We start from the raw sequence: 54,590 nt of genomic DNA on the forward strand, positions 1-54,590 counted from the left end.
CTGAAGACGACCGGTTTCCGTACCGACGCCAATTTCGGTTTCGAGGTGCCGGTGGCGGTGCCGGGCGTCGACGCCGCCATCCTCGACCCGCGATCGACCTGGGCCGACAAATCCGCTTATGACCGGCAAGCGGCAAGGCTGGTCGGCATGTTCGCCGTCAATTTCGAGAAGTTCGAAAACCATGTCGACGCCTCCGTCCTCGGCGCGGCGCCGCACATGCGGGAAGCGGCGGAATAATCGCCCGCCAGGCTCAGCCATCCTCGCAAGGCCCGGTCCCGATCGGGCCTTTTCTTTTTTCGTGCGCCGCGCCATGACTGCGGCATGACCAGCGACGACACAATCATCATTGCCGACGATGCCGTGATCCATCCGGGTGATCTGCACGAGGATTTCATCCGCTCCTCCGGCCCCGGCGGGCAGAACGTCAACAAGGTGGCGACGGCGGTGCAGCTGCGCTTCGATGCACGCAACGCACCCGGCCTGTCGGAGCGCGTGCGCGAACGCACGATCAGGCTTGCCGGCCAGCGCGCCACCAAGGACGGCGTCATCGTCATCGAAGCCGGACGCTTCCGCACGCAGGAGCAGAACCGGGCGGATGCACGGGCGCGGCTGACGGCGCTGGTCGCCAAGGCGGCCGAGCCGCCACCGCCGCCGCGCAAGAAGACGAGACCGTCGAAAGGCGCGGTCGAACGGCGGCTGAAGAGCAAGGCCGGACGCGGCACCATCAAGAAACTGCGCGGCCGGGTAGAGAACGATTAAGCAACACACCAATCGCGCGCGTGAACCCGCTTTCAATTTCGCTTTGCAGATGCAAGGTTTACTCATTGCCACAGCAAGGAGACCTGGAGATGGGTATGTTCGATTTCGTCAAGAGCGTCGGCAAAAAGCTCGGCATAGGCGGTGACGAGGAAGCGGCACCCAGCGCCGATACGCTCAAGAAAGAACTCGATTCGCACAAGCTCGGTACCGACGGCGTGCAGGTCGTCGTCCAGGGCGACACGGCGGTGCTGAAGGGCGTGGTCAAGGACCAGTCGGTTTTCGAAAAGGCGGTCATCGCCGTCGGCAACACGCTAGGCGTCTCCAAGGTGCAGGCGGACGAGTTGCAGGTCGCGCCGGCCTCCGGTTCGGCGGCGGCCGCGGCCAAGGAACCGACCTTCTACACCGTCCAGAAGGGCGACAATCTCTGGAAGATCGCCGAGAAAAGCTATGGCAAGGGCAAGGGCGCCAAGAACACGGTCATCTTCGAGGCCAACAAGCCGATGCTGACCCATCCCGACAAGATCTATCCGGGGCAGGTCCTGCGCATTCCAGACCTCACCTGATCAAGGGAGACGCGAATTTTTCGGGAACGGCGGCTTTCGGGTCGCCGTTTTCATTTTCAGATGGCATGCTCGAACCGACGAAACGGAGCTAGCGACCGACCTCATGCTCGTTCTGCCCAAGGGCGTCCGCCACATGCCGGCCTATCTGTCCCGCGACGTGCAGGAGGCGCTGGTGGAGGATGTGAGAGGCATCGTCCAGCAGGCGCCGCTATTCGTGCCGGCCATGCCGCGCACCGGCAAGGAAATGAGCGTGCGCATGACCAATTGCGGCCCGCTCGGCTGGGTCACCGACAAGGAACGCGGCTATCGCTACCAGCCGACGCACCCCGTGACAGGGACGCCGTGGCCGCCGATCCCGGATGTGCTGATGCGGTTATGGCGAGAGGTCTCGGCCTACCCGCATCCGCCGCAGGCATGCCTGGTCAATTTCTACGCGCCGGATGCGAAGATGGGTCTGCATCAGGACCGCGACGAGGAGGATTTCTCAGCACCCGTCGTCTCGGTCTCGCTGGGCGACGACTGCCTGTTCAGGGTCGGCCAGACGACGCGCGAGGGGGCGACCCGGTCGTTCCGGCTGAAGAGCGGCGACGTCGTCGTGCTCGGCGGCGAAGGACGCCTCTGCTTTCACGGCGTCGACCGCATCTACCCCTCGACCTCGGCGCTGCTGAAAAATGGCGGCAGGATCAATCTGACGCTGCGGCGGGTGACGAGGGGCGGCTAGCGTCTTCGCGAAGAAGGACCCTCAACGTGTCGTCCTCGGCGATCTGCCGATAACCTTGCATGAAGCGGACGAAATCTTGCCGGCCGGAAAGCTCGGTCAACCACAAGATGTCCGGTTTCTGCACAATCACCAGCGATGGCTGGTTGGTTTCGAGTTCGGCGAGCTTGGCGTCGATGTATCGATCGGTGATCTGCTTGTAGTGTTCGGCCGCCGTCTGATTGCTGCTTTGCGCCTCGACCTTCGCGAAATAGATAGCAAATGCCCCGAGCCAATCGCTGCAGTAACTCGAGATCCAGCTCCCGCCGACCATCCGCGTCAGTGGATGGCCCGCGGCAATGTCCGAGCCTATGAGTGCGACCGTCGGATGGTCCACCGCGGCCTTTATCGTGGCGACGAAATCGGCACCGGGTTTCTGGCTGGGCCAGAAGGGAACAGCATTGGCCAGAATGGCGGCGGCAAGCAAAAGCATGCGAGCCGACCTCATACCCGTGCCCGATGGGGATTGTTTCGCGGGGTCGATCTGGATGGCTCTGAGCAGTAACGCTCCCGCCATCAGGCAGATCGCAGGGAATGCATGATAAGGCCAGGCCTTGGCTTGGTAGACGAGAGGCACGGTGGCCGCCAGTGACGCCAGGACGAACACCATGATCAGCGGCGACAAGGCGAGACCGGGCCGAAGCAAGCGTAGCATGTAAACGGCGATGAGATAGGCCGGAGCATATTTGACCAACAGCGCTTGCGCGACCCCCAGGCGCATATAAGTGTCGGCCAGCACCGGGTAGATGGCATTCAGGAACTCTGGATAGAAGTACAGCACGGCGGCGAGATAAGCGACACAGACCAATCCAATCACCCAGTATTCGATGCAGAAGAGCAACCAGATCGACCGGCGCCGCCAGGCCACGTAAAGCGCCGGAACCAGCACCATCAGCGCATAATAAGGTTTCACCAGCACCATGACGCTGCCGGAAAGGCCGGCCAGTACCGCGATCGGCAAGCTCGGCGTGCGTCCTCCTGTCGGCGCGGCGCGCCAGGCCGCCAGCACCAGCGACGGCAGAAACAGGGCGACGCCCAGATGCTCCCGCTCGCTGAAAGCGTTGCCGGGAAGAATGACCAGCAGCGCCAAAAACAGCGGCAACATCGAGAACAGCACATGGTTCTCGGCAAAGCCGGCCAATCTGGCGATCCGCGCGGCAAAGCCTAGCCCCAGCAGGCAGATCGCATAGACATAGAAATGAATGACTACTTCCGGCGAAATGCCGAGAGCATGCGCCAGGGCCACGGCCGGCATGAACATCCACGGCGTAAAGGGCGGATTGACCTCGAAGAGATCAATATAGAGCCGTGAGCCGGCAAGCACCCGTTCGGACATGGTGATTGCCCAACTGGTGTCGGGTATGACACCCCAGCGCATCTGCCAGGGCACGGCAGCCGCAAGAACGATGGCCGCAAGAACAAGCGGCCATAGCCGCTCGGCCTGACCGCCGAAGCCGCGGGTGTGGGAAAGGGATTGGTTCTCGATCGCACTCATTCCGGATCGCTCCGTGCGGCGGCGAACACCCAGTGGCGAAGCACGACATAGTTGACGAGCGGGATGAGGATGCATGTCGCCACGATTGGGACCTGCGCCGAGAGGTCAAGCAGCCCCGACAACAGCGCGGGCAGGATCAACGACACGGCCAAGCCCACGAGGGTCAGAACGACAAAGCGCGGTGCCTCGAAGCGATGCGCCCCGTCGGAGACAAAGGTGAAATATTTGTGCCCCGCATAGGAGAAGGCGGCGGCAACCGCATAGGACAGCACCGAGCCGGCGGCGGGTCGCATCAACGCCGTCTCGCCCGTCGACAACATTGTCGCAAGGACCGCATAGATGAGGGTGGCGCCGAGACCGATGATCAGGAAGCGCGCTGGCCGTTTTGCCAGCCTCGGCCCCACCCCGATGTCAAACACGGCCGCTGCACACATATTGCGCTCCTAGCGGCAGCTGGGAAAGCCAGCCTTCAACCTTGCGCGCGACGGAATTGGCGAAAGGAAACATCAGAAAATGGCCGCCTTCGATGTCTGTGAGGCCGGCTGCCTGCAGCAGGCGCCCGGCCTTGCGCTGGCTGATCAGGACGGCATCTTCGTCGAACGGACAGCGAAGCACGGCCAGTCGCGTCAGCGGATTATAGGGATTGTGCTCGATCACGCAGACGACGCCACCGCGCCGGACGACGCGTCGCATCTCGGCAAAGAAGCCCGGCCACTGTTCGGGAGGCACATGGTGGGCAACGCAAACCGCGAAGGCGAGATCGAACGCGCCGTCCGCGTAAGGCAGGCGGGGGCCGGGGTAGGCGGCGTACGTGACCGAGGGATTTTCCTCACGTGCCCGCGCGACGGATTCGGTCGAGATATCGCAGCCGTGGAGCTCGGAAAAGAGCGGCTTCACATAGGGATGTAAAGCTCCGACGCCGCAGCCGACGTCGAGCGCCCGAACGGGGCCTTTGCCGATGCCACGCTCGGCGATCAGCCGGGCAAGCGGCGCCACTTTGGCCTGCAGGAAGAAGTCGTGTTTCAACCCGGAGAAGCTGATCGAGTCATCGACCGTCGTGTTGTAGGTGGCGCGGTATTGGTCGAACAGTTCGGCCATCAGGCAAACCTTCGATCGCGCGTCATCTGGGCCCAGGTGTTTCGGCTCTCGACGAGATCGAGCACCACCTCAGGCGGATCCTCCGCGCGAGCGTGCAAGGCATCGAGCAGTGTAGCAATGCGCCGGACGAGCAGCGGAAGGACCGCTCCCTCATTGAAGATCGGAATAACAAGGGAATAAACCAGGGCCTCTCGACCCGCAGTGGTGCTCGCGTTGATCACCGGTTGCTCCCGACACCCGCTGGAACTGCCATGAAAGCTAATCGGGATTGCCTAAGGTGCCGTTAACCGCGTCGTCACAGCTTCCTGAGCGCCACTTCCTCGACCAGGTGGTCGGCGCCTTTGCGCAGAATCAAGTCGGCGCGGGCGCGTGTCGGCAGGATGTTTTCGCGCAGGTTCTTCAGGTTGATGTTGGTCCACAGGCCTTCGGCAATCGCCCGTGCCGAATCCTCCGACAGTTGCGAATAGCGATGGAAGAACGATTCCGGATTGCGGAAAGCGGTCTCGCGCAGCCGCATGAAGCGGGAAATGTACCATTCGTGGATCAGCTTCTCGTCGGCATCGATGTAGATGGCGAAGTCGAAGAAGTCAGACAGGAAAGGCACGATCTTGCCGTCCTGCGGCAGCTTGCCCGGCTGCAGCACATTGATGCCCTCGAAGATCAGGATGTCGGGCCGGTCGATGGTGACGAACTCGCCGGGGATGACGTCATAGGTGAGGTGCGAATAGACCGGCGCGCGGATATCTGGCAGCGCCGACTTGATGCCCGAGAGGAAGCGCAGCAGCGCGCCGACGTCGTAGCTGTCGGGAAAGCCCTTGCGCTCCATCAGGTTTTCGCGGCGCAGCACCTCGTTGGGCAACAGGAAACCGTCGGTGGTGATGAGATCGACCTTGGGGCTGGACGGCCAGCGCGCGAGCAGCTCCTTCAGTACGCGCGCCGTGGTCGATTTGCCGACCGCGACCGAACCGGCGATGCCGATGATGAAGGGCGTCTTGACCACGTCCGAGGCGTTGAAGAAAGCCTGGCGCTGCCGGAACAGCAGTTGGCTGGCCTCGACATGGGCCGACAGAAGCCGCGACAGCGACAAATAGATGCGCTTGACCTCTTCGAGATCGATTGGATCGTTCAGCGACCGCAGGCGGCGGAATTCATCCTCGCTCAGCGTCAGCGGCGTGTCGGCGCGGAATTGCGACCATTGCTCGGCCGAGAAGAAACGAAAAGGGGAATATTTCTCGGTCGGTGCGAGCTGATCCATCGAGATTCCTGCCCTCCTCGCGGTCAGCGCTTGGACCGTGACGCCTTCTCGGCGATACCCGAACGCCCGGTGCGGCTTTCGAGCTCCCTAAGCACGTCGTCCAACGGCACACCCGAAATGCCGAGAACGACGAGCCAATGATATATAAGATCGGCACTTTCCGAAACGAGCGCCTGTTTGTCGCCCTTGATGGCGGCAATGACCGTCTCGACCGCCTCTTCGCCGAGCTTCTGCGCCGCCTTCTCAATGCCGCGCGCGTAAAGCTTGGCGGTCCACGAGTCCGGATCGCCGGAATGGGCGCGTTCGCTGACGATTGTCTCCAGGTCGGAGAGTGAAAACTCAGTCATGGCGCCTTGGCCCTATTTCTTAGCCGCAAGCCTCTAGGGCCGATCGCCCGAGGAGTCCAGCCGCATCGGCAGGCCGGCTTGCGCCATATGGGCCTTGGCCTCGGCGATCGTATAGGTGCCGAAATGGAAGATGGAGGCCGCCAGCACGGCACCTGCATGGCCGTCGCGGATGCCTTCGACCATATGGTCGAGCGTGCCGACGCCGCCCGAAGCGATCACCGGGGCGCGCACCGCGTCCGATACCGCGCGGGTCAGCGCGATGTCATAACCGGCCTTGGTGCCGTCGCGGTCCATAGAGGTCAACAGGATCTCGCCGGCACCGCGATCGACCATTTTGCGGGCGAATTCGACCGCATCCATGCCGGTTTTCTCCCGTCCGCCATGGGTGAAGATCTCCCAGCGGTCGGCCTCGCCGGCGCTTGACACTTTCTTGGCGTCGATGGCGACGACGATGCACTGGTTGCCGAACTTGTCGGCGGCCTCGGCGACGAAATCCGGGTTCTTCACCGCTGCCGTGTTGATCGACACCTTGTCGGCGCCGGCCAGGAGCAATTTCCGGATATCGGCGACCTGGCGCACCCCGCCGCCGACGGTGAGCGGCATGAAGCATTGCTCGGCCGTGCGGGCGACGACATCGAAGATGGTCTCGCGATTGTCCGATGACGCGGTAATGTCGAGGAAGCAAAGCTCGTCGGCGCCGGCCGCGTCATAGGCCTTGGCGGCCTCGACCGGGTCGCCGGCATCGACGAGATCGACGAAGTTGACGCCCTTGACGACGCGGCCGCCCTTGACGTCGAGACAGGGGATGACGCGGGCTTTCAGCATCAGCGGCCTTCTATCGTGGCTATGAGATCGTTGAGCAGCTGCCCGACCAGCGGCGGCACATCGGCCTGCGCATCGAAAGCCGGATCGTAGGCGGAAACGGTGATGCCGACGATCGGCACCGCAAGCGCCATAGCGCAGGTCGCGTCGCGCAATTGTTCCGGGTTCGGCCCGCCCGGCGCTACATAGCGGTTGGCCTGCAGCGCCTCAGGGTCGTGCACGTCGAGATCGAGATGCAAGTGCACGCGTTTAGCGCCGGCGGCCTTGAGTTTTTCGGTTGCCGCTGCCGCTCCCGGACATTCCGTGCGGATCACCGGCAATGCCTCCAGAAGCTGTTTCTCGTCCGGGTCGAGATCGCGAGCGTTGACGAGCACGCAGCGCGACGGATCGATCGGCTGGAAGCCGGGAATTGCCGCCGCCATCGGGCGCCAGCACAGGCCAAGCACGGTGGCCAGCGCCATGCCGTCGAGAAAGCCATATGTGGATGTCTCGGGCGTGTTGAGGTCGCCATGCTGGTCGGCCCAGATGATCGCGTCCGCGCCCTCGCCGGCGACGGCGCCGGCTGATGTCAGGCAGTTTCCGGCGAGCACGATGGGAAAGCGTCCCCTGTCGCGGGCGATGCGGACCTCGCCAGAGACGGCGTTGCAGACGGCGAAGCCGGTGGCGATCTCGCGTTCCTGAATCTCGCCGACCCTGCCGATATCCTCGACCGCGACATCGTGGCCGGCCATGGTCAGGGCTTCGACCAGTCCGCCCGCAATCAGCGCGTCCGGCCCCTGCCCCATGCCGCCATGATAATGGCCGCTGTCATAGGAGGCCAGGATGATCGAGACTTTCAAGATCGCATCTCCACCGGGGGCGCGCCTTTCAGGATCGCCAATGCTTCGGCCGGATCGATGCGGCCGTCGTAAAGGGCGCGGCCGGAGATCGCGCCTTCGAGCTTTTGCGCGTCGGGCATGGTCATGCGCACGATGTCGGCGATCGAGGCGAGGCCTCCAGAGGCGATGACCGGGATCGACACGGCGTCGGCGAGGCTGATCGTGGCATCCCAGTTGATGCCGGTCAGCACGCCATCGCGGTCGATGTCGGTGTAGATGATGGCGGCGACGCCGGCGCCCTCGAATTTCCTGGCCAGTTCGACGACGCCGAGGCTCGACGCCTCGGCCCAGCCTTCGACCGCCACCTTGCCGCCCTTGGCGTCGATGCCGACGGCGACCTTGCCCGGAAAGGCCTTGCAGGCCTGCCTGACCAGGTCGGGATCGCGCACCGCAACTGTGCCGAGGATGACGCGGGCCAGCCCTCGGTCGAGCCAGTCCTCGATCTGCTCGAGCGTGCGGATGCCGCCGCCGAGCTGCACCGGGTTCTTGGTCGCCTTGAGGACGGCGCCGACCGCGGCGCTGTTGACGCTCTGACCCCGAAACGCGCCGTTAAGGTCGACGACATGCAGCCATTCGAAGCCCTGTTCTTCAAATGCCTTTGCCTGGGCGGCCGGGTCGTCGTTGTAGATGGTCGCGGTCGCCATGTCGCCGTGCTTAAGGCGCACGCACTGGCCATCCTTGAGGTCGATTGCCGGAAACAGGATCATTTTCTTGCACTTATCCCCAAAAAGAACAAAACTGGAACTGAGGATATGGTTGCGCGCTGGACTCTTTTAGGAGTCGTCCTTAAGAGTCGATTCGCCACATCAAAAAGCCGGGTTAGCGGCCCGGCTTTTTGAGCCTTCACCACTTGAAGTGCCGAAGGCGATAGGATTGTCCCTACAGGTGTGCAGATTGCACATCGCAGATTCTGCGTCAACATTCCTTCTTTGGCCGGCACTTCGTTTTTCCTCCCAAGGAGAAGAGTGATGGCTGTTGCCAATTTGGATGAAACGGAAGCAATCAAAGCCTGGGTGCTGCGTGCTTGCGAATGGAAGACCCGCAACATCGCAGCACGGTTTGATGTAGACCCCCGTCGTTTGTATGAAGTTTGGGAAGAACAGGAACATAAGGGAACTCGGTTCAAGGCAACTCGTCTCTTTAGCCGCCTGCTACCAAACATAGGTGTCGCGGGCAGATTTGAAGTCCACCGACCTCGCTATCAGCGAGTAGCCAAACCGGAAAATGGGCAGATGACATTGGAGTTTAGGGCTTCCACTTGAGGAAGTTAGTTATCAGAGCCAGGCCGAGCGCCTGGCTCTTCTCTGGGTGGAACTGCGTGCCGACGAGATTGTCGCGGGCGACGGTCGCCGTTACCGGGCCGCCATAGTCGGCGACCGCCAGCACCTCGTCGGGCTTGCGCGCATCGAGATGATAGGAATGGACGAAATAGGCGTGCAGACCGGTTGGCCCGGTGGGAATGCCGGAGAACAGCGGATGCTTGCGCATCAGCTCGATCGTGTTCCAGCCGATCTGCGGGATTTTGAGTGCCGGATCGGCCGGCGTGATCTCCTTCACGTCACCTGATATCCAGCCAAAGCCATCGGTGATCGTCTTTTCGAGGCCCCGCTGGGACATCAGCTGCATGCCGACGCAGATGCCGAGGAATGGACGCCCCTTGGCGATGGCGACTTCCTCGACAGCTTCCCACATGCCGGGGACAGCACGCAGTCCGGCGGCGCAATCGGCATAGGCGCCGACGCCGGGCAGCACGATGCGGTCGGCCGTGCGCACCCGCTCGGCGTCGGCCGTCAGATCAATGCCGGCGGCGATGCCCGCCTCGCGCGCCGCGCGCTCGAAGGCCTTGGTGGCCGAGCGCAAATTGCCCGAGCCGTAATCGATGATCGCAACGCGCATGTCAGCGTCTTCCCGGAATGTGGGTCAGCCCCAGCGCCATGCCCGGCTGCGCCGGGCGCGCCAGGGCGGCGTCCGGCACCATGCGCGGCACAGGCTCGGCTCCATCCGCATGCCGCTCGGCCTCCAGGGCAAAGCGCGCATCGGCATCGTCGAGCCAACCGGCTTCGACCACCCCCCATTCGCGCCAGCCGCGGCGGCGGAGCGCCGCGATGCGCAGCGCCTGCCCTTCCAAGCCGACATAGAGCGAGACAAGCAGGGACAGCAGCGAACCAGCCAACCCGAGACCGAGCCTTTCGCCAAGCATCGAAAGCACCGCCATGACAATGAAGGTGAGTGCCGCTTCGATCCACAGCCGATGCCAGGCGAACCACAGCGGCGGCACCAGCAGGCCGAGCCAGGTGAAGCCGTCGCGGACAAGGGCCGTCGCATCGGCTTTTTCGCCAGGGCCTGGCGGTTCCATCACGACATAGCTGGCCATGACCTATCCCTTCAACGATCCCTTGGTTGAGGGAACCGCGTCCGGCTGGCGCGGGTCGCGCTCCAGCGCTGCCCGCAGCGCACGCGCCACCGCCTTGAAGCAGGTTTCGGTGATGTGGTGGTTGTTGGCGCCATAGTGATTGGTGACATGCAACGTGATGCCAGCGTTCTGTGCCAGCGCCTGGAAGAATTCGCGCACCAGCTCGGTGTCGAAGGTGCCGATCTTGGGCGAGGAAAACGAAACGTTCCACACCAGGAAGGGACGGCCAGAGACATCGATCGCCGCGCGCGTCAGCGTCTCGTCCATGGCAAGATCGATCGAGGCATAGCGCATGATGCCGCGCCGCTCGCCCAGCGCCTTGGCCAGCGCCTGGCCGAGCGCGATGCCGGTGTCCTCGACCGTGTGGTGGTCGTCTATGTGCAGGTCGCCCCTGGCCCGAACGGTCATGTCGATCAGCGAATGGCGCGAAAGCTGGTCGAGCATATGATCGAAGAAGCCGACGCCGGTCACGATGTCCGATTTGCCGGAGCCGTCGACATGGACCGACACGGCAATGTCGGTTTCCCTGGTCTTGCGGCTGATTTCGGCTGAACGGGGCGACATGGCCTTGTCCTTGTCCGTGAGTTTAAGCGCTTCAGGCGTTCGCCTGCTTGAAAACGAAAGCCTTCTAGCAGCATGATCCGGCGATTGCCAGTTGCGATCCAGGCCGGTATCGAGCGTTTGCAATCACCGCCCCCATGCATACATATGGGCCGATCAAAGTCACTCGTACCGCGCCGATCGCCTTTTGAGGGATGGCGCGAATCGGAGCAGCAAATGTCCAATGAACTGACCATGCACGCCACGACTATCGTGACGGTGCGCAAGGGCAACAAGGTGGTGATCGCCGGCGACGGCCAGGTCAGCCTTGGCCAGACCATCATGAAGGGCAACGCGAGAAAGGTGCGCCGCATCGGCAAGGGCGGAAACGTGATCGCCGGTTTCGCCGGTGCCACGGCGGACGCCTTCACGCTTCTGGAGCGGCTCGAAGCCAAGCTCGAACAATATCCCGACCAGTTGACGCGCGCCTGCGTCGAACTCGCCAAGGACTGGCGCACCGACCGCTATCTGCGCCGGCTGGAAGCGATGATGCTGGTGGCCGACAAGTCGGTCTCGCTGGCGCTGACCGGCACCGGCGACGTGCTCGAACCCGAGCATGGCGTCATGGCCATCGGTTCAGGCGGCAACTATGCGCTGGCTGCGGCCCGCGCCTTGATGGACAGCGACAAGGATGCCGAGGAGATCGCGCGCAAGGCGATGCAGATCGCCTCCGACATCTGCGTCTACACCAACAACAATTTCGTCGTCGAAACACTCGATGCCGCCTGAAACAGGCCGGCGTCCATGATCCCGATCCGAAAGACCGCGCAAGCGAAAAATGGAGGCCGGCTTCGGAGAAGATCATGGAAAGACACGAACATAGCTACGATTTTCGGCCGGTGACCCAGAAGGACCTGCCGATGATCGCCGGCTGGCTCGCCGAACCGCATGTCGCTCAGTGGTGGGACGATCCAGAGACGGAAATCGCCGAGATTCGCGATCATATCGATTCGATTTCCGTCGAGCCGCTGATCGTGGAACTCGACGGCACGCCGATCGCTTACCTGCAAAGCTACGATCCACACCTGGAAGAAGACCACCCTTATGCCGACCAGCCGTTCGGGACGCTCGGCATCGACCTGTCGATCGGCCGGCCGGAACTGGTCGGCATCGGCCATGGCTCGGCGATGGTGCGCCAGTTCGTCGAGCAGTTATTCGAGGAAGGCGTGCCGCGCGTCATCATCGATCCCGACCCATCCAATGGCCGCGCCATCCGCGCCTATGAAAAGGCGGGATTCCGCGCAATTGATCGCCGGCAATCCAGATATGGCGACGTCTTGCTGATGGCAATCGATGCGCACGAGAGGCAAGCGGGCGACACGGAAGCGGGGAACTGACGGATGAACGCAGTTGGCGAGGACAGAACGCTCTCGGCCTATGAAGACAGCTGGCGGATGGGGCTTCTGCTCGTGCTCGCCCTGGTCATCTTCCAGGCTGGAGCCCTCTATGGCATGGGGCATCCGCCGATCTGCACCTGCGGCTATGTCAAGCTCTGGCACGGCGTGGTGAACAGTTCCGAAAATTCCCAGCATATATCGGACTGGTACACGTTCTCGCATATCATCCACGGCTTCCTGTTCTATGCGCTGGCCAGGTTCCTGTTTCCGCGTTCGCCGGTCGGCTTGCGGCTGGCTTTCGCCGTCTTCATAGAAGGCGGCTGGGAGCTGATCGAGAACAGCCCGTTCATCATAGAGCGCTACCGCGCCGGCACCATCTCGCTCGACTATTACGGCGACAGCATCATCAATTCGGTGTCGGACACGCTGGCCATGGTGCTGGGATTTGTGATGGCGCGAAGGCTACCTATATGGGTGATCGTCAGCCTCGCCATCCTTTTCGAACTGGGTACGGGCTACCTTATCCGGGACAATCTGACACTCAACGTGATCATGCTGCTGCATCCGTTCGAGGCCATCAAGCAGTGGCAAAGTGGAATTTAGTGATATGAGCACATTTTCTCCCCGCGAAATCGTTTCGGAACTCGACCGCTTCATCATCGGCCAAAAGGACGCCAAGCGTGCCGTGGCCATCGCCTTGCGCAACCGCTGGCGCCGCCAGCAGCTGGAAGGCCAGATGCGCGAAGAGGTGATGCCGAAGAACATTCTCATGATCGGGCCGACCGGCGTCGGCAAGACCGAAATCTCGCGCCGCCTGGCGCGGCTGGCCGGTGCGCCCTTCGTCAAGGTCGAGGCAACCAAATTCACCGAGGTCGGCTATGTCGGCCGCGATGTCGAGCAGATCGTGCGCGACCTCGTCGAGGTCGCCATCGGCCTGGTGCGCGAGAAGATGCGTGAGGACGTCAAGGCGCGCGCCCATGTCAACGCCGAGGAACGCGTGCTGGAAGCGCTGGTCGGCAAGACCGCCAGCCCTGCCACACGCGATTCTTTCCGCAAGAAGCTGCGCGAGGGCGAACTCGACGACAAGGAGATCGAGATCGAAGTGGCCGACACCGGCAATGGCGGCATGCCCGGCTTCGAGATTCCCGGCATGCCGGGCGCCAATATCGGCGTGCTCAATATCAACGACATGCTGTCCAAGGCAATGGGCGGCAAGAAGACCAAATTGCGCAAGACGACGGTGAAGGAATCCTACGACCTGCTGGTCAACGACGAGTCCGACAAGCTGCTCGACCAGGACGAGGTGGTTCGCCGGGCGCTGGACGCCGCGGAAAATGACGGCATCGTCTTCCTCGACGAGATCGACAAGATTGCGGCCCGGTCGGACATCTCCGGCGGCCCTTCGCGCGAAGGCGTGCAGCGCGACTTGCTGCCGCTGGTCGAAGGCACCACGGTGGCGACCAAATATGGGCCGTTGAAGACGGATCACATCCTGTTCATCGCATCGGGTGCGTTCCACGTCTCGAAGCCGTCCGACCTTTTGCCAGAGCTGCAGGGCCGCCTGCCGATCCGCGTCGAATTGCGCGCGCTGGAGAAAGAGGACTTCGTCCGCATCCTGACCGAGACGGAAGCGAGCCTCATCAAGCAGTATATCGCGCTGATGAAGACCGAAGGCGTCGACCTGAACTTCACCGACGACGCCATCGATTCGCTGGCCGGCATCGCCGTCGACCTCAACGCCAGCGTCGAGAACATCGGCGCGAGGCGTTTGCAGACGGTGATGGAGCGCGTGCTGGACGAGATCTCCTACGACGCGCCGGACCGCAACGGCACTGCGGTGACCATCGACGCCGCCTATGTGGAGAAACATGTCGGCGACTTGTCGAGGAACACCGATCTGTCGCGCTTCATTCTTTGAGCAGGCGCGCGCCGGATCGTTCCGGCGCCTGTCGGGCGAATGGATCATGTGTGGCCGGATGGTATCATTCGGCCACCTTTCGTTCTGCCGAGCGCAGGGCCGCTCTCGACTCGACCAGGAGCTTTACCTAGTTTGCGCGGCAATTCTCTAGGCGGCGGGGCGCATGAAAAAACTCATCCCAGTCATTCTCGGCTTGACGCTGGCGGCAACGCTGTTCGGCGCCGACGCGGCAACCCTGGTGCCGCCGGGAAACCGCAATGCCGAGCAGCCCAGCATTCCGGGAGCCTCGAGCCGGCGCACGCAGGCCACCAACACCACGTTCCAGGCAAAATACCGCAAGGTCTATGCGCTGCTGCAGAACGACGCCGACCTGCGCGGCAAGATCAAGAAGGCGGCAAGCGTCTACGGCATCGATCCAATGCACATTGTCGGCGCCATCGTCGGCGAGCACACCTACAATGTCGACGCCTACGACCGGCTGCAGACCTACTACGTCAAGGCGATCTCCTATCTCTCCAGCAAGCTGTCCTTCGCCTATGACGGCGAGGACATCACGGATTTCGTGCAGCGGCCGGAATTCAGGAAATGCGCCGGAATGTCCGACAGTTACGATTTGTGGGAATGCCGCGAGCAGGTGTGGAACCGTTCGTTCCGCGGCAAGACCGTCGGCGGCGAGGATTTCCCCAACGACCGTTTCGGCGCCACTTTCTTCCAGCCTTACTATGCCGGCCAGACCTTTGGTCTCGGCCAGCTCAATCCGCTGACCGCGCTCCAGATGAGCGATCTCGTGCACAAGGTTTCCGGCCTGCCCAAGCTCGACGTCGGCGATCCCAATGCGGTCTACAAGACCATCATGGATCCCGACCTGACGCTGCCCTACGTTGCCGCGACGATCCGGAAATCGATCGACGCCTATAAGAGCATCGCCGGCTTCGACATTTCGGGCAATCCGGGCCTGACCGCCACGCTCTACAATGTCGGCAATCCCGAGCAACGCGCCTATGCGCTGAAGGCGGAGAACGACAAGCGCAGCGCCGCCGGCGAGCCGGTGAAGCTGCCGGAGGAGAATTATTACGGCTGGCTGGTCAATGACAAACTACCGGAGCTGAAGGCGCTGTTTTAGGGAGCTCAGGCGCGCTGACGTTAATTTGCCAACGCCTGCGCCGCAGACCCTGACAATTGGCGTTGCATCCTACGCCGCCAGCAGCGACTTCAATTTCACCGCCTGCGAACCGAGCGCTTCCGGCGCCGGCCTCGCCCGTTTGCCGATCAGCATCTCCGCCAGCCTGATATCGCGGGCGACCGCATTGCCCGGCCCGATGCCGCTGGCCGCCACCAGCCTGCCGTCCTCGGCAAGGTGAAAGAGGATGAAGGCCTCCTCGCCGAGATCGCGACGCACCGTGCTGCGGCCTTCATCGGAAAGCCCTGCGATCTGCAGGGACAGGCCATATTGATCCGACCAGAACCACGGCACCGCCGCATGTGCCTCGGCGGCGCCGAGCATGTTTTTTGCCGCCAGCGCGCCCTGCTCCTGCGCATTGCGCCAGGCCTCCAGCCGCACGCGGCGGCCAGCATAGATGGCAAGCGGGAACGAGCAGCAGTCGCCGGCAGCGAAGATGTCGGGATCGCTGCTGCGCAATTGCGCATCGACTGATATGCCGTTGTCGATGGCCAGTCCCGCTTCGGCGGCCAGCCCCGTTACCGGCACGGCGCCGATGCCGATGATGGCGAGATCGGAGAGGATTTCGCGGCCGCCGGCAAGCGCGATGCGCACCTGCCTGCCGTCGTCGGCGATCAAGGCAATGCCTTCGCCGCACGCTATGTCGACGCCTTCGGCGACGTGGGTGTCATGGACGACCTTGGCGATCTCGGCCGGTACGCCGCGCATCAGGATGCGCGGCTGCGCCTCGATGACGGTGACCGCAGCACCGAGCTTGCGGGCCGCCGCGGCGAGCTCGAGCCCGATGAAGCCGCCGCCGATGACGGCAATGCGGTTGCCCGCCTTGAGATGGGCGCGGATAGCCAGCGCATCGACGAAGGTGCGGAGGTAGACGCAGCGCCCGCCAAGGCCGGGCATCGGCAGTTTGCGCGGCGTCGAGCCGGTCGCCAGCAGCAGCTTGTCGTAGGGCAGCATCGAGCCGTCCGACAGGCGCACAGTATGCGCGGCGCGATCGATCGCTGCAGCCTGAATGGAATGGATATGCCGGATCGACTTTTCGGCGAGGATCTCGTCGCTGGCGATCGCCTTGATCTCGGGCGCGCCGCCGGCCATGGCGTCCTTGGACAGAGGCGGCCGTTCATAGGGCAGATGCGGCTCGTCGCCGACCAGCGTCACTGGTCCCTCATAGCCGAGGTCACGCAATGCAAGCGCTGCCCGGCCGCCGCATTCCCCGGCGCCGATGATGACCATTCCGCGCGTCATACCGGTCATCCGATCTGGACGAGGACGCTGCCGGCGTCGACCTTGACCGGATAGGTCCTGAGATTGACGCAGGCCGGCGCGCCCTTGGCCTGGCCTGTCTTGTAGTTGAAGCGGCCATTGTGCTTGGGACATTCGATGATCTCGTCCATGACAAGCCCGTCGGCGAGATGCACCTTTTCGTGCGTGCACAGGCCGTCGGTGGCGAAATACTCGTCATCGGGGCTGCGATAGATGGCGTAGCTGCGGCCGCCGTGATCGAACCGCATCACATCTTCTTCGTCGATGTCTCCCACTGCACAGGCCTCGACCCAGTCGCTCATACATTTCTCCCGCGAAATTTCCCGATCGCGCCTCACGGGCGGATATCACTCCGCCGCGGCGTTGAAGGCAGCATTGTCGTTGTGCAAATCCTCGCGATACGGCCTGGCCGTTGGCGGCAGCTCGCGCTTGAGGAAATAATCCTCGTTGCGCAACTGGCGCCAGAAGACAGGCAGCATCTCGCGATAGCCGGCCAGGATCGACGGCGTCGGCGCCGGCAAATCGTGCTTGATCAGTTCATGCAGCTTCGGCAGCGCATGGTAGGGCACCATCGGGAACATATGATGCTCGACGTGGTAGTTCATGTTCCAATAGATGAAACGGCTGATCGGGTTCATGTAGACGGTGCGGCTGTTCAGCCGATGGTCGGTGACGTTGTCGGCAAGGCCGCCATGCTGCAGCAGGCCGACCATGACGTGGTGCCAGGCGCCGTAGAGCCGGGGCAGGCCGACCAGCATCAAGGGCAGGAACGAGCCGGTATAGAGCGCCAGCGCGATGGTAGCGGCATAGATTGCGGTCCAGATGCGTGCAATGCGGATCGCTTTCGGCTGTTCCTGCTCGGGAATAAAGGTCTTTTCGGCCGCGCTGATGTTGCCGGCGGCGTTGCGCAGCATGTCTGACATCGCATGCCAGGCGTCGAGCACGCCGACAAAGCCGAGGATGGCGCGCACCAGGTCCGGCGGCCGCATGACCGAGATTTCCGGATCGCGGCCGACGATGATGGTGTCGGTGTGATGGCGCGTGTGGCTCCAGCGCCAGGTCACCGGGTTGCGCATGATCATGAAGCAGGCGACCTGATAGACCCAATCATTCATCCACTGCGTGCGGAAGGCCGTACCATGGCCGCATTCGTGCCAGCGGGAATCCGTGGACGAGCCGTAGAGCACGCCATAGGCGAAGAAGAACGGCACGCACCACCAGGTGCCCCAGAACCAGGCACCGCCGGCGCCGCTGACGATGAGCGCGGCGATCCAGATCGCCGTGTCGCGGAGCGCGGGCGCGTCGGAGCGCTGCATCAGCTCCTTCATCTGCTTGCGGGGAATGTCGGTGTGATACCATTCGGCCGCCGACAGGCCGGTCTCGACGGCCAGCCTGGCGTCGCGGCCGATCAGGCTGTAGTCACGCCGGGACGGCGCAGCATGCATGGTTGCCTCCCTCGGCAAGGGCATCCGCCACGCGAATGCCCGACATTTCCTGACTTCGAGGCTGAAAATAACGCCAGCTCATGATAGACTCAACATCATAAAGATAGTTTCTATCATTTCCTATCATCAAGATGTAGGAAAGATGCACGGTCAAATGAGGACAGACATGGCGAAACGGCCGACCATATCAGATCTGGCGCGCATCTCCGGCGTCAGCGTCGCCACGGTGGACCGGGTGCTCAACAGCCGCCTGCCTGTGCGCGAGGAAACGGCGCGCCGCGTCTATGACGCCGCGACCGAGATCGGCTATCACGCCGCAGGCCTGATCAAGCAGCGTATGCGCCAGGAATTGCCCGAGTATCGGCTGGGTTTCCTGCTGCTTCGGGGCAATGACGTTTTCTATGGCGATTTCGCGCGGGAACTCGAACTCGCGGTCGCACAATCGCAGCGCTTCCGTGGCGTCGCAACCATCGATTTCGCCAGTTCCCTGGCCCCGGATGAGATCGCCGCCCAGACGCGCAGGCTGGCGGCGAAATCGCGGGCGATCGCCGTGGTCGGCCCTGATCATCCGACGCTGACGGCGGTCGTGGAGGCGCTAAAGGCCAGGGGGCAGCCGGTCTTCTCCCTGCTGTCCGACTTCGCCGCCGGCATCCGCGAAGGCTATGTCGGGCTCGACAACCGCAAGGTCGGCCGCACCGCCGCCTGGATGATCTCGAAGGCTGCGAGGAAGCCCGGCAAGGTCGCCCTTTTTGTCGGCAGCCATCGCTTCCACGGCCATGAGCTGCGTGAGATCGGCTTCCGCTCCTTCTTTCGCGAGCATGCGCCGGACTTCAACGTGCTGGAGACGCTGGTCAATCTGGAGGCCAACCAGGTGACCCATGATGCGACGATCGATCTTCTGGGGCGATATCCGGATCTTGTCGGCTGCTACGTCGCCGGCGGCGGCATGGAGGGCGCCGTCTCGGCGCTGCGGACAGCGAAGCCCGCAAGCATGCCGGTGGTCGTCTGCAACGAGATCAACGCCGAATCGCGCGCCGCGCTTGCCGACAACATCCTGACGATGGTGATCTCGACGCCGCTTGCCGCGCTCTGTCGCGAGCTCGTCGATCGGATGGCGCATGCCATCGAAACTGGCGCGGCCAATGCGCCGGGCCAGACATTCCTCCCCTTCGACATCTATTTGCCGGAAAACATCTGAAGCCATTTCAGGAATGCGCAGCGGTTTTCCGTCCAGGTCGCGTCAGGACGGAAGGTAGGGCGTTTCCATGAAACGATAAAACCCTCGGGCAGCCCGGTCTGCCGCAAACCGGCCGCCTGAAATGATAGAATCCATCAGAGGCAGCCGAAAATCGCACGCCCGGATTCGGAATCTCCCTTGACGCCCCGATCCGAAATGGAATAAATATTTCACTGACTGTACATTTTGGTTCTTTCGTTCCGACAACATCTGGTTCGAGCAGGCAGTTCGGCGTTCCAGCCAGTGGTGAACCGCGTTGGAACGAAATGATATCAGGGAGAGATTCCCCGAGGAGATCGGGGATTCCGGATAGATCGGTGCGACCGGACACCCAAAGTGGAGGAGAGATACAATGAAGAAAATGATTTTGGGCGTCGCTTTCGCGGCGCTGATGAGTTCGTCCGCCATGGCCGCCAAGATCGGCGTGTCGATGGCCAAGTTCGACGACAATTTCCTGACCGTGCTGCGCAACGGCATGATCGAGCAGGCCAAGGGCATGAGCGGCGTGGAGCTGCAGGTCGAGGACGCGCAGAACGACGTCGCCAAACAGCTCGACCAGATCAAGAACTTCGCCGCATCAGGGGTCGACGCCATCATCGTCAATCCGGTCGACACCTCGGCCACGCAGGCGATGTCGGATGCCGCGGCCGCCGCAAAGATCCCGCTGGTGTATGTCAACCGTGAACCGGTGAATGTCGACACGCTGCCTGACAACCAGGCCTTCGTCGCTTCGAACGAGGCCGATTCCGGCACGCTCGAAACCAAGGAGGTCTGCCGCCTGTTCAAGGAAGCCGGCAAGAAGGAAGCCAATGTCTATGTGATCATGGGCGAGCTTTCCAACCAGGCAGCCGTGCAGCGCACCAAGGACATCGAGGAGGTGATCGCAACGCCGGATTGCAGCTTCATCAAGATCATCGACAAGCAGACGTCGAACTGGAACCGCGATGAGGCCCAGAACCTGATGACCAACTGGCTGTCGACCGGCAAGCCGTTCGACGGCGTCATCGCCAACAATGACGAAAGCGCCATCGGCGCCATCCAGGCAATGAAGGCCGCCAATGTCGACATGAAGACGGTTGTCGTCGGCGGCGTCGACGCCACGCAGGACGCGCTCGCCGCCATGCAGGCAGGCGACCTCGACGCCACCGTGTTCCAGGACGCGGCCGGCCAGGGCGCCGGCGCGCTCGACGCGGCATTGAAACTGTCCAAGGGCGAGAAGGTCGAACACAAGGTCTACGTGCCCTTCCAACTGGTGACGCCGGCCAACATCGACAAGTTCCTGAAGAAGAACTGAGCGGCGGAACGGTTCACCTCGGGGCGGCGCTCAAAGGACCGGGCGCCGCTCCTCCTCTCGGCGCTTTGATAGCGCCAGGGGCGACCGCGGCTGACGGAGGATAGACGAGTGGCACAGACATCTCATGGCGTCGGCGGGGTCAGCTATGATGCGAAGAAGCGCATATGGCCGGGGGAATTCAACGTCTTCCTGGCGCTCGTCATTCTTGTCGTCATCTTCGAATTGATCGGCCGCGTCTTTCTCGGCGACAGCTTCCTGTTCAACACCCGCAGCAATGTCGGCGGCCTCTTCAACGAGGCGCGGCTACAGATCATCATTCTGCAAGTATCGATCGTCGGCATCATCGCCATCGGCGTGACGCAGGTTATCATATCGGGCGGCATCGACCTGTCGTCGGGCTCGATCGTCGGCGCCACCGCCATGATCGCCATGAGCTTCGCCCAGGTGGCGACGGTCAACGGCAACCCCAATCCCAAGGCGATGTTCCTGGCTCAGGGCTGGACCGACCTGCCGGTCATCGTGCCGGTGCTGGTCGCCATCGGCTGCGGGCTGCTGGCAGGCCTGGTCAACGGCGCCCTGATCGCCTACACGCGCATTCCGCCCTTCATCGCCACGCTAGGCATGATGGTGACCGCGCGCGGCATCGCCAAATGGTGGTCCAAGGGGCAGCCCATCTCGTTCCCGACCGAGAGCTTCGCCGCCATCGGCAAGGGCCTGATGCCCGTCATCATCTTCCTGTCGCTGGCCGTGCTGTTCCAGCTGATCATGACCTACACACGATACGGCAAGCATTGCTACGCGATCGGCTCCAACGAGGATGCCGCGCGCATGTCCGGCATCAAGATCGCCAACCACAAGATCCTGGTCTACGTCATCGCCGGCATACTCGCGTCGCTCGCCGCGGTGGTGCTGTCTTCCAAGAACCTCACCGCCCAGGCCGGCATGGGCGTGATGTACGAACTCGACGCAATCGCCATGGCGGTCATCGGCGGCGTATCGCTGTCGGGCGGCCGCGGCTCGATCATCGGCACGGTGATCGGCGCGCTGATCTTCGGCGTCATCATCTCCGGCTTCACCTTCCTGCGCCTCGACGCCTACTACCAGGAGATGGTCAAGGGCGTGATCATCGTCGGCGCCGTCGTTCTCGACCAGTGGCGCCAACGCCTGCGGGCATTGAGGGCTTGACCATGTCAGACATCGTCCTGAAGACCGAAAACCTGACCAAGCGCTATGGCGGCGTGCAGGCGCTGGAAGGCGCGAATTTCGAGCTGCGCAAGGGCGAACACGTCGCCATCATGGGCGACAATGGCGCCGGCAAGTCGACTTTCGTGCGCCAGATCACCGCCGTCGAGCAACCGACCAGCGGCCAGATCTGGTTCGACGGCAAGCAAGTCAATTTTTCGGGCCCTATCGAGGCGCGCGAGGCCGGCATCGAGACCGTGTTCCAGAACCTGGCGCTGGCCGACGACCTCGACGTGCCGTCGAACCTGTTCCTTGGCCGAGAAAAAGTGCTGTTCAATCTGGGACCGTTTTCGATCCTGGACCGCCGGGGAATGCGCAAGGCGACCGAAGCGGCGCTGGTGCGCACGGCGGTGAAAATCCCAAACCTGTCGAACACCATCCGCCATATGTCGGGCGGCCAGCGGCAATGCGTGGCGATCGCCAGAACCGCGACCTTCGCCTCCAAGCTGATCATCATGGACGAGCCGACGGCAGCACTCGGCGTGCAGGAGACCGCGCAGGTCGAGAACATCATCCGCACGCTGAAGGACAATGGCGAGCCGCTGATCCTGATCAGCCACAATATGCGCCAGGTGTTCGACCTTTGCGACCGCATCGTCGTCTTCCGGCGCGGCCGCATCGTCGCCAATTTGCGCAAGGAGAACACCGACGGAAACGATATCGTTTCCTACATCACCGGCGCCAAGACCGGAGAGGCCGAACTCGCGGCCTAGGCCGGGCGCGGAGGCGGCGGTCATCGCCTCCCTGTCGATCTTGTCTTGACCGGAAAAACACCTGCGCGCATGACCGGCGCCCCGCCAGCTTCGAACCATCCCCAGAGGAAATTTCCATGACTCTCCGCTTCGCCCTCCTCGGTGCCGGCCGCATCGGCAAGGTCCACGCCCGCGCCGTCGGCTCCAATCCGCAGGCCAAACTGGTCGCCGTTGCCGACGCTTTCGAGAAGGCGGCGAGCGAACTCGCCACGGCCTACGGCGCCGAGGTGCGCACCATCGATGCCATCGAGAAATCCGGGGACATCGACGCGGTCGTGATCTGCACGCCGACCGACACCCATGCCGACCTGATCGAGCGCTTCGCCAAGGCCGGCAAGGCGATCTTCTGCGAGAAACCGATCGACCTCGACGTCAAGCGGGTCGAGCAGTGCCTGGCCGTGGTCGAGAAGGCCAAGGCGACGCTGATGGTCGGCTTCAACAGGCGCTTCGACCCGCACTTCGCTGCGGTGCGCAAGGCAATCGATGACGGCGCCATCGGCGTGGTCGAGATGGTGACCATCACGTCGCGCGATCCGGGCGCACCGCCGATCGACTACATCGCGCGCTCCGGCGGAATCTTTCGCGACATGACCATCCATGATTTCGACATGGCGCGCTTCCTGCTCGGCGAAGAGCCGGTGGCGGTCAGTGCGCATGCCTCGGTGCTGGTCGACAAGAAGATCGGCGAGGCCGGCGATTTCGACTCCGTCAGCGTCATCCTCGAAACCGCGTCGGGCAAGCAGGCCGTCATCTCCAATTCCCGCCGCGCCACGTATGGCTACGACCAGCGCATCGAGGTGCATGGCTCGAAAGGCATGGTCGCGGCCGAAAACCAGCGGCCGGTGTCGATCGAACTGGCCAATGAAAAGGGCTATACCCGCCCGCCGCTGCACGATTTCTTCATGACCCGCTACCTCGACGCCTATGCCATTGAGATTGCGTCCTTCATCGCCGCCGCGACGTCGGGCAAGAAGGCGGCACCGAGCGGGACGGACGGACTCATCGCACTTCGGCTGGCGGATGCGGCACTGAAATCGGCGACATCAGGCCAGACCGTCCGCCTCGACAAGTAACGACTTAAAGCACAGGAGCAGAGCGATGAGCGCATCAGCCGATCGCAATTCACAAACGCGCGCCATCGTCACCGGCGGCGCACAAGGCATAGGCTTCGCGGTCGCCGAGGCATTGGCGGACGAAGGCTGCCGGGCGCTGGCGCTGATCGGCCGCTCGCAGGAAAAGGGCGACAAGGCAGTCGCCAGCCTCAAGAAGTCGGGCGTCGACGCGATCTTCATCAGCGCCGATGTCTCCAAGGTGGCCGACTGCAAGCGCGCCGTCGCCACCGCGCTTTCGCATTTCGGCACCATCAACGCCCTGGTCAACGCCGCCGCCACATCCGCGCGCGGCTCGCTGGTGGAGACTAGCGAGGAGCTGTTCGACACTATCTTCGACACCAATGTGCGAGGACCCTTCTTCCTGATGCAGGGCGTGGTGGCGCATCTGCTTGAGAAAAAGGCCCCCGGATCGATCGTCAACGTGCTGTCGATGTCGGCGCATACCGGCCAGTCGTTCCTGACACCCTATTCGACCAGCAAGGGCGCTCTGATGACGCTGACCAAGAATGTCGCCAACGCCTATCGCTTCAATCGCATCCGCTGCAACGCCGTGCTGCCCGGCTGGATGGACACCGAGGGCGAGGATATCGTGCAGAAGAAATGGCATGACGCACCCGACGACTGGCTCGAGAAGGCCGAGGCCGCGCAGCCGATGGGCCAGTTGGTGAAGCCGGACCAGTTGGCCCGGCTGATCAGCTACATGGTCAGCCCGCAGTCCGGCGTGATGACCGGCTCGCTGGTCGACTACGACCAGAGCATCGCTGGGGCGTCGCCGGAGTAGCGGCCGCGTAAGCGAAACCGTTAACCAGGTGGTCATCCACGGGCGGAGCAAGGAGCGCAGCGACGCGGCGCAGACCCGAGGATCCATGCCGCGACTTCCGGGCCGTCGCTACGGCGCAAGATTCTGCACCGCAGCACTCTCCCATCTAGGTCGCGGCATGGATCCCAGGGTCTCCGCGACGGAGCTTCGCTCCTGCTTCGCCCTAGAATGACGAAATCGCAAAGGCTCGGCCCTCACCTGAAATTGCTTGCTACCAGGGTACGTGACAAACGCCGCCGCTTCGACTATATGAGCCGCATGATCCACCTGACCGCCACCTATTGGTACTTTAGCAGCTCGCTGGCGGCGGGAGGATTGCGCTCGATCTGAAGATTGCAGCAAACAGTCCGACAAGCCGCCAGACCTGGCGGCTTTTTTGTTTTCAGCCGGCAGGTCTCCCAACCAGGAGCAGAAGCCGTGTTGACCACCACAGACGACCTTCGGGTCAAGGAACTGAGACTGCTGAGCACGCCGGAAGAGGTGATGGGCGAGATACCGCGCTCACTCACGGCGACGCGCACCGTTGCCGCCTCGCGCAACGCCATCCACTCGATCCTGACGGGGGCCGACGACCGGCTCGTTGTCATCGTCGGCCCCTGTTCGATCCACGACCCGGTCGCGGCCGTTGACTATGCCAGCCGTCTGGCGGCGCTGCGCGAGACATTGTCCGACCGGCTCAAGATCGTGATGCGGGTCTATTTCGAAAAGCCGCGCACGACGGTCGGCTGGAAGGGCCTGATCAACGACCCCGACCTCGACGGCAGCTTCAACATCGACAAGGGGCTGCGGATGGCACGCAATGTGCTGTCGGCCGTCAACAATCTGGGCCTGCCGGCGGCGACCGAATTCCTCGATATGACCACGCCGCAATACATTGCCGACCTCGTCGCCTGGGGCGCGATCGGCGCGCGCACGACCGAGAGCCAGATCCATCGCGAGCTGGCCTCGGGCCTCTCTTGCCCGGTCGGCTTCAAGAACGGCACCGACGGCAATCTCAGGATCGCCGCCGAGGCGGTGAAGTCGGCCGCGCAGCCGCATCATTTCATGGCGGTGACCAAGGGCGGACGCAGCGCCATCGCGGCAACGACCGGAAACGAGGATTGCCATGTCATCCTGCGTGGCGGCGTTCAGCCCAACTATGACGCGGCAAGCGTCGAGGCCGCCTCGGTCGAACTCGCCCGCATCGGTATCGCGCCCCGCCTGATGATCGATGTCAGCCATGCCAACTCAGCCAAGAAGCCGGAGAACCAGCCCAAGGTCGCGGCTGACGTGGCAGGACAGGTCGCGGCGGGGGACGAGCGCATTATCGGCGTCATGATCGAGAGCAATCTCGTCGCCGGCCGGCAGGATGTCGTGCCCGGCAAGCCGCTGGTCTACGGCCAGAGCATCACCGATGGCTGCATCGACTGGGCGGCCACGGAGACGGTGCTGCACGGCCTTGCCGGCGCCGTGGAATGGCGCCGGTCGGCGCGCCGCGCCTTGATGGAGAGCCGGCAGGGCGCCGCCTGATCCGGTTGGAGCATAAGGGCGGCGTTTCCGGTTTCAGCCCAGGACCACGCCGCCCTAGGGCCCGCAGCGCTCCACCTCACTTGCACGCCTCCGACCCGCGTGTTACATACTGAACCAAATGGTTCAGTATTCCGCGACCCGCCTGGATGCCTCGTTCGCCGCGCTTTCGGACGCCACCCGGCGCGGCGTTCTGGAGCAGCTCGGCCGTGCGGACGCTTCGATCACGGACTTGGCCCAGAAATTCCACATGACCCTCACGGGCATGAAGAAGCATGTCGGCGTCCTGGAGCAGGCGGGACTCGTCACGACTCGGAAGGTCGGGCGCGTGCGAACCTGCAAGCTGGGCCTGCGTCGCCTGGAGGATGAGGCGGAATGGATCGAGAGATACCGCCAGCTCTGGGCCGCACGCTTCGACGAGTTGGATAAGGTTATCGAGGAATTGAAACGCAAGGAGGAAGTCGATGGACGCAGGAAGAGCGAGTGAGGCCAAACGCACGACGGTGGAACGGAGGTCCGACCGGGAGTTGGTCGTTACGCGAAGCTTCGACGCGCCTGCGCGCATCGTGTTCGAGGCGTGGACCAAGCCTGAGCTGTTCAAGCAGTGGTGGGTGCCGAAGTCGATGGGCATGTTCCTGCGTTCCTGCGAGATGGATGTTCGTGTGGGAGGCGGGTACCGTTTGGTGTTCGGGCATGACGGCTCGAACCCTGCCGAGTTCTTCGGCAGGTATCTCGAAGTGACACCGCACTCGCGCCTCGTCTGGACCAATGACGAAGGGGGTGAGGGTGGACCCGTCACCACGGTGACCTTCGAGGAAAAAGACGGCAAGACGCTGCTGGTCATGCACGAGCTCTATCCCTCGAAGGAAGCCCTCGACGCCGGCGCCGGGGCGGCGGATGCGATGTCCGAGCAGTTCGAGCAGTTGGACGAGCTTCTCGCCACGCAGCAGGGCGCCACCTGATTCGGTCGGAGTCCCAGGTGAAGGGCAGCGGGTCGGGTCCAACCCAAGACTACGCCGCCCTCAGTCCTTCCCATGCGGTGAACACGGACACCGCGAAGAGCAGCAGCCCAGCCGCCCGGCCGGCAAGGATGGTCGCCCGCGGATTGGCGATCAGCAACTTGCGGCTGCGGCCGGCCGATATTGCGAGCCCGCCATAGATCGCGGCCTGCGTCAGCACGGTCAGCAGGCCCATCACCGTCGCCTGCATCCAGATCGGGCCGTAGTCCGTTTTCAGGAACTGCGGATAGACGGCAAGGACGAACAGGTAGGCCTTCGGGTTGATCAGGCAGGTCACAAGGCCTTGGCGAAACGCCTTCCATGCCGAGCGGCTGCCGGCGGGCCCGTCGCGACCGACAGTGATGGAGCTGCGCATCAGCGTGATGCCGATGAAGGCCATGTAGGCGGCGCCTGCAATCAACAGCGGCTTGAACAGGATCGGCAAAAAATGCATCAGCAGGCCGACGCCGATCGCGCCGTTCAGCGTGTGCACCATGCCGCCGACCATGATGCCGCCGGTCGCGGCAAGGCCCCTGTCGCGCCCGCCGGTCAGCGCATTGGCCAGCACGAACAGCATGTCCATGCCCGGAACGGCGATGATGCCGAACAGCAGGATAAAGAAAAGCCAGAGATTTTCAGCATAGCCCATGTCAGTTGCCTGTTGCCCGCTCGGCCCAGCCGCAGCGGAACCTGTTGATTTTCAATCCGATAGACGATCCTATAGGCCGAACCAACTGACGATGGTGTGTCAGTTGTGATCGGCAACGGGTGAGAAAAATGCGCAAGGCGTCGCGCCTGTTCGAGATCATCCAGATCCTGCGGCTGGCGCGGCAGCCGGTGACGGCGGCAATGATAGCCGCGCAGCTGGAGGTGACGATACGCTCGATCTATCGCGACATGGCAGCGCTTCAGGCCATGCGCGTGCCGATCGAGGGCGGGAGGGGCATCGGCTATATCCTGCGCCCCGGCTTCGACTTGCCGCCTCTGATGTTTTCGATCGAGGAGATGGAGGCGATCGTGCTGTCACTGGCGCTGCTGGAGCGCACGGGCGACGACGAGCTCAAGCAGGCAGCCAAGCGCGTCGGCGCCAAGATCGCCGGCGCCGTACCGCCGCCTTTGCGCCAGACGCTCGACGCCAATGCGCTGCATGCGTGGGGATTCGCCGCGCCCTCTGCAGGTGCGATCGACCTGGCGCTGGTGCGCCGCGCCATACGCGACGAGGAGAAGCTCGACCTCTCCTATCGCGACGAGCTTGGCCGCGCTTCCGAGCGCCTCATCCGCCCGATCGCGCTGATCTATTATGCCGAGACCGCCAACATCGTCGCCTGGTGCGAGCTACGCCAGGCGATCCGCAATTTCCGCAGCGACCGCATCGAGGATTGCCGGCCGACCGGACTGCGCTTCAAGGGCGAAGGCAATCGGTTGCGGCAGATCTGGGTCAATGGATGGGAGGTCAATGCAGCGGCCGCCGGCTAAACCGACCAGCGGAGCGAACCTTACCTTACATCCACCCAGCGCTTCTCCTCGAACGATCGCGCCATCGCATGCACGGTGCGCTCGATCTCCAGACCTTCGTCGAATTCGATGAGCCGCGCCGGTCTGCCGGCGAGCCGGGTCAGCAGTTCATGGCATTCGATGATCTTGAGATCATTGAAGCCAAGACTATGCCCGGGCGCGGGGACGAACAGGTCGTAGGGCTTGTGCTGTGGCGACACGAGGATGGTGCGATAGCCCTGTTCGGTCGGGCGATCCGATGTGAGGTAGAGCTGGAACTCATTCATCCGCTCCTGGTCGAACAGGATCGAGCCCTTGGAGCCGAAGATCTGGACGGCGATGCGGCCCTTGCGGCCCCAGGCCGAACGGTTGACCAGAAGCGTGCCGGCGATGCCGTTCTCCAGATGCATCAGCACGGAGGCAATGTCGTAGGTCTCGACCGCGCGGCGGCCGCCGGCGGCCAGCTTGCGGTCGGCATAGGGCTTGGCCATGTCGCAGATGACGCTGGCGACGCGGCCGAACAGGGTCGACACCAGCGACAGCGGATGCACGGCGAAATCATCAAGCGCGCCATAGCCGGAAGATGCCTCGTGCTTCCAGAAGAACAGCGCCTCGGGATCGGCCATGAAATCCTCGTCCATCTCGATGCGCAGATGGTTGACCTCGCCGATGATGTTTTCGTCGAGCAGCGCGCCGATATGGCGGATGGCCGGGCTCTGGATGTAATTGTAACCGAGCGCCGCGACTTTGCCGGATTTCTTTGCCGCGGCCGCCATTGCCTCGGCTTCGGCGAAGCTCGGCGCCATCGGCTTTTCGCACCACAAATGCTTGCCGGCCTCGAGGATGGCGATCGCCATTTCCGGATGGAACTGGTTGGGCGTGGTGAGCGAGACGACGTCCACTTCGGGGTCGTTGACGACGGCGCGCCAGTCGCCGGACGCCCTGGCGAAACCGAACTCGCCGGCCTTGCGCCTGGCGAGATCCTCATTGACCTCGCCGAGATGGACAAGCCGCGGTTTGGTTATGTCGGGAAAGACGGCGCCGACGGCACTCCACGCGATGGCGTGGCACTTGCCCATAAATCCCGTGCCGATAAGACCGACGCCGACCATTTTCCGTTCCTCCACCGTCATAGATGCTACGTGGATGAATTAGTCCATTTTTGTTCGGAATGGAATGTCTGCCTCATTTTTTATGGTGTTCTTGCGCAGCCTCGCTATGATGGGGCAGAGAGGACGCTTCACCGATGAGCTTGGACGGGCCGACGATGGACGAACGGGTACCTCGCGACTTCGAGACGCTGCGCGCCACGATCCTCGATCGACGCGAAAGCCTGCCCAAGCGCATCGCCCAGATCGCCGCTTATGCGCTCGACAATCCCGACGATATCGCCTTCGGCACCGCCGCCAGCATTGCCGCCTCGGCCGGCGTGCAGCCCTCGACGCTGATCCGCTTTGCCCAGCAGCTCGGCTTTGACGGCTTCACCAGCCTGCAGCAGGTGTTTCGCGAACGGCTGCGCGAGCGCAACTCCTCCTATGACGAACGGCTGCAGGCGCTGCGCGCCAAGGCCGAGGGCGGCGCCGGCCACCGGGCGATCTTCGACGGCTTCGTCGCCGCCGCCAGCACCTCGCTCAACGACATTTCGCGCACGCTGGACGACGCGCATCTGGAAGAAGCGATTTCCCTGCTGGCCAAGGCACAGACCATCTATGTGCTGGCCAAGCGGCGCTCCTATCCGGTGGCGTCCTACATCGCCTATGCGCTTGGCAAGCTGAAGATCCGCAACCAGCTGATCGAATCAGCCGCCGGCCTCAACGCCGAGATGGTCAGCTTTGCGACGCCCGCGGATGCCGTCGTCGCCATTTCCTTCTCGCCCTATGCGCCGGCCACGATCGAGGAGGCGCGCACGATTTCCGAACAGGGCGTGCCGATCATTGCCATCACCGACAGCTCGTTTTCACCGCTTGCTCAGTTCGCCAGCGTCTGGTTCGAGGTTGCCGAGGCGGATTTTGCCGGCTTCCGCTCGCTATCGGCGACGATGGCGCTGGCCATGGCGCTGACCGTTGGCGTCGGCGAGAAGCGGCGCAACCCCGGCAAGGGGCGCAAGGCCTGAGGGGAAGGCAAAAGGCGATTTTAGATCGGGGAATGCTCATTCCATATTGACTATGGATTGGAATTATTATTTCATATTTTCGGCGCCACGCTGCCGCTCGCGCGTGTACCCCAACATAACAGGCCCGACGGGAGGTTCCAATGAGCGAAGCCGTGGACGCGAAATACGCTGCGCTCGACGTCATCACCATCGGCCGGGCTTCCGTCGACCTCTATGGCCAGCAGATCGGCTCGCGGCTGGAGGACATCACCTCCTTCGCCAAGTCGGTCGGCGGCTGCCCCGCCAATATCTCGGTCGGCACGGCGCGGCTCGGCCTGCGTTCGGCGCTGCTGACGCGGGTCGGCGACGAGCAGATGGGCCGCTTCATCCGTGAACAATTGAAGCGCGAAGGCGTCAACACCGACGGGCTGAAGACCGACAAGGAGCGATTGACCGCGCTGGTGCTGCTTTCGGTCGAGAGCGAAGGCGTTTCGCCGATGATCTTCTACCGCTCCGACTGCGCCGACATGGCGCTGGCCGAGGAGGACATCGACGAGGCGTTTATTTCCTCGGCTCGCGCGGTCGTCGTCACCGGCACGCATTTTTCCCGGCCCAACAGCGATGCCGCCCAGCGCAAGGCGATCCGCATCATGAAGGCCAAGGGCGGCAAGGTCGTGTTCGACATAGACTACCGGCCGAACCTCTGGGGCCTGGCCGGCCACGCCGAGGGTTTTGAGCGCTACGTCAAGTCCGACCGCGTCTCGGCGCAGTTGAAGACGGTGCTGCCCGATTGCGACCTCGTCGTGGGCACCGAGGAAGAGATCATGATCGCCTCGGGCGCCGACGACTGCCTGAGCGCCCTGAAGACGATCCGTTCGCTGTCCCCGGCCACCATCGTCTTGAAGCGCGGCGCCATGGGTTGCATCGTCTATGACGGGCCTATCAGCGACGATCTCGAGGACGGCGTGGTCGGCAAGGGTTTTCCGATCGAGATCTACAACGTGCTTGGCGCCGGCGATGCCTTCATGTCGGGCTTCCTGCGCGGCTGGCTGGGCGGCGAAAGCCTTGCCACGGCGGCGACCTGGGCCAATGCCTGCGGCGCCTTCGCCGTGTCGCGGCTGTTGTGCGCGCCGGAATATCCGACCTTCGAGGAATTGCAGTTCTTCCTCGAGCACGGCAGCAGGCATCTGGCCTTGCGCAAGGACGAGGCGATCAACCACATCCATTGGGCAACGACGCGCCGGCACGACATTCCCTCGCTGATGGCATTCGCCTGCGACCACCGGGTGCAGCTCGAGGACGTGGCGGCCAAGACCGGCGCTGACGCGTCGCGCATCGAGGATTTCAAGGTGCTGACGGTGAAAGCGGCGGCAAAGGTCGCCGCCGGACGCGACGGCTACGGCATGCTGCTTGACGAGCGACATGGCCGCGAGGCGATGTTCGAATTCGCCAGGCATTCCTTTGCCTGGCTCGGGCGGCCGGTAGAGTTGCCGGGCTCGCGGCCGCTGCGCTTCGAATTCTCGCAGGACATCGGTTCGCAGCTCACCGAATGGCCGGTCGACCACTGCATCAAATGCCTGTGCTTCTATCATCCCGACGATCCGCCGGGCTTGAAGGAGGAACAGCAGCAGAAATTACGCGCTCTGTTCGAGGCCGCGCGGAAAGTGGGCAGGGAGCTTCTCATCGAGATCATCGCCGGCAAGCACGGCAAGCTCGACGACACGACCATCCCGCGTGCGCTTGAGGAACTCTATGCACTCGGCATCAAGCCGGATTGGTGGAAGCTCGAACCGCAGGCATCCGCAGGCGCGTGGACGAAGATCGAGGCCGTGATCCTGAAGAACGACCCCTGGTGCCGCGGAGTCGTGCTGCTCGGCCTGGAGGCGCCGCAGGACGAGTTGGAGGCCGCCTTCGCAGCGACGGCCAAGGCTCCTATCGTCAAGGGTTTCGCGGTCGGCCGCACCATCTTCATCAACGCCGCCGAACAATGGCTTTCCGGCAGGATGTCGGACGACGAAGCGGTTGCCGACATGGCATCGCGCTTCGAGCAGCTGACCGAGGCATGGCTTGCCGCGCGCGGCCGTAAAGCAGCATAAGAAGGCACGGGCACAGGGACTGCGGAGGAAACCAATGAGCAAGACAATCCGCCTGACGATGGCGCAGGCGCTGACCCGTTTCCTGAGCAAACAGAAGACCGAGATCGACGGCGCAAAGGTGCCGATCTTCGGCGGCGTCTGGGCGATCTTCGGCCACGGCAATGTCGCCGGCATCGGCGAGGCGCTCTACCAGGTGCGCGACGAACTGCCGACTTTCCGCGCCCACAACGAACAGGCGATGGCGCATGCGGCGATCGCCTATGGCAAGGCCAATTTCCGTCGCCGCTTCATGGCCGCCACCTCTTCGATCGGACCCGGCGCGCTCAACATGGTGACGGCGGCGGCACTTGCGCATGTAAACAGGTTGCCTGTCCTGTTTCTGCCGGGCGACGTCTTCGCCAACCGCATTCCCGATCCGGTGCTGCAGCAGGCCGAGGATTTTTCCGACGGCACGGCGACGGTCAATGACTGTTTTCGTCCGGTGTCGCGCTATTTCGACCGCATCACGCGGCCGGAGCAGATCATCCCGGCGCTCAACCGCGCCATGGCCGTGCTGACCGACCCGGCCGAATGCGGGCCGGTGACCTTGTCGCTCTGCCAGGACGTGCAGGCCGAGGCCTATGACTATCCCGAGAGCTTCTTTGCCGAACGGGTCTGGTGCCAGCGCCGGCCGCGCCCGGATCGGGCTGAATTGGCGGCTGCGGTTGCAGCGCTGAAGAGCGCAAGCAAGCCGCTGGTGATCGCCGGCGGCGGCGTGCTCTATTCTCGGGCCTCGGACGAACTGGCGAAATTCGTTGAAGGCGCCGGCATTCCGGTCTGCGAAACGCAGGGCGGCAAATCCTCGCTGCCGGACGATCATCCGCTCAACATGGCGGCGATCGGCGTCACCGGCACGTCGGCCGCCAACCGGCTGGCGGAAGAGGCCGATGTCGTGCTCGCCATCGGCACGCGCCTGCAGGATTTCACCACCGGCTCCTGGGCGCTGTTCAAGAATTCGGGCAAGACCATCATCGGCTTGAATGTGCAGCCTTTCGATGCCGGCAAGCATCGGGCATCGCCGCTGGTCGCCGACGCGGCCGAAGGCTTGGCCGAACTCGGTGCCGCGCTGAAGGGTTGGAAGGCGCCATCCGCCTGGACCGACAATGCGGCAGCCGGCAAGAAGGAATGGCAGGCCGAAGCCGCCAAGGTGACGGCGTCGACCAATGCCGCCTACCCTTCCGACGCGCAGGTGATCGGCGCCGTGCAACGCGCCATGGGCTCCGGCGTGACGCTGCTCAACGCCGCCGGCGGGCTGCCGGGCGAATTGCACAAGCTTTGGCAGGCCGGCGCGCCCGGCTCCTACCACGCAGAATACGGCTTCTCGACCATGGGCTATGAGATTGCGGGCGGGCTCGGCACCAAGATGGCCAAGCCTGAAGAAGAGGTCGTCGTCATGATCGGCGACGGCTCTTATCTGATGCTCAATTCCGAGATCGCCACCTCGGTGATGCTCGGCCTGAAGCTGACCATCGTGCTGCTCGACAACAGGGGTTTTGGCTGCATCAACCGGCTGCAGATGGCGACCGGCGGCGCCAACTTCAACAATCTCCTGAAGGATGCGCGCCACGAGGTGCTGCCCGACGTCAACTTTGCCGCGCACGCCGCGAGCATGGGGGCGATCGCCGAGAAGGTTTCGTCGATCGCAGGGCTGGAGACGGCGCTGGCTCAGGCGAAAGGCAACGACCGCACCACGGTACTGGTCATCGACACCGATCCGCTGGTCTCCACCGATGCCGGCGGCCACTGGTGGGACGTGGCGGTGCCGGAAGTCTCCGAGCGCAGCCAAGTGAACGCGGCGCGCAAGGTCTATGACGAGAAGCGGCGGATGCAGAGCGTCGGCGATTGATTTCGGCGCTGCCCACCCCCTACCTCTCCTTGTGGGGAGGTCGGACCGAAGGTCCGGGTGGGGTCTGGCGCCGCACCCCCACCCCGCTGCTTCGCAGCGACCCTCCCCACAAGGGGGAGGGTGAACAAGAACCGGAGTGACGACTTGAAAGCCAAACTGGGCATGTCCCCCATCGCGTGGTGGAACGACGATCTTGCGGAACTCAGCGACGACGTGTCGTTGGAGGAGTGCCTACGCCAGTCGCGTTCGGCCGGCTTCACCGGCATGGAGATGGGACGGCGCTTTCCCAAGGACCCCAAGGTGATGCTGCCGATCCTGAAGGCGGCTGACGTCACACTGTGCGGCGGCTGGTTCTCGGGCACGCTGGTCGACGAGGAGATGAGCAAGAACAAGGATCGCATCCAGCCGATGATCGACCTGTTCAAGGCGGTCAACGCGCCTTGCATCGTCTATGGCGAGGTTGGCCGTTCGATCCAGGGCGACCGCTCGAAGCCGCTCGCCACCAAGCCGAAACTCTCGAGCGACGAGATGAAGGCCTATGCCAGGCGCCTGACCGAATTCGGCGAATGGTGCGCCGAGCAAGGCATGCCGCTTTCCTATCATCATCACATGGCGGCGGTGGTCGAGACCGAGCCGGAGCTCGACGCCTTCATGCGCCATTCCGGAGCGGGCATTCCGCTGCTGCTCGATGCGGGCCATCTGGCCTTTGCCGGCGGCGATGTGCTGCGCGCCATCGACAATCACCACAAGCGCATCAGCCATGTGCATGTGAAGGATGTGCGCATGGGCGTGATCGAGAAGCTCGACCGCACGAAGCAGTCCTTCCTCGACGCGGTGGCGCTTGGCGCCTTCACCGTGCCGGGCGACGGCTCGCTGGATTTCGGCGCCATCGTGCAGCGTTTCGCCGACCACGGCTATGAAGGCTGGTTCGTGGTCGAGGCCGAACAGGACCCGAAGAAGAACCCGCCGCTCAAGATGGCGCAGGTGGGCCACAAGGAGTTGATGCGGGTGATGACGGCGGCCGGCTATACGGTCGAGACGCAGGGCTTCCCCGATGTCTGATCGGGTTCTCGCCAGGCCGGGCTTGCTGTAGGTTGCCGCGATGAAAGATTCCGAGCACCCCTTCTTCCGGCCATTGTGGCGGCGTGTCGCCGTCGTCGCGGTGTGCGTCATCTGGTCGATCATCGAATTCGCGAGCGGCACGCCGTTCTGGGGCGTGATCGCGCTGGGCTTCGCCGGCTATGGCGTCTGGCAGTTTTTTTATCTCTACAAGCCGGCGGAAGAGGTTAAGCCTCCGGCCGAGCCCAAGGAATAAACGGTCCATGGTGCGCAGAAGGCTTACGGGTCGGGCACTGTATGCATGACAGATAGCGTGCCTGGGAGATCGGGCGAAACGCCTCTCGCTTCGTCATCCTGGGGCGGAGCAAGGAGCGAAGCGACGCGGCGCAGACCCCAGGATTCATGCCGGGGCATCAAAACAGCCGCTGCGGTGCAGAATTCCGCTCCGCCGCGCCCTTTGGGTGAGGTCACGGCATGGATCCTAGGGTCTTCGCGACGGAGCTTCGCTCCTGCTACGCCCTAGGATGACGAAGTTGGAAGGCTTCGACCACACGGCTTGGCTTCGCAGGCTTTGTAGCAAGCCAAAGGAATAGGAGAGACAGAATGTCGAAGCTGCTGGTCAAAGCCGACAAGGGCCATGGCCGTGTCGCGCACGTCACGCCGCAAAGCGCCGGGTGGACCTATGTCGGGTTCGACCTGCACCGGCTGGAACCGGGCGAAACGGCTTCGGGAACAACGGACGATCGCGAAGTCTGCCTGGTGTTCGTCACCGGCAAGGGCACGGTCACGGCCGGCGGCAAGGATCTCGGCCTGCTTGGCCAGCGCATGTCGCCCTTCGAAGGCAAACCATGGTCGGTCTATGTGCCGCAGGGATCGGACTGGTCGGTGACGGCTGATAGCGGACTGGAACTGGCGGTCTGCTCGGCGCCGGGATTGAGCGGCGGCCTGCCGGTTCGCGTCATCGGGCCTGACGACCTCGGCCAGGAGGTACGCGGCAAGGGCACCAATACACGCTACGTCACCAACATCCTGCCCGAGGGCAAGCCGGCCGATTCGCTGCTGGTGGTCGAGGTCATCACGCCCGGCGGACATACGTCGAGCTACCCGCCGCACAAGCACGACCAGGACAATCTGCCTAACGAATCCTATCTCGAGGAAACCTATTATCACCGCCTCAACCCGCCGCAGGGCTTTGCTTTCCAGCGGGTCTATACCGACGCCGACAAGGACGGCTCCCGCGCGCTGGACGAGGCGATGGCGATCGAGGACGGCGACGTCGTGCTGGTGCCCAAGGGCTATCACCCCTGCGCGGCTTGTCATGGCTACGACCTCTACTATCTCAACGTCATGGCCGGCCCGAAGCGGACGTGGAAATTCCACAATGCGCCCGAGCACGAATGGCTGACGAAGGCCTGACCGTTGCGCGTTCACGGCTGAACCTGTTGGTCCAGATCAGAAAAATCGTCGGCTAAGGACCGGCGGGGTCGATTTGCCTTCGAAAACCCTTCAAAGCTTCGTCAATCCGTCATGGGAATCACCTATGGCAACGGGCTGACGAGGATTTTCGATGCGCTACGCCATCTACTTCACCCCCCGACAGGACGAAAAATTGGCGCGGATCGCCGCCAACTGGCTGGGCCGTGACCCGTTCGGCGCCGCGACGCGACCGGTGGAGGCGGTGGGCGATTTGTCGGCGGCGGAAGTCGCCTTCCACACCGCATCGGCACGGCGCTATGGTTTTCACGCAACGCTGAAAGCCCCTTTCCGGTTAGCGGCCAACGAAACCGAAGCCTCGTTGCGCGCAGCGCTCGACGCCTTTGCCGAGGCGACGCCCGTTGTGATGATCCCCCGTCTCGTCGTCAGCCAGATCGACGGTTTCTTCGCGCTGGTGCCGGAGGCGGCATTGCCTCCGCTCAATCGCTTCGCCGATGATGTGGTGCGCGATTTCGACCGCTTTCGCGCGCCGTTAACGGAGGCCGAGATCGAGCGGCGCAGTCCGGACTCGCTGAAGCCGGGCGAATTCCGCAATCTCTGCCAATGGGGCTATCCTTACGTCTTCGAGAGCTTCCGCTTTCACATGACGCTGTCCGGCAGGGCCGGGCCACAGGAAAGCCCTCGTCTTCGCCTGGCAATCGAGGGTCTGTTCGCCGAGGTGCTGCGCCAGCCGGTGCCTGTGGACGGGTTGACGCTGTTCATCGAGCCCGAACCCGGCGCCCCGTTCATGGTGCTTTCCCAGCACGCGCTCGGGTGCCGTCCGGCCAGAAAATCCGCCTGAAGCAACAAGCCGTAAAGGCCAGAAAAAACCAAGGACTGCCTGAAATGACCGCCGAGACCATTCTGAGCAACGCCCGCATCGTTCTTGCCGACGAGATCATCGACGGCTCGCTCGTGATGCGTGACGGTCTGATCGCCGACATATCCGCCGGCGCCGTCCGAGCCGGCGAGGACATGGCTGGCGACTTCATCATTCCGGGGCTGGTCGAGCTTCACACCGATCATCTCGAAGGCCATTATGCGCCGCGGCCGAAGGTGCGATGGAACCCGATCGCCGCCGTGCTCGCCCATGACGCGCAAGTGGCGACGGCAGGCATTACCACCGTGCTCGACGCCTTGCGTGTCGGCATGGACGAGGATGCCGATCTCAACGCCGCCGACATCCGCAAGCTCGCCGATGCGATCGAGGACAGCGTGCGGATGGATCGATTGCGGGCCGATCATTTCATCCATCTACGCTGCGAGGTCTCGGCGCCGGATTGCCTCAGGGCCTTCGCCAATTTCGAGACGGACGAACGGGTGAAGCTCGCCTCGCTGATGGACCATGCGCCAGGCCAGCGCCAGTTCGTCAACCTCGAAACCTATGCCTACTACTATCAACGCAAGCTGAAGCTGACCGATCGCGATTTCCAGAAATTCTGTGAGAAGCGGATGGGCGAATCGGCACGGAATTCGGGGGCGAACCGCGTCTTCATCGCCGCCGCCTGCCACGAGCGCGGCATCGTGCTCGCGAGCCATGACGATGCGACGACGGGCCATGTCGACGAAGCCATCGAGCAAGGCGTGCGCGTTGCCGAATTCCCAACCACCGAGGAAGCCGCCAGGGCTTCGAAGGATGCAGGGCTCGGCGTGCTGATGGGCGCGCCCAATGTCATGCGGGGCGCCTCGCATTCGGGCAACGTCTCGGCGCGCACGCTGGCCAGCGACGGCCTGCTCGACATATTGTCGTCCGACTACATCCCCTTCAGCCTGATCCAGTCCGCCTTCTTTCTCGGCGACGTCGTCGATAGCATTTCCCTGCCGCAGGCGGTGGCAATGGTGTCCAAGAACCCGGCCGAGGCCGTCGGTCTTTCCGATCGCGGCGTCATCGAAGAGGGCCGCCGGGCCGACTTGGTGCGCGTGCGCCTCGACGACCACGTTCCGGTGGTGCGCACGGTCTGGCGACAGGGGCGGCGGGTCGCGTGATGGCTTCGGCATTGATCGAGCGTGAACTGTCGGCCGAGGCGTTTCCGATACGCGACGGCGTCTTCGTTGCCGTGGTGGGCCCGAGCGGCGCCGGCAAGGATACGATCATCGGCCATGCCAAGGCGCTTTTCGCCGACGAGCCGCGGCTGGAGTTCGTGCGCCGCGTCATCACCAGACCGAGCGACACGGCAAGCGAGGATCACGACACGCTGGCCGATGCCGCCTTCATCGAAGCCGAAGCCGACGGCGCCTTCGCCGTCTCCTGGGAGGCGCACGGCCTGCGCTACGGCCTGCCGGCCGAGGTCGATTGGGCAGTGGCCAACGGCCATGTCGCTGTCGCCAACGTATCGCGCGCGATCATCCCTGCCTTGCGAAAGCGCTATGCCAATCTGGTCATCGTCGAGATCACCGCTTCGCCCGATGTGCTGGCCGGGCGGCTGGCGATGCGTGGCCGCGAGTCGCGCGGGGAGGTTCTGGCACGCCTGGCGCGCAGCGCCCCTGTGACGCTCTCCGGACCCGGCGTCACCTCGATCGACAATAGCGGTTCGCGCGAAGCGGCAGGCGAGCGCTTTGCCGAGGTGCTGCGCAAGGCGATGGCGTTCTCCGACATGTCGGGGCTGATCGACTAAAGGTGTTGATGGTCAGGTGGCGCTCGCCTGACCTGAACATCGAAACACCTTCGTTTTATGCCGCGTGCCGGTCGTGATCGGCACGACGCGTGCCGGCCAACGGCGTTGCCGAAGGTTGTGTCGGCGCGTCCAGAACCGCGACGTGATGGCGGTACACCATTTCCCAGCCTTTCCAGCCGGTAAACAGCAGGATGCAGACAACGATCAATGAAAGCAGCACTCCCCATGGGCGAACTGCCGCTTCGGCGCCTTGGCTGTAGCGAAGATAGAAATTGATCAGCGCCAGAACGACGGCGGTCAAATTGCCGACCATGTGGTACCAGGCGTCCGTCAGGGCGCGGATGCGCGGCTCGCTCAGGAAATCGATAAAGCCGGCAATCGCCGCCAGGAGAGCCATGACGATGGCTACTCCAATCAGCCACATCGACGCGCGTGCCCAAAAGGCGTCGGCAGTCCCCCAGAACATCAAATCGGTGAGAAACGCGCCGACAAGGAACGCGACAGGAAAGGGAATGAGCATCGGATGGATGGGATGACCTCCCACCTTGGCGGTGCTTAGCGGATTCGCGGCCATGACAATGCCTCCGAATAGAAAAGCTTTGAACAACGCCCAGACAAGGGTTTCGTTCCAATCCGGATGGAAGCTCGCAAGACCGTTTTCGCGATGCCGCCCCCCTTTTGCACTCAAGTCACTTGGGGCCGCACAGATACGGCCGACAACAGATCGAGCGGAATTGCGGGGCGGGCGAGATAGAGCGGCGTTATCTTTCGACGGCCACGGCGGATGGTGGCTTTTTGCCCCTGACTATTCCGCCGCTGCGCCGGCGATGCTCTTGCGGCTGGCGTCGACCATGCGCCGCCGCGCGCGGAACACACCCCATTGCTGGTCGATCAGCACGCCGATGAGGATGACGCCGCCCATCACCGCGAAGTTGAGCGAGGACGGGATGCCGAGCAGATTGACGAGGTTCTGCAGCTCCTGCAACAGTACGGTGCCGAGGATGACACCAATCAGCGAGCCCTCGCCGCCGCGCAGCGAGAAGCCGCCGAGCACGGCCGCGGCAATGGCGTAGAGCTCGTAGAACTGGCCGTGGCTGGCTGGCGAGATGGAGCGCGTGTACATGGCGAAATAGATCGCCGACAGCGCCGTCAGTACCCCGCAGATGACGTAGGCGGCCATGACGACACGCCCGGTGCGGATGCCGGAATATTTCGCCGCCTCCTCGTTCTTGCCGATGGCGTAGAGATAGCGGCCGAACACCGAGCGGTGCAGCACCACCCACATGACGATGGCGATGACGATCAGGGCGAAGAAGGAGTTCGGCACGCCCCAGGAGCGGCCGGCGGTCAAGAATTCGAGCTCCGGGAAATTCTGGCCGAAGGCGAAGCCGGCGGTGCCGTCGGCGGTGTAGAAGCGGGCGACGCCGCGATAGATCAAAAGGCCGCACAAGGTCACCACGAAGGGCTGCAATTTGAGCCGCGTGATCAGCCAGCCATGCGCCAGGCCGATGATGGCACCGAGCACCAGGATGAGCACGAAGGCCAGCGGCCATTCCATGCCGCGCACGGCGATGAAGTCGATGAAAAGCGTTCCCAGCAGCGCCACCAGCGAGCCGACCGACAATTCGATGCCGCCGGTGATGATGACGAAGGCCTGGCCGATCGACAGGATGCCGAACAGTCCGATCAGGTTCGAGGTGTTGGCGAGATTGATCGGCAGCAGGAAGCGCGGATTGATGATGGCGACGATGGCGCCGACCACCAGGATCAGGATCAGCAGGCCGAGATCTTTCTTGCTCATCATCTTCTCCCCAATGCCGGCCCGAGCGCTTCCGCGGCGCGGCGGCAGAATCATTTCGGCTGCTTGCCTACCGCCAGCAGCAGCACGTTTTCCTGGCTGAACTGGTCCTTGTCCAGAATGCCCGAGATCTGGCCCTCATGCATGACGGCGATGCGGTCGGACACGCCGATCACCTCCTCCATGTCGCTGGAGATCATCAGCACGGCGACGCCGGCGTCGGCCAGCGCACGCATCAGCCCGTAGATCTCCGCCTTGGCGCCGATGTCGATGCCGCGCGTCGGCTCATCGAGGATCATCACCTTGGGGTTCATCGCCAGCCATTTGGCCAGCACGACCTTCTGCTGGTTGCCGCCCGACAGCGTGCCGGTGCGCGTCTGAACCGAGGGCGCCTTGATGCCGAGATCTTTTTTCTGCTTCTCGGCGGTTGCCGTTTCGGCGCTGGTCGACACCAAGGAGCGCTTGGCATGCGCCGGCAGGTTGGGCAGCGAAATGTTCTGGGCGATCGAAAGGTCGAGCAGGATACCGGTCAGCTTGCGGTCCTCCGGCACCAGGAAGATGCCGTGCGCGACGGCATCGGCCGCCGAGCCCAGGGAGAGCGGCTTGCCGGCGAGCTCGAGCGTGCCGCCGAGGCTGCTTTCGATGCCGAAGAACACCCGCGCCAGCTCGGTGCGGCCGGAACCGACAAGGCCGGCAAGGCCGAGGATTTCACCGCGCCTGACGTCGAGATCTACCGGGCGGCCGGGATAGGTCGGGGTGCGGATGGCCTTGGCCGACAGGGCGACGGCGCCGGGGGCGCGGGCCGCCTCGGAAGCCTTCTCGCGCTCCTTCAGCATGCGGCCGATCATCAGCTTGACCATCTGGTCGTGGTTGATGTCGCGCTTGGGCAAGGTGCCGGCCAGCATGCCGTCGCGCAGCACGATGACGCGGTCGGCGACGCGCTCGACCTCGTGCAGGCGATGCGAAATGAAGATGACGCTGATGCCGTCCGCCTTCAGCGCCTTGATGACGTCGAGCAATTTGTCGGTCTCGGCGATCGGCAGGCTCGACGTCGGTTCGTCGAGGATGACCAGCCTTGCCTTGATCGACAGCGCCTTGGCGATCTCGACCATCTGTTGCTGGGCGAGCGACAGTTCGGCGACGGGCGTGTCGGCGGAGAAATTGGCGCCGACGCGCTTCAGGAGCGGCGCCACCATGGCGCGCAGCCTGGCGCGATCGACGAGCCTGAGCGGCCCGGCGCGCAGCGGTTCGCGGCCGAAGAAGATGTTGGCTGCGACATCGAGGTTCTCGAACAGGTTGAGTTCCTGGTGGACGAAGGCGATGCCGGAGCCAAGGCTGCCCTCGACGCTCAGGCCGTCATGGGCGGTGCCGTCGACGGTGACGGTGCCGCTGTCCGGCCGCGTCACGCCGCCGAGGATCTTCATCAAGGTGGATTTGCCGGCGCCGTTCTCGCCGACGAGACCGATGACCTCGCCCGGCCTGACCTCCATCGAGAAGCCGTCGAGCGCGACGACGCCCGGATAGGTCTTGCGCACGTTCTCGAGACTGAGGAACGGGGTGGTCGCGGCGATGGATGTGTCGGAATAATTCATCATGCCTGACAGCGTTGGCGGGCCGACCTCTTGGCAGACTGACTGGCCTCGAAGGGTTCGTCAATGCGAGAGCAGCCGGCTCAAGCGACGTTGAGCCGGCTGAACTGCCTTCGGTCTTAGTTTCCAGCCATCGCCTTCAGATTGGCGGCGTAGGCGTCGACGTCATCCTTGCCGATGATCTTGGTCGGGATGATGATGAGGCCGTCGGCCGGGATGCCCGACTTGTCGCCCTTGAGATAGGATGCCATCAGCTTCATGCCCTGATAGGCCCACTCGAAGGGCTGCTGCACGACGGTGGCGGCAATGGTGCCTTCCTTGACGCCGCCCAGCGTGATCGGATCGTCATCGAAGCCGACGACGGTGATCGAGCCGAGCTTGCCGGCATCGCGCAGCGCTTCATAGATGCGCGGCGTGTTGTAGGAGTAGAAGCCGACCATGCAGGTGACGTCGGGGCTGGCGACCAGCGCGTCCTCGACATTCTTCTTGGCGCGGGCCTGGTCGATGTCGTCGCCGCGCACGTCGACGAGCTCGATCTTGGTGCCGGCCAGGCCATCCTTCATGCCCTGGATGCGCTCCTTGGCATTGTCGGCGCCGAGCAGGCCGACGAAGCCGAGGCACTTGCCGCCGTCTGGCATCGCCTTCTTGGCGATTTCGGCCGCCTGCTTGCCGGCATCGACATTGGACGAGCCGATGTAGGCGACGCGCTTGGTCTGCGGAGCGTCGCTGTCGGTGGTGAACAGCGCCGTTTCCGAGGCGATCTTGTTCAGCCCGTCGGTCGAGGTCTTGGGATCGACGGCCGAAACCATGATGCCCTTGACGCCGGCGGTGACCAGATCGTCCATCAGCCGCTGCTGGATGGCGACCGAGGACTGCTCGGGATATTTCAGCTCGAGATTGTAGTCGGGCAGTTCGCCCTGCGCCTTCTTGACGCCGGCTTCGGCCGCCTTCCAGAAGTCGGAAGCGCCGTTGACGACGAAGGCCAGCGTCGGCTTGTCGTCGGCGCGCGCGATCGTGCTCGCCGTCAGGCCAAGCAGCAGCGCCGCGGTGGCCACGGATGCATTGCGTATCAAGGATTTCATGTTCAACCTCCCGTTTTGGCCGGTCGTCGGACCGGCCGATCCTGCACTTGTCTGATTTGCCGTTCGCGGCTTGGACGCCCTCCTCCTCAAGGGTTCCCGGCACTGAAGATGGCGTCGTTCCAGCCACGGCGACGGACTTTAGAGACTCATCCCCCGTTCGTAAATAGTCCGATTTGTCAGACATATCACATGTCCGCGACAAGGCTTCGCGGGGGTACTATCCGCTTGCCATCGGGCCATTCGCATGCACCGCGCCCCAGGGAAAACGGACGCGACGGACCGACGTTACAGCGCATTTTCGTATTAGTAAACGGTATTAGTTGCGTTCGATGGCGACCGCGCCGGCGGTGACGCCGTTGGCTTTGCCGAGAACGCAAGGGTTTGGCGCAAAAGGGATAATCGGCTCATATGCTGTGATTTTAAGCTGCCCGAGCCCCTTAGCCAGTAGACCGGTCGCCTGCTAATAGATATAAGTCAGCCGATATTTCTATAAACCGGCGCGGCCTTGATGGTCGCCGGGCAGGCCGGACAGGCCGGGGAACACGAACAGCATGAGTGAGACCACCGATATCGCGACGGCAAGGCGCCGCAAGGCGCCGGTGAAGCCCAAGGGCCGGGTCACCATGACCGACATTGCGCGCGCCGCCGGCTGCTCGCAGGCGACTGTTTCCTTCGTGCTCAACAATTCGCCTGGCATAAAACTGTCGCGGCAGACGCGCGAGCGGGTGATCGAGGCGGCGCGCGCGCTGGGCTATAGTGCGCCGGCCTTTTCGGCACTGAAGGCGCCGGCCAGCGCCTTCGACGGGCTGGACGGGGTGATCGGCTTCGCCGTCGACCAGCTCGCCACCAGCCCGGAAGCCGTCGTCGCCATCGAGGGCGCGCGCCAGGCCTCGTGGAACGCCGGCAACGTGCTTCTGGTGGCGCAGACCATGGGCGACGCCGTGATGGAGCCGCGCGCCATAGAGGCGCTGACCAGGCGGGGCATTTCGGCGCTGATCTACATGACCATCTTCACCCGCGAGATCACGGCGCCCGACTTCCTCTACAGCCTCGACATCCCGGTGATCCTGCTCAACTGCTACACGTCGGATTACGCCTTCCCCGCCGTGGTGCCCTCCGAGATCGCCGGCGGCCAGAGCTCCACCCGGCACTTGATCAGCCACGGCCACCGCCGCATCGCCACCATCACCGGCGAGCCCTGGATGCAGGCGGCACAGGACCGCCTGAAAGGCTACCGCCGCGCTCTTGCCACTGCCGACATCCCTTTCGATCCCGAACTGGTGGTCGAGGGCGACTGGTCGGCAAGTGCCGGCTATGCCGCGACCGTCAAGCTCCTGGCGCTGAAGGACCGCCCGACCGCCATCTTCTGCCAGAACGACCGCACCGCGATCGGCTGCTACGAAGCGCTGAAGGAAGCCGGCCTGCACATCCCGCAGGACATCTCCGTGGTCGGCTACGACGACGAGGAAATCGCCAGGCATCTGTTCCCGCCGCTGACCACCTCGATCCTGCCGCATATGGCGATGGGCCAATGGGCGATCGAACAGCTCGAAGCGCCAGCGACGGTGGGACGGGGGCGCTATCCCATCACCAAGCTGGAATGTCCGCTGGTGGAGAGGGAGAGCGTGCGGGCCGTGGCAGGCTGACCGACCCGGCCGACAAGGCAAGCATTTGGGCGATGAAAACCGGCGCCGCGAGCGCCGGCAGGCCACGGACTTTCCCGTCGGACTTTCCCGCTGCCGGGGCCAGCCAGGCATGCCCTTTCAATTGGCACAGCAAGCGGTCGGGCCGCCGGCCCCGAGGCCGCGAAGGCGTGAAAAATGCCGGCCAGCGACGCCGCGAGAGCCCGATTGCGCCAAGATTCGAGGACATTTGTTCCAAGCGCGGCGTGTTGGTTGAACAGATTGGGTTGCAGGCATAGCCTTGCGTCGTCCACCGGGGCTCGCCTCGAGCTTGCGGGGGCAACAGGCGGCGGATCGCGGCGTGCCGCTGATCGAGGAGACGAACATGCAGCTCGAACAATCCCTTGCCGGCATGCGCCGGCGCGACCTTCTCAAAATGATCGGCATTACGGCGGGCAGCGCCGCAATGTACCAGGCCATGACCAGCATGGGGCTGGCGGCAGAGTCCGATTACAAGGGACCGATCAAGCTCGAAGGCGACCCGAAGGGCGCTTCGGTGCTCGTCCTGGGCGCCGGCCTGGCCGGCATGCTGGCGGCCCTGGAACTGCGCCAGGCCGGCTACAAGGTGAAGATCCTCGAATACAATGCCCGCGCCGGCGGCCGCAACTGGACGATACGCGGCGGCGACACCGTTACCGAACTTGGCGGCTACACGCAGAAATGCGAGTTCGACGAGGGGCTCTACCTCAATCCCGGCCCCTGGCGCATCCCTTACCATCACAACGGGCTGTTGGCCTACTGCCGGAGGCTCGGGGTGACGCTGGAGCCGTTCCAGCAGACCAACCACAACGCCCTGCTGCACTCGACGGAGGCCTTCGGCGGCAAGCCTAAGCGGGTGCGCGAGATCCAGACCGACTTCAAGGGCCACACGTCGGAGCTGCTGGCCAAGGTGGCCAAGAAAGGCCAACTGGAAGGGCTCGTCTCCAAGGAGGACCAGGAGGTGCTGCTCGAGGCGCTGCAGTCCTGGGGCGCGCTGGACAAGGACTACAGCTACAAATCCAGCCTCGCGACCGCCGAATTCCGCGGCTACGAGAAGGAGCCGGGCGGCGGCATCGGCGCCGAGCCGGTGGCGGGTCAGGTCATCGGCGCGTCCGACGTATTGAATTCGCGCCTGTGGGGCAGCCTCGCCAACTTCTCGCTCTACGAATTCCAGACCACCATGTTCCAGCCGGTCGGCGGCATGGGCAGGATCGGCGAAGCCTTCGCCAAGCAGGTCGGCGACCTCATCACCTACAATGCCAAGGTCACCAAGATCGCCCAGAACGACAAGGGCGTGACGGTGACCTATGAGGACGCGAAAAACCCCGGAACCGCCCAGGAAGCCAGCGCCGACTGGTGCGTGTGCACCATTCCGCTCACCATCCTTAGCCAGATCGAAATCCAGGTCGGCGGCGCCATGCAGGCGGCGATCGGGGCGGTGCCCTATGCGTCCTCGGTCAAGGTCGGCCTGCAGATGAAGCGCCGTTTCTGGGAGGAGGACGAATCGATCTTCGGCGGCGTCAGCTACACCAACTTGCCCATTTCGCAGATCTCCTACCCCAGCACCGGCTTCAACGCCGGCGGCAAGGGCGTGCTGCTCGGCTGCTACACATGGAACGGACCGAACTCCTACGAATTCACCGCCATGACCCCGCAGGAGCGCGTGCAGAAGGCGGTGGAATACGGCGCGCAGCTTCACCCGCAATACAAACAGGAGTTCGAGACCGGCGTTTCCTGGGCATGGCACCGCTCGCCCTTCACGCTTGGCTGCGCGGGCGACTGGACCGAGGAGGCGCGCAAGGAGCACTACGACAATCTGTGCCAGATCGACGGCCGCATCGTGCTGGCCGGCGAGCATGCCTCCTACATTCCCGCCTGGCAGGAGGGCGCGATCCTGTCCTCGCTCAACGCCATCACCCGCCTGCACCAGCGCGTCATGCAGGGATGAGGCCATGCCGATCCCTTCGTTCACCCCATATCCCGCGAGGCATCCCATCATGAGCAGCTCCTTCAAAAGACCCTGCGGTCTCATCGCCGCCATGGCCGCCGCCATGGCGTTCACGGCTCCCGGCGCGTTCGCCGATTCGGCCGGCGTCACGTTCAGCCAGGGCGATACTTTCACCGAAAAGGACGGCGCGGCGCTCTATGCCAATGTCTGCGCCGCCTGCCACCTGGACAAGGGGCAAGGCGCGGTCGGCGCCGGCCACTATCCGGCGCTGGCCAAGAACAAGAACCTAGAGACCGGCGGCTATCCGGTAAGCCTCGTCCTGCACGGGCAAAACGGCATGCCGCCGGTGGGGCAGATGATGAGCGACGACCAGGTCGCTGCCGTGGTCAACTATGTCAGGACGCATTTCGGCAACGACTACAAGGATGCCGTGACGGCGCAGGACGTGAAGGATGTCCGCTGAGTGGCGGATGTCGCCCGCACATGCGGCAACGCAAACCGCGCGGCGGGCATTTTGGCGCTCGCCGCCCTCTCGAATGGAAGGAAACGGGTCATGAAACCATCGATCAGGAAATCATGGATTGGGGCCGCCGTGCTGGCGGCGGGAATGCTGGCGGCCGGCGCCGCCTTGGCCGACGACGTCGTTCGCCACAAGATTCCGAATTCGGATTTTCCGATCCTGCGCGCCGTCGAGGTGCCGGCCGGCAAGACCACGGTCTATCTCAGCGGCGCCGTGCCGTCGGTCATCGACGAGAAGGCCGACAAGGCGACGGTCGCCGCCTATGGCGACACCGAGGCCCAGACCGGCTCGGTGCTGAAGTCGATCGACAAGACGCTGGCCGATCTCGGCCTGAAGATGGGCGACGTCGTCAAGATGCAGGTCTTCCTGGTCGGCGATCCCGCCAAGGGCGGCAAGATGGATTTCGCCGGTTTCATGAAAGGCTACACGAAGTTTTTCGGGACCAAGGACCAGCCGAACCTGCCGACGCGTTCGGTGGTGCAGGTCGCGGGCCTTGCCGGCCCCGGCTTCCTGGTCGAAATCGAAGTGACCGCCGTGCGGCCCTGAAGCCGGGGCGTTCGGCCAGCCCGTCGAGCCAGGATGCCGAACGGGCTGGCGAGGCGCGGATCTGGCGGGCCGCGAACCGGGGCGGCTGAAGCGGCCTCGCTCGCCCAGGCACCCACCGAAAGGCGGAGCCGGGCGATGTTGACCCGCCAGTGAGGGCTAAACCGCGCGGAGCCCACGCCCATGCACTAGCCATTCGTCGAAGGCAGGTCGCGCGACCGCGGACGGAAAACCGCCTCACGCTTTTCCCGGAATTAGCCTAGCCTCGCCTCTTCAGCGCAGGGAGAGCGAGATGACCTCAAGTTTCACCGTTCATGACGCCAGCGGATATGAGCAGCTCATGGGCCGCTGGAGCCGCAAGCTCGCGCCCAAATTCATCGACTTCGCCGGGCTTGCCCGCGGCGAAAAGATCCTCGACGTCGGCTGCGGCACCGGCAGCTTGACATTCGAGCTGGCCAAATCCGCCGACCTCGCGGCGATCGCGGCAATCGACTTTTCGCCCGTCTTCGTCGAGGCGGCGAAGCGGCGCAACGCCGACCCGCGCATCGAAATCCAGCAAGCCGACGCCACCGCCTTGCCGTTCGCCGACGATGGTTTCGACCGCGCGCTGGCGCTGCTCGTGCTCCACTTCGTGCCGGAGGCCGGCAAGGCAGTGGGCGAGATGCGCCGCGTGGTGCGGCCGGGCGGCGTGGTGGCGGCCGTGGTGTGGGACCATCTCGGCGGCATGCCTGGCATGCGCATGATGATCGACACGGTGGCCGCGCTCAGCGAAGGCGGACGCCAGATGCGCAGCCGCTATTGCTTCCAGCCGATGATGCAGCCGGGCGAAATGAAGCGGACTTTTGTCGAGCAGGACCTGGCCGATGTGACCGAAACCGAGCTGATGATCCGCATGGACTACCGGGACTTCGACGACTATTGGGCGCCGATAGCGGCCGGCGAAGGCCCGCTCGGCAAATACATGATGACGCTCGATCCAGCCGAGCGGACGCGCAGCGAGGCTGCCGTCCGCGATGCCTACGAGGCCGGCCGGCCGGATGGGCCGCGGTCGTTCGCGAATGTTGCCTGGGCCTGCAGGGGCGTGGTGCGGTAAGGGCGCCGAAGAACCGCCCATCCGCCATCTGCCGCCCAGGCCGGTCTCCATGAAGACGCGCCGGCGCTATTGCGGCAGACCGGCGGCCTTCAGCGCCTCGCCCAGGCATTGCGCGAGCGCCGGGGCGCAGTGTACGGCCGCGAACTGCCGACCGTAGCGAAACGTCGGATGCAGCTCACGCACCCGCGCCGCCGCCGCCGCCGCCTCTTCCAGCCGGCCGAGCTTCGCCAAAGCGGCGGCCAGTTGCACATAGGTGATGCTGTGGGCGGGATTGGCCTGCACCGACCTGTATGCGGCACGGCAGGCCTCGTCATAGCGGCCGCGCAGCAGATGGCTCATCGCCTGCGCGTCGAAGGCGGCGAAGGCCCAGGGGTCGAAGGGGCTGAGCCGCATCCCGCGCTCGCTCCACGCGATGGCCTGCTCCGCTTCGCCGCTCCAGCCGAGGATGACGCTGCCCAGAATGTAGGTCAGGGCGGATGACGGGCTGACGGCAAGCGCGGCTTCCAGGGCGGTGAAGGCGGCCTTGCGGTCATGTCCATCCATGCCGATCGAAAACCCCGCAAGGGTAAGCGCGGCCGCGTCGTCCTGTCCGTGCAGGATGGCCAGGCGGGCATGGCGTACCGAAGCCTCGCGATCGGCTTCCTGCAAGCCGGCGCGAAGGAACAGGCAATGATGGCACATGGCGGCATTGCCGTGGGCAAGCGCATAGGTCGGCTCGAGTTCGATGGCGCGTTCGAGCAGCACGAGCGCCTGCGCCACCCGTTCGGGCATGCCGGAATCCACGTCCGGCTGGGCGCGCAGCACGAGGTCGTAGGCATCGAGACTGTCGGGGCGCTTGCGCCTCACCCTCTCGATTTCGACGCGCCGCAGGCTGGGCGCGATCGCGCCGACGGCCGCCAGCGCGATCTCATCCTGGAGCGCGAAAATATCGGCGGAGGCGCGGTCGAAGCGCTCGGCCCATATGTGGGCGCCGGTCGAGGTGTCGATCATCTGGCCGGTGACGCGCACGCTGCCGCCGGCCCTGCGCACGCTGCCTTCGAGCACATAGTGGACGCCGAGCTCGCGGCCGACCTGCTTCACGTCCACCGCGCGCCCCTTATAGGTGAAGGAGGAGTTGCGCGCGATGACGAACAGCCAGTTGATGCGCGCCAGGCCGGTGGTGATGTCGTCGACGATGCCGTCGGCGAAATAGTCCTGCTCCGGATCACCGCTCAGGTTCGAGAACGGCAGAACCGCGATCGAAGGCTTGCCGGGCCATGTCAGCGTTGCCGCCTCGGGGCCGAGACCACCGATCGCGACCTCGGGCCCGACATAGCGATAGCCGTGCCGCGGCAGCGTCTCGATCCAGCTTCCGCCGCCGGCCGCGCTCTCCAGCATGCGCCTGGCCGCCGCGATCTGCACCGTCAGATTGCTGTCCTCGATCGCTTGGCCCGGCCATGCGGCGTCGATCAGCGCCTGCTTGGGAACCGGCTTGCCCGTGCGTTCGACAAGCAGCGCCAGCAGCGCGACGGCCCGTTGGCCGAGCGGCGTCGGCTGGTCACCGTGGAACAGGATCCCGGCTTCGCCGTCGATGCGAAAGGGGCCAAAGGCGAGGCTCGTTGCCATTCCCGAAGGAGATACCGTTTGCAATCTTTTCGCAATGATTTCGCAACGGCTTCACGACTGGCCGGCCGGGTAGAGGCATCCTGTGCCGGTGGCTGCGGGAAAAAGCAGCGAACCGATGGAGGATCAAATGAGCGCCGCCCCTGTCATCCGGATGCCCGACGAGAACAAGGGGGTCATGCTGCGTGGCCAGCCGATGGTGTTTCTCGTCACCGGCGAGGATACCAGACACACGAGCATGTTCGACTGGACCATACCGGCCGGCTTCGCCACCGGCCTGCATGTCCATCGCGTGCAGGAAGAAACCTTCTATGTGCTTGACGGCGAATGTGTCTGGCACGTCGGGGCGGAGGTGATCCGGGCGACCCCGGGCACCTTCCTGTTCATTCCGCCCGGCGTGCGGCACAACATCACCAATGTCGGCGAAAAACCGGCCCGCGTGCTGATGACCGTCTCGCCGCCCGGGCATGAGCACTATTTCGAAGACCTTGCGAGGCTCGCCGCAAAGGGCTCCCCGGATCCGAACGCGCTTGCCGAACTGCGGAACCGCTACGACACCGACCAGCTCTCCACGTTGACGACGAGTGCCTAGGCGCAGTTGGTACATAGGCGTGATCGGCATGCTTCCGGCGTAACGGCGGCCTTCGGTGCCTCGGATGCCTGGACACAGCAAAGATCATCGCTGCGGCCGAGAGCCGGCCGTCCGACGCGGAGAATCCTGCACCTGGATAAAAGCGCCCAATGGTCTAAGTTGTGCCCGGAGGCTCCCGACGTCTTTTCGCAAAAGGTTCCCAAATGACACTTGGCGGACCGCGCCCGACCTGGCTTACTTTCGACTGCTACGGCACGCTGATCCAGTGGGATGAAGGGCTGATGACCGCGATGGAGACGATCCTGTCGCGCAAGGGCCGCAGGATCGAGGCGCAGACATTCATCCCGGTCTACGACCGGCACGAACACCAGCTCGAGCATACCAAGCCGCACCTCTCCTTCGCCGAGGTGACCGCCAAAGCGCTGCATCTGGCGATGCGGGACTTTTCGCTGGAAGCGGAAGCCAGCGACGCCGAACTGCTGACATCCTCGATCGGCCGCATGCCGCCCTTCCCGGAAGTCGTCGCGACGCTGCAAAGGCTGAAGCAGGCCGGCTTCAAGCTGGCGATCATCTCCAACACCGACGACGCCATCATCGCCGGCAATGTCGCGCAGCTTGGCGGCGCCATCGACCAGGTCATCACGGCGCAACAGGCGCAGGCCTACAAGCCGTCGCGGCAGATCTTCGAACACGCCTGGCGCACCCTTGGCGTGACCAGGGACGAGCTGGTCCACATCTGCGCCAGCCCGCACCTCGACCTGACCGCCGCACGCGACCTCCACTTCCGCGCGGTCTGGGTCGATCGCGGGACGGGACGACGCCCGCCGGCGGATTATGAGCCGGACGCGGTGGCGCATGGGCTGGATGATGTGCCGGGGTTTTTTGGGGCGGCTGGGTGGATTTAGGATATCGGAGGGTTGGGCGCGTAGGGTTGAACCACTCCAAAGCCCTTCGGGCCAAAAGTGTCACCCATGTCTCCGGTATAAACCGTAACCTATGTGTCCGGAACGGACCCCCGATTTCCTTGGCGCACCCGACAGGATTCGAACCTGTGACCTCTGCCTTCGGAGGGCAGCGCTCTATCCAGCTGAGCTACGGGTGCTTCCCGGCGGGCCGGAAAACGAACCGGGTGAACCGGCAAGTCACGGCTTCTTAGCGGAAGCGGGCGCGGGCTTCAACGGGCAATTGGAGATTGGCGCGGCGTCGCCTGGTGGGGTGGATTGGTCCTTTCACGGGTGCGGGCCTGTTGGATGTGGCGCTCCCCCTCTCCGTCTCGGCTTCGCCGAGCCACCTTGCCGGGGCGAGCCCAGGGTCTCGCCCGTCCTTCGAGCCCCCAGTTTGTGGGGCGAGGAACCTCCCTCACCCGCCCGCCTCACCTCGCACCGCCCGCCTCCTCACTCCCCTTGCCGCCCTCTTCGCCTTCTTCGCTCCGGTCAGCTCATGCATGGCGTCGAGCTGCATCTGCTGCATTTCGGCCAGGCGGGTCCATTGGCGCGAGATGAGGTAGTCGAGTTTTTCGTGCAAATGGCGCACTTCGAGCTCGGCCTTGAGGTTGACGCGGTAGTCGTTGAAGGAGCGCAGGCGGTCTTTCACCTCCTGGCGCTTCTGGCTCATCATGATGATAGGCGCCTGGATGGCGGCGATGCAGGAGAGCAGCAGGTTGAGCAGGATGAAGGGGTAGGGATCGAAGGCGCGGTTCAAGCCCTCGAACAGGTTGATGGCGATCCACACCAGGAGCACGCTGGCGAACGAGATCAGGAACCACCAGCTGCCGCCGAAGGCCGCCATGTTGTCGGAGACTCGGTCGGCGAAGGAGCGGTGCTCCTCGAACTCCTCTTCCGAGTTTTCCGAAATCGTGTCCTGCCGGGCGATCGATTCCACCACCTGGCGGTCGAGCTCGGAGAATTCGCCGTGCTCCTGCTGGAGCAGCTCCTCCATGTAGCGCATGCGGTAGCGGCCGAGCTCCTCGCGGCTGATGCGGGCGCCATGCGGCAGGTCCGGATGGTCGGAGCGGATGCGGTCGGCCAGGCTCGGGCGCAAATCGTCGATGCGCACCAGGTCGCGCTTGCGGAATTTGCGGCCCGAGATCGCCGACGGTCTTTTCTTGGGCTTGGCCCGCGAGGCTCCGGGCAAGGCCGGCTCGGAGTCCGGCACCTCCGGCGTGTCGAAATGCTCGTCCGAAACCCCATGCAGGTCCTCCCCCGTGGTCGGCGCCTCGAAATATTCGCCGCCGCTGTCATTGTCCGCCGCCTGCTGCTCGGACGCCTTGGGGAGAGTGCTCATGATGCGGGCTCCTGCTGTGGTGGAAGACGATAGACCGATGCGGCGATGCTTAGCCAGCATCGCGGCGATTTGGCATG

The 54,590-nt window shown here is 63.9% G+C and carries 60 protein-coding genes and 1 tRNA gene (1 of these 61 only partly in view); 37 read left to right on the top strand and 24 right to left on the bottom strand.

What is annotated here, in order from left to right:
- The 4 genes from FJ428_RS08575 to FJ428_RS08590 all read left to right on the top strand — a co-directional run.
- A protein-coding gene (locus FJ428_RS08575) for a phosphoenolpyruvate carboxykinase (protein ID WP_140879289.1) crosses the window boundary here: on the top strand, nt 1-237 show its 3' portion. Its footprint begins 1,374 nt before the window's first position; 237 of the gene's 1,611 nt are visible here — the last part of the coding sequence; the start codon falls outside the window, past its left edge; the stop codon is at nt 235-237.
- 84 nt (nt 238-321) lie between these two features.
- Nucleotides 322-759, top strand: coding sequence for an alternative ribosome rescue aminoacyl-tRNA hydrolase ArfB (arfB, locus tag FJ428_RS08580; RefSeq protein ID WP_140491189.1), 438 nt, complete (start codon nt 322-324; stop codon nt 757-759).
- An 89-nt stretch (nt 760-848) separates the two neighbouring features.
- A complete protein-coding gene (gene lysM / locus FJ428_RS08585) occupies nt 849-1,322 on the top strand; it encodes a peptidoglycan-binding protein LysM (protein WP_140491191.1) in 474 nt (157 codons plus the stop codon).
- A gap of 103 nt (nt 1,323-1,425) precedes the next feature.
- Nucleotides 1,426-2,043 carry an alpha-ketoglutarate-dependent dioxygenase AlkB gene (locus FJ428_RS08590; RefSeq protein ID WP_140879290.1) on the top strand — a complete coding sequence of 206 codons (618 nt, stop codon included), beginning with the start codon at nt 1,426-1,428 and terminating at the stop codon, nt 2,041-2,043.
- On the opposite strand, the gene FJ428_RS08595 is transcribed toward FJ428_RS08590, so the two are convergent.
- The 9 genes from FJ428_RS08595 to hisA form a co-directional block, all read right to left on the bottom strand.
- On the bottom strand, nt 2,006-3,574 hold the full coding sequence (locus FJ428_RS08595) for a hypothetical protein (protein ID WP_140879291.1): 1,569 nt from the start codon (nt 3,572-3,574) through the stop codon (nt 2,006-2,008). The two genes, FJ428_RS08590 and FJ428_RS08595, sit on opposite strands and share 38 nt — an antisense overlap.
- Nucleotides 3,571-4,008 carry a GtrA family protein gene (locus tag FJ428_RS08600; protein WP_140879292.1) on the bottom strand — a complete coding sequence of 146 codons (438 nt, stop codon included), beginning with the start codon at nt 4,006-4,008 and terminating at the stop codon, nt 3,571-3,573. Before FJ428_RS08600 ends, FJ428_RS08595 begins: the two co-directional genes overlap by 4 nt.
- Complete coding sequence (locus tag FJ428_RS08605) at nt 3,986-4,672, bottom strand: class I SAM-dependent methyltransferase (protein WP_140879293.1); 687 nt, start codon at nt 4,670-4,672, stop codon at nt 3,986-3,988. Before FJ428_RS08605 ends, FJ428_RS08600 begins: the two co-directional genes overlap by 23 nt.
- A complete protein-coding gene (locus FJ428_RS08610; protein ID WP_140879294.1) occupies nt 4,672-4,893 on the bottom strand; it encodes a hypothetical protein in 222 nt (73 codons plus the stop codon). The genes FJ428_RS08605 and FJ428_RS08610 overlap by 1 nt, the downstream gene beginning before the upstream one ends.
- A gap of 74 nt (nt 4,894-4,967) precedes the next feature.
- Nucleotides 4,968-5,927: a type I pantothenate kinase gene (coaA, locus tag FJ428_RS08615; RefSeq protein WP_140491197.1), complete on the bottom strand. Its 960-nt coding sequence runs from the start codon at nt 5,925-5,927 to the stop codon at nt 4,968-4,970.
- Between the two features lie 23 nt (nt 5,928-5,950).
- Complete coding sequence (locus tag FJ428_RS08620) at nt 5,951-6,274, bottom strand: phosphoribosyl-ATP diphosphatase (RefSeq protein WP_140879295.1); 324 nt, start codon at nt 6,272-6,274, stop codon at nt 5,951-5,953.
- Nucleotides 6,275-6,307: 33 nt separating this feature from the next.
- On the bottom strand, nt 6,308-7,102 hold the full coding sequence (gene hisF, locus FJ428_RS08625) for an imidazole glycerol phosphate synthase subunit HisF (protein ID WP_181167275.1): 795 nt from the start codon (nt 7,100-7,102) through the stop codon (nt 6,308-6,310).
- Nucleotides 7,099-7,935: an arginase family protein gene (locus tag FJ428_RS08630; RefSeq protein ID WP_140561765.1), complete on the bottom strand. Its 837-nt coding sequence runs from the start codon at nt 7,933-7,935 to the stop codon at nt 7,099-7,101. Before FJ428_RS08630 ends, hisF begins: the two co-directional genes overlap by 4 nt.
- Nucleotides 7,932-8,681, bottom strand: coding sequence for a 1-(5-phosphoribosyl)-5-[(5-phosphoribosylamino)methylideneamino]imidazole-4-carboxamide isomerase (gene hisA / locus FJ428_RS08635; protein WP_140561762.1), 750 nt, complete (start codon nt 8,679-8,681; stop codon nt 7,932-7,934). Before hisA ends, FJ428_RS08630 begins: the two co-directional genes overlap by 4 nt.
- A 261-nt stretch (nt 8,682-8,942) precedes the next feature.
- Here hisA and FJ428_RS08640 point away from each other — a divergent pair, with 261 nt between their 5' ends.
- The gene (locus FJ428_RS08640) at nt 8,943-9,236 is read left to right on the top strand and encodes a hypothetical protein (protein WP_140561760.1); all 294 of its coding nucleotides are present in this window, start codon (nt 8,943-8,945) and stop codon (nt 9,234-9,236) included.
- On the opposite strand, the gene hisH is transcribed toward FJ428_RS08640, so the two are convergent.
- Genes hisH through hisB form a run of 3 tightly spaced genes read right to left on the bottom strand, consistent with a single transcriptional unit; the run spans nt 9,220 to nt 10,951 of the window.
- Nucleotides 9,220-9,870 (bottom strand): imidazole glycerol phosphate synthase subunit HisH, encoded by a 651-nt coding sequence (gene hisH / locus FJ428_RS08645; RefSeq protein ID WP_140561757.1) that lies wholly within the window; start codon nt 9,868-9,870, stop codon nt 9,220-9,222. The two genes, FJ428_RS08640 and hisH, sit on opposite strands and share 17 nt — an antisense overlap.
- A 1-nt stretch (nt 9,871) precedes the next feature.
- The gene (locus FJ428_RS08650; protein WP_140524116.1) at nt 9,872-10,348 is read right to left on the bottom strand and encodes a DUF2628 domain-containing protein; all 477 of its coding nucleotides are present in this window, start codon (nt 10,346-10,348) and stop codon (nt 9,872-9,874) included.
- A 3-nt stretch (nt 10,349-10,351) separates the two neighbouring features.
- Nucleotides 10,352-10,951: an imidazoleglycerol-phosphate dehydratase HisB gene (gene hisB, locus FJ428_RS08655; protein WP_140879297.1), complete on the bottom strand. Its 600-nt coding sequence runs from the start codon at nt 10,949-10,951 to the stop codon at nt 10,352-10,354.
- A gap of 213 nt (nt 10,952-11,164) precedes the next feature.
- Between hisB and hslV the strand changes: the two genes are divergently transcribed.
- The 5 genes from hslV to FJ428_RS08680 all read left to right on the top strand — a co-directional run bounded on the left by hslV (nt 11,165) and on the right by FJ428_RS08680 (nt 15,365).
- The gene (hslV, locus tag FJ428_RS08660; RefSeq protein ID WP_140524119.1) at nt 11,165-11,716 is read left to right on the top strand and encodes an ATP-dependent protease subunit HslV; all 552 of its coding nucleotides are present in this window, start codon (nt 11,165-11,167) and stop codon (nt 11,714-11,716) included.
- 74 nt (nt 11,717-11,790) lie between these two features.
- Complete coding sequence (locus tag FJ428_RS08665) at nt 11,791-12,324, top strand: GNAT family N-acetyltransferase (protein ID WP_140524120.1); 534 nt, start codon at nt 11,791-11,793, stop codon at nt 12,322-12,324.
- A gap of 3 nt (nt 12,325-12,327) precedes the next feature.
- Nucleotides 12,328-12,927, top strand: a complete 600-nt coding sequence (locus FJ428_RS08670; RefSeq protein WP_140491219.1) for a DUF2585 domain-containing protein — start codon at nt 12,328-12,330, stop codon at nt 12,925-12,927.
- A 4-nt stretch (nt 12,928-12,931) separates the two neighbouring features.
- Nucleotides 12,932-14,242, top strand: coding sequence for an ATP-dependent protease ATPase subunit HslU (hslU, locus tag FJ428_RS08675; protein ID WP_140491221.1), 1,311 nt, complete (start codon nt 12,932-12,934; stop codon nt 14,240-14,242).
- Between the two features lie 163 nt (nt 14,243-14,405).
- Entirely contained in the window at nt 14,406-15,365 is a 960-nt protein-coding gene (locus FJ428_RS08680; protein ID WP_140676528.1) for a DUF1402 family protein, read from the top strand.
- A 69-nt stretch (nt 15,366-15,434) separates the two neighbouring features.
- Here FJ428_RS08680 and FJ428_RS08685 read toward each other — a convergent pair whose 3' ends face one another.
- The 3 genes from FJ428_RS08685 to FJ428_RS08695 are packed head-to-tail and all read right to left on the bottom strand — an operon-like array spanning nt 15,435 to nt 18,127.
- Entirely contained in the window at nt 15,435-16,673 is a 1,239-nt protein-coding gene (locus FJ428_RS08685) for an FAD-dependent oxidoreductase (protein ID WP_181167257.1), read from the bottom strand.
- A complete protein-coding gene (locus FJ428_RS08690) occupies nt 16,670-16,984 on the bottom strand; it encodes a MocE family 2Fe-2S type ferredoxin (protein ID WP_140662341.1) in 315 nt (104 codons plus the stop codon). Before FJ428_RS08690 ends, FJ428_RS08685 begins: the two co-directional genes overlap by 4 nt.
- A 45-nt stretch (nt 16,985-17,029) precedes the next feature.
- Complete coding sequence (locus FJ428_RS08695) at nt 17,030-18,127, bottom strand: fatty acid desaturase family protein (RefSeq protein WP_140491229.1); 1,098 nt, start codon at nt 18,125-18,127, stop codon at nt 17,030-17,032.
- A 166-nt stretch (nt 18,128-18,293) separates the two neighbouring features.
- Here FJ428_RS08695 and FJ428_RS08700 point away from each other — a divergent pair, with 166 nt between their 5' ends.
- The 10 genes from FJ428_RS08700 to FJ428_RS08745 all read left to right on the top strand — a co-directional run bounded on the left by FJ428_RS08700 (nt 18,294) and on the right by FJ428_RS08745 (nt 27,052).
- Complete coding sequence (locus tag FJ428_RS08700) at nt 18,294-19,325, top strand: LacI family DNA-binding transcriptional regulator (protein WP_140563539.1); 1,032 nt, start codon at nt 18,294-18,296, stop codon at nt 19,323-19,325.
- A gap of 391 nt (nt 19,326-19,716) precedes the next feature.
- Nucleotides 19,717-20,658 carry a sugar ABC transporter substrate-binding protein gene (locus FJ428_RS08705; protein ID WP_140491233.1) on the top strand — a complete coding sequence of 314 codons (942 nt, stop codon included), beginning with the start codon at nt 19,717-19,719 and terminating at the stop codon, nt 20,656-20,658.
- A gap of 108 nt (nt 20,659-20,766) precedes the next feature.
- Complete coding sequence (locus FJ428_RS08710) at nt 20,767-21,843, top strand: ABC transporter permease (protein ID WP_140879299.1); 1,077 nt, start codon at nt 20,767-20,769, stop codon at nt 21,841-21,843.
- Between the two features lie 2 nt (nt 21,844-21,845).
- The gene (locus FJ428_RS08715; protein ID WP_140491237.1) at nt 21,846-22,613 is read left to right on the top strand and encodes an ATP-binding cassette domain-containing protein; all 768 of its coding nucleotides are present in this window, start codon (nt 21,846-21,848) and stop codon (nt 22,611-22,613) included.
- Between the two features lie 116 nt (nt 22,614-22,729).
- Nucleotides 22,730-23,725, top strand: a complete 996-nt coding sequence (iolG, locus tag FJ428_RS08720) for an inositol 2-dehydrogenase (RefSeq protein ID WP_140524129.1) — start codon at nt 22,730-22,732, stop codon at nt 23,723-23,725.
- Between the two features lie 25 nt (nt 23,726-23,750).
- Complete coding sequence (locus FJ428_RS08725) at nt 23,751-24,545, top strand: SDR family oxidoreductase (protein ID WP_140517731.1); 795 nt, start codon at nt 23,751-23,753, stop codon at nt 24,543-24,545.
- A gap of 207 nt (nt 24,546-24,752) precedes the next feature.
- Nucleotides 24,753-24,914, top strand: coding sequence for a hypothetical protein (locus tag FJ428_RS30245; RefSeq protein WP_181167258.1), 162 nt, complete (start codon nt 24,753-24,755; stop codon nt 24,912-24,914).
- Nucleotides 24,915-25,001: 87 nt separating this feature from the next.
- Nucleotides 25,002-26,093, top strand: a complete 1,092-nt coding sequence (locus FJ428_RS08735; protein WP_140729481.1) for a 3-deoxy-7-phosphoheptulonate synthase — start codon at nt 25,002-25,004, stop codon at nt 26,091-26,093.
- Between the two features lie 118 nt (nt 26,094-26,211).
- A complete protein-coding gene (locus FJ428_RS08740) occupies nt 26,212-26,577 on the top strand; it encodes a metalloregulator ArsR/SmtB family transcription factor (protein WP_140491248.1) in 366 nt (121 codons plus the stop codon).
- Nucleotides 26,555-27,052: an SRPBCC family protein gene (locus tag FJ428_RS08745; protein ID WP_140729480.1), complete on the top strand. Its 498-nt coding sequence runs from the start codon at nt 26,555-26,557 to the stop codon at nt 27,050-27,052. Before FJ428_RS08740 ends, FJ428_RS08745 begins: the two co-directional genes overlap by 23 nt.
- A gap of 49 nt (nt 27,053-27,101) precedes the next feature.
- Here FJ428_RS08745 and FJ428_RS08750 read toward each other — a convergent pair whose 3' ends face one another.
- Nucleotides 27,102-27,737 carry a LysE family translocator gene (locus tag FJ428_RS08750; RefSeq protein ID WP_140879300.1) on the bottom strand — a complete coding sequence of 212 codons (636 nt, stop codon included), beginning with the start codon at nt 27,735-27,737 and terminating at the stop codon, nt 27,102-27,104.
- A gap of 128 nt (nt 27,738-27,865) precedes the next feature.
- On the opposite strand from FJ428_RS08750, the gene FJ428_RS08755 reads away from it, so the two are divergent.
- The gene (locus FJ428_RS08755; RefSeq protein ID WP_140729479.1) at nt 27,866-28,564 is read left to right on the top strand and encodes a YafY family protein; all 699 of its coding nucleotides are present in this window, start codon (nt 27,866-27,868) and stop codon (nt 28,562-28,564) included.
- A gap of 20 nt (nt 28,565-28,584) precedes the next feature.
- On the opposite strand, the gene FJ428_RS08760 is transcribed toward FJ428_RS08755, so the two are convergent.
- Nucleotides 28,585-29,694, bottom strand: a complete 1,110-nt coding sequence (locus FJ428_RS08760) for a Gfo/Idh/MocA family oxidoreductase (RefSeq protein ID WP_140729478.1) — start codon at nt 29,692-29,694, stop codon at nt 28,585-28,587.
- A gap of 155 nt (nt 29,695-29,849) precedes the next feature.
- On the opposite strand from FJ428_RS08760, the gene FJ428_RS08765 reads away from it, so the two are divergent.
- The 9 genes from FJ428_RS08765 to phnN all read left to right on the top strand — a co-directional run bounded on the left by FJ428_RS08765 (nt 29,850) and on the right by phnN (nt 39,802).
- The gene (locus FJ428_RS08765; RefSeq protein WP_181165350.1) at nt 29,850-30,695 is read left to right on the top strand and encodes a MurR/RpiR family transcriptional regulator; all 846 of its coding nucleotides are present in this window, start codon (nt 29,850-29,852) and stop codon (nt 30,693-30,695) included.
- Nucleotides 30,696-30,835: 140 nt separating this feature from the next.
- Nucleotides 30,836-32,770 carry a 5-dehydro-2-deoxygluconokinase gene (gene iolC, locus FJ428_RS08770; RefSeq protein ID WP_140879301.1) on the top strand — a complete coding sequence of 645 codons (1,935 nt, stop codon included), beginning with the start codon at nt 30,836-30,838 and terminating at the stop codon, nt 32,768-32,770.
- Between the two features lie 34 nt (nt 32,771-32,804).
- Nucleotides 32,805-34,655, top strand: a complete 1,851-nt coding sequence (gene iolD / locus FJ428_RS08775; RefSeq protein ID WP_140879302.1) for a 3D-(3,5/4)-trihydroxycyclohexane-1,2-dione acylhydrolase (decyclizing) — start codon at nt 32,805-32,807, stop codon at nt 34,653-34,655.
- Between the two features lie 144 nt (nt 34,656-34,799).
- Entirely contained in the window at nt 34,800-35,717 is a 918-nt protein-coding gene (iolE, locus tag FJ428_RS08780) for a myo-inosose-2 dehydratase (RefSeq protein ID WP_140671618.1), read from the top strand.
- Nucleotides 35,718-35,757: 40 nt separating this feature from the next.
- A complete protein-coding gene (locus tag FJ428_RS08785) occupies nt 35,758-35,970 on the top strand; it encodes a DUF3329 domain-containing protein (protein ID WP_140563559.1) in 213 nt (70 codons plus the stop codon).
- Nucleotides 35,971-36,317: 347 nt separating this feature from the next.
- Nucleotides 36,318-37,130 (top strand): 5-deoxy-glucuronate isomerase, encoded by an 813-nt coding sequence (gene iolB, locus FJ428_RS08790; RefSeq protein ID WP_140879303.1) that lies wholly within the window; start codon nt 36,318-36,320, stop codon nt 37,128-37,130.
- A 151-nt stretch (nt 37,131-37,281) separates the two neighbouring features.
- A complete protein-coding gene (locus tag FJ428_RS08795; protein WP_140517721.1) occupies nt 37,282-37,989 on the top strand; it encodes a DUF1045 domain-containing protein in 708 nt (235 codons plus the stop codon).
- 44 nt (nt 37,990-38,033) lie between these two features.
- Complete coding sequence (locus tag FJ428_RS08800) at nt 38,034-39,173, top strand: alpha-D-ribose 1-methylphosphonate 5-triphosphate diphosphatase (protein WP_140879304.1); 1,140 nt, start codon at nt 38,034-38,036, stop codon at nt 39,171-39,173.
- Nucleotides 39,170-39,802 (top strand): phosphonate metabolism protein/1,5-bisphosphokinase (PRPP-forming) PhnN, encoded by a 633-nt coding sequence (gene phnN, locus FJ428_RS08805; RefSeq protein WP_181167259.1) that lies wholly within the window; start codon nt 39,170-39,172, stop codon nt 39,800-39,802. The genes FJ428_RS08800 and phnN overlap by 4 nt, the downstream gene beginning before the upstream one ends.
- A gap of 55 nt (nt 39,803-39,857) precedes the next feature.
- On the opposite strand, the gene FJ428_RS08810 is transcribed toward phnN, so the two are convergent.
- The 4 genes from FJ428_RS08810 to FJ428_RS08825 form a co-directional block, all read right to left on the bottom strand.
- Nucleotides 39,858-40,376, bottom strand: coding sequence for a DUF2231 domain-containing protein (locus FJ428_RS08810; RefSeq protein WP_140879305.1), 519 nt, complete (start codon nt 40,374-40,376; stop codon nt 39,858-39,860).
- 231 nt (nt 40,377-40,607) lie between these two features.
- On the bottom strand, nt 40,608-41,603 hold the full coding sequence (locus FJ428_RS08815) for an ABC transporter permease (RefSeq protein ID WP_140517717.1): 996 nt from the start codon (nt 41,601-41,603) through the stop codon (nt 40,608-40,610).
- A 50-nt stretch (nt 41,604-41,653) separates the two neighbouring features.
- Nucleotides 41,654-43,192 carry a sugar ABC transporter ATP-binding protein gene (locus FJ428_RS08820; RefSeq protein ID WP_140517789.1) on the bottom strand — a complete coding sequence of 513 codons (1,539 nt, stop codon included), beginning with the start codon at nt 43,190-43,192 and terminating at the stop codon, nt 41,654-41,656.
- A 116-nt stretch (nt 43,193-43,308) separates the two neighbouring features.
- Nucleotides 43,309-44,271 (bottom strand): sugar-binding protein, encoded by a 963-nt coding sequence (locus FJ428_RS08825; RefSeq protein ID WP_140491278.1) that lies wholly within the window; start codon nt 44,269-44,271, stop codon nt 43,309-43,311.
- A 551-nt stretch (nt 44,272-44,822) separates the two neighbouring features.
- Here FJ428_RS08825 and FJ428_RS08830 point away from each other — a divergent pair.
- The 5 genes from FJ428_RS08830 to FJ428_RS08850 all read left to right on the top strand — a co-directional run bounded on the left by FJ428_RS08830 (nt 44,823) and on the right by FJ428_RS08850 (nt 50,036).
- Nucleotides 44,823-45,917 (top strand): LacI family DNA-binding transcriptional regulator, encoded by a 1,095-nt coding sequence (locus tag FJ428_RS08830; protein WP_181167260.1) that lies wholly within the window; start codon nt 44,823-44,825, stop codon nt 45,915-45,917.
- A 361-nt stretch (nt 45,918-46,278) separates the two neighbouring features.
- Nucleotides 46,279-47,880, top strand: coding sequence for a flavin monoamine oxidase family protein (locus FJ428_RS08835; protein ID WP_224519155.1), 1,602 nt, complete (start codon nt 46,279-46,281; stop codon nt 47,878-47,880).
- A gap of 49 nt (nt 47,881-47,929) precedes the next feature.
- On the top strand, nt 47,930-48,343 hold the full coding sequence (locus FJ428_RS08840) for a cytochrome c (RefSeq protein ID WP_140517716.1): 414 nt from the start codon (nt 47,930-47,932) through the stop codon (nt 48,341-48,343).
- A 90-nt stretch (nt 48,344-48,433) separates the two neighbouring features.
- Nucleotides 48,434-48,946 (top strand): RidA family protein, encoded by a 513-nt coding sequence (locus FJ428_RS08845; RefSeq protein ID WP_140879306.1) that lies wholly within the window; start codon nt 48,434-48,436, stop codon nt 48,944-48,946.
- A gap of 289 nt (nt 48,947-49,235) precedes the next feature.
- Nucleotides 49,236-50,036 (top strand): class I SAM-dependent methyltransferase, encoded by an 801-nt coding sequence (locus FJ428_RS08850; RefSeq protein WP_140879307.1) that lies wholly within the window; start codon nt 49,236-49,238, stop codon nt 50,034-50,036.
- A gap of 66 nt (nt 50,037-50,102) precedes the next feature.
- Here FJ428_RS08850 and FJ428_RS08855 read toward each other — a convergent pair whose 3' ends face one another.
- Entirely contained in the window at nt 50,103-51,641 is a 1,539-nt protein-coding gene (locus FJ428_RS08855) for a winged helix-turn-helix domain-containing tetratricopeptide repeat protein (protein WP_140879308.1), read from the bottom strand.
- 127 nt (nt 51,642-51,768) lie between these two features.
- Between FJ428_RS08855 and FJ428_RS08860 the strand changes: the two genes are divergently transcribed.
- A complete protein-coding gene (locus FJ428_RS08860) occupies nt 51,769-52,230 on the top strand; it encodes a cupin domain-containing protein (protein ID WP_140879309.1) in 462 nt (153 codons plus the stop codon).
- A gap of 203 nt (nt 52,231-52,433) precedes the next feature.
- Nucleotides 52,434-53,135 carry a haloacid dehalogenase type II gene (locus FJ428_RS08865; RefSeq protein ID WP_140879310.1) on the top strand — a complete coding sequence of 234 codons (702 nt, stop codon included), beginning with the start codon at nt 52,434-52,436 and terminating at the stop codon, nt 53,133-53,135.
- Between the two features lie 120 nt (nt 53,136-53,255).
- Here FJ428_RS08865 and FJ428_RS08870 read toward each other — a convergent pair.
- Nucleotides 53,256-53,332: transfer RNA gene (locus FJ428_RS08870), tRNA-Arg, on the bottom strand.
- Nucleotides 53,333-53,589: 257 nt separating this feature from the next.
- Nucleotides 53,590-54,513, bottom strand: coding sequence for a DUF1003 domain-containing protein (locus FJ428_RS08875; protein WP_140879311.1), 924 nt, complete (start codon nt 54,511-54,513; stop codon nt 53,590-53,592).
- Between the last annotated feature and the right edge of the window lie 77 nt (nt 54,514-54,590).

This window comes from Mesorhizobium sp. B2-8-1 (assembly GCF_006440955.1).
Classification (GTDB): Bacteria; Pseudomonadota; Alphaproteobacteria; order Rhizobiales; family Rhizobiaceae; genus Mesorhizobium.

Bases quoted from the DNA above. Each gene is read 5' to 3' on its own strand.
- arfB (WP_140491189.1), top strand. From the start codon at position 322: ATGACCAGCGACGACACAATCATCATTGCCGACGATGCCGTGATCCAT.
- lysM (WP_140491191.1), top strand. From the start codon at position 849: ATGGGTATGTTCGATTTCGTCAAGAGCGTCGGCAAAAAGCTCGGCATA.
- FJ428_RS08590 (WP_140879290.1), top strand. From the start codon at position 1,426: ATGCTCGTTCTGCCCAAGGGCGTCCGCCACATGCCGGCCTATCTGTCC.
- FJ428_RS08595 (WP_140879291.1), bottom strand. From the start codon at position 3,574: ATGAGTGCGATCGAGAACCAATCCCTTTCCCACACCCGCGGCTTCGGC.
- FJ428_RS08600 (WP_140879292.1), bottom strand. From the start codon at position 4,008: ATGTGTGCAGCGGCCGTGTTTGACATCGGGGTGGGGCCGAGGCTGGCA.
- FJ428_RS08605 (WP_140879293.1), bottom strand. From the start codon at position 4,672: ATGGCCGAACTGTTCGACCAATACCGCGCCACCTACAACACGACGGTC.
- coaA (WP_140491197.1), bottom strand. From the start codon at position 5,927: ATGGATCAGCTCGCACCGACCGAGAAATATTCCCCTTTTCGTTTCTTC.
- FJ428_RS08620 (WP_140879295.1), bottom strand. From the start codon at position 6,274: ATGACTGAGTTTTCACTCTCCGACCTGGAGACAATCGTCAGCGAACGC.
- hisA (WP_140561762.1), bottom strand. From the start codon at position 8,681: ATGATCCTGTTTCCGGCAATCGACCTCAAGGATGGCCAGTGCGTGCGC.
- FJ428_RS08640 (WP_140561760.1), top strand. From the start codon at position 8,943: ATGGCTGTTGCCAATTTGGATGAAACGGAAGCAATCAAAGCCTGGGTG.
- hisH (WP_140561757.1), bottom strand. From the start codon at position 9,870: ATGCGCGTTGCGATCATCGATTACGGCTCGGGCAATTTGCGCTCGGCC.
- FJ428_RS08650 (WP_140524116.1), bottom strand. From the start codon at position 10,348: ATGGCCAGCTATGTCGTGATGGAACCGCCAGGCCCTGGCGAAAAAGCC.
- hisB (WP_140879297.1), bottom strand. From the start codon at position 10,951: ATGTCGCCCCGTTCAGCCGAAATCAGCCGCAAGACCAGGGAAACCGAC.
- hslV (WP_140524119.1), top strand. From the start codon at position 11,165: ATGTCCAATGAACTGACCATGCACGCCACGACTATCGTGACGGTGCGC.
- FJ428_RS08665 (WP_140524120.1), top strand. From the start codon at position 11,791: ATGGAAAGACACGAACATAGCTACGATTTTCGGCCGGTGACCCAGAAG.
- FJ428_RS08670 (WP_140491219.1), top strand. From the start codon at position 12,328: ATGAACGCAGTTGGCGAGGACAGAACGCTCTCGGCCTATGAAGACAGC.
- hslU (WP_140491221.1), top strand. From the start codon at position 12,932: ATGAGCACATTTTCTCCCCGCGAAATCGTTTCGGAACTCGACCGCTTC.
- FJ428_RS08680 (WP_140676528.1), top strand. From the start codon at position 14,406: ATGAAAAAACTCATCCCAGTCATTCTCGGCTTGACGCTGGCGGCAACG.
- FJ428_RS08685 (WP_181167257.1), bottom strand. From the start codon at position 16,673: ATGACCGGTATGACGCGCGGAATGGTCATCATCGGCGCCGGGGAATGC.
- FJ428_RS08690 (WP_140662341.1), bottom strand. From the start codon at position 16,984: ATGAGCGACTGGGTCGAGGCCTGTGCAGTGGGAGACATCGACGAAGAA.
- FJ428_RS08695 (WP_140491229.1), bottom strand. From the start codon at position 18,127: ATGCATGCTGCGCCGTCCCGGCGTGACTACAGCCTGATCGGCCGCGAC.
- FJ428_RS08700 (WP_140563539.1), top strand. From the start codon at position 18,294: ATGGCGAAACGGCCGACCATATCAGATCTGGCGCGCATCTCCGGCGTC.
- FJ428_RS08705 (WP_140491233.1), top strand. From the start codon at position 19,717: ATGAAGAAAATGATTTTGGGCGTCGCTTTCGCGGCGCTGATGAGTTCG.
- FJ428_RS08715 (WP_140491237.1), top strand. From the start codon at position 21,846: ATGTCAGACATCGTCCTGAAGACCGAAAACCTGACCAAGCGCTATGGC.
- iolG (WP_140524129.1), top strand. From the start codon at position 22,730: ATGACTCTCCGCTTCGCCCTCCTCGGTGCCGGCCGCATCGGCAAGGTC.
- FJ428_RS08725 (WP_140517731.1), top strand. From the start codon at position 23,751: ATGAGCGCATCAGCCGATCGCAATTCACAAACGCGCGCCATCGTCACC.
- FJ428_RS30245 (WP_181167258.1), top strand. From the start codon at position 24,753: ATGACGAAATCGCAAAGGCTCGGCCCTCACCTGAAATTGCTTGCTACC.
- FJ428_RS08740 (WP_140491248.1), top strand. From the start codon at position 26,212: ATGGTTCAGTATTCCGCGACCCGCCTGGATGCCTCGTTCGCCGCGCTT.
- FJ428_RS08745 (WP_140729480.1), top strand. From the start codon at position 26,555: ATGGACGCAGGAAGAGCGAGTGAGGCCAAACGCACGACGGTGGAACGG.
- FJ428_RS08750 (WP_140879300.1), bottom strand. From the start codon at position 27,737: ATGGGCTATGCTGAAAATCTCTGGCTTTTCTTTATCCTGCTGTTCGGC.
- FJ428_RS08755 (WP_140729479.1), top strand. From the start codon at position 27,866: ATGCGCAAGGCGTCGCGCCTGTTCGAGATCATCCAGATCCTGCGGCTG.
- FJ428_RS08760 (WP_140729478.1), bottom strand. From the start codon at position 29,694: ATGGTCGGCGTCGGTCTTATCGGCACGGGATTTATGGGCAAGTGCCAC.
- FJ428_RS08765 (WP_181165350.1), top strand. From the start codon at position 29,850: ATGGACGAACGGGTACCTCGCGACTTCGAGACGCTGCGCGCCACGATC.
- iolC (WP_140879301.1), top strand. From the start codon at position 30,836: ATGAGCGAAGCCGTGGACGCGAAATACGCTGCGCTCGACGTCATCACC.
- iolD (WP_140879302.1), top strand. From the start codon at position 32,805: ATGAGCAAGACAATCCGCCTGACGATGGCGCAGGCGCTGACCCGTTTC.
- FJ428_RS08785 (WP_140563559.1), top strand. From the start codon at position 35,758: ATGAAAGATTCCGAGCACCCCTTCTTCCGGCCATTGTGGCGGCGTGTC.
- iolB (WP_140879303.1), top strand. From the start codon at position 36,318: ATGTCGAAGCTGCTGGTCAAAGCCGACAAGGGCCATGGCCGTGTCGCG.
- FJ428_RS08795 (WP_140517721.1), top strand. From the start codon at position 37,282: ATGCGCTACGCCATCTACTTCACCCCCCGACAGGACGAAAAATTGGCG.
- FJ428_RS08800 (WP_140879304.1), top strand. From the start codon at position 38,034: ATGACCGCCGAGACCATTCTGAGCAACGCCCGCATCGTTCTTGCCGAC.
- FJ428_RS08810 (WP_140879305.1), bottom strand. From the start codon at position 40,376: ATGGCCGCGAATCCGCTAAGCACCGCCAAGGTGGGAGGTCATCCCATC.
- FJ428_RS08815 (WP_140517717.1), bottom strand. From the start codon at position 41,603: ATGAGCAAGAAAGATCTCGGCCTGCTGATCCTGATCCTGGTGGTCGGC.
- FJ428_RS08820 (WP_140517789.1), bottom strand. From the start codon at position 43,192: ATGAATTATTCCGACACATCCATCGCCGCGACCACCCCGTTCCTCAGT.
- FJ428_RS08825 (WP_140491278.1), bottom strand. From the start codon at position 44,271: ATGAAATCCTTGATACGCAATGCATCCGTGGCCACCGCGGCGCTGCTG.
- FJ428_RS08830 (WP_181167260.1), top strand. From the start codon at position 44,823: ATGAGTGAGACCACCGATATCGCGACGGCAAGGCGCCGCAAGGCGCCG.
- FJ428_RS08835 (WP_224519155.1), top strand. From the start codon at position 46,279: ATGCAGCTCGAACAATCCCTTGCCGGCATGCGCCGGCGCGACCTTCTC.
- FJ428_RS08840 (WP_140517716.1), top strand. From the start codon at position 47,930: ATGAGCAGCTCCTTCAAAAGACCCTGCGGTCTCATCGCCGCCATGGCC.
- FJ428_RS08845 (WP_140879306.1), top strand. From the start codon at position 48,434: ATGAAACCATCGATCAGGAAATCATGGATTGGGGCCGCCGTGCTGGCG.
- FJ428_RS08850 (WP_140879307.1), top strand. From the start codon at position 49,236: ATGACCTCAAGTTTCACCGTTCATGACGCCAGCGGATATGAGCAGCTC.
- FJ428_RS08855 (WP_140879308.1), bottom strand. From the start codon at position 51,641: ATGGCAACGAGCCTCGCCTTTGGCCCCTTTCGCATCGACGGCGAAGCC.
- FJ428_RS08860 (WP_140879309.1), top strand. From the start codon at position 51,769: ATGAGCGCCGCCCCTGTCATCCGGATGCCCGACGAGAACAAGGGGGTC.
- FJ428_RS08865 (WP_140879310.1), top strand. From the start codon at position 52,434: ATGACACTTGGCGGACCGCGCCCGACCTGGCTTACTTTCGACTGCTAC.
- FJ428_RS08875 (WP_140879311.1), bottom strand. From the start codon at position 54,513: ATGAGCACTCTCCCCAAGGCGTCCGAGCAGCAGGCGGCGGACAATGAC.